Below are 57,671 nucleotides of genomic sequence, written 5' to 3'. Positions count from 1 at the left end.
GGCGCTCGCGGGAGTCGGGAGGCGGATGCGGACCGGCGGCCCTGGGTGGCGGGGGGTGTCGCCAGGGCCGCCGGAGTTCGTGCGGTCGTTCACGGTCGACGGCCGGTGAACGCCGTCCGCAGCGCGGTCGGTACTGGGGTGGGTCCGGTGGGCGTTGCTCGCGCGTCGTCCCGTACCGGCCGCTCGCCTCAGACCGTGAGGCCCTTGCCGCGCAGCCAGCCCATCGGGCCGATCGGTTCGCCGCCGCCGGGGCGCACCTCGAAGTGCAGGTGGGGGCCGGTGACATTGCCCGTGGCGCCGACGCGGCCGATGGTGTCACCGGTGTTGACCTTGCCGGAGGTGACGATCATCGAGGAGAGGTGGCAGTACCAGAGCTCGGTGCCGTCGTCGAGGGTCAGGATGATGCGGTAGCCGTACGAGCCGGCCCAGCCGGCCGCGGTGATGGTGCCGCCGTGCACGGCCTTGACGGGGGTGCCGGTGGGGGCGGCGAAGTCCTGGCCTGTGTGGGTGTGGGCCCACAGCGAGCTGGACTCGCCGAAGCCGGCGGTCAGCGAGTACGAGGCGACCGGGAGCACGAAGCTCCTGGCGAGCTCGGCGAGGCGCTGGGCCTCCAGCTTCTTCGCCGCCTCCGCCGCGGCCTTCTTCTTGGCGGCCGCTTCGGCGCGGACCCGCTCCTCCGCGGCGGACTTGGCGGCCTTCGCCGTGGCCTCCTGCAGCGCGGCGGTCCTGGCGGCCCGATCGGCGGCCTGCCGCTGCTGCTGGGCCTGGTCGAGGATGCGGCTGCGCAGCACCTCGCCCGCGTCCGGGGTCAGGGCCTCGGCGACGACGGGCTCGGCTTCGGCGGCGCTGTCGTCGCCGACGAGCGCGCCCACGCCGGGCAGTCGGGACGCGTCGGGCAGGTGGGGCAGGGAGACGGCGAGCGGGTTCTTGCCCTCCGCGGTGGCGGCCCCTCCGACGCCCAGTACGGCCACGGCCGCGACCCCGAAGACAGCGGAACCGCGGCCCAGGGAGCGCTGCTTGGCGACGCGGTGCCGGCCGCGCACGGGGCCGGCGGACTCCTCCGTGGGGTTCCAGGGCTCGGCCTGCGGGCCCTCGTCGGGCGCGTCCTCGTGGAGCGCGCCCTCGTCGAGCGCGCCCTCGGTGCTCCGGGGGACGTCGGCCGCCTGGACGGTGCCGAAGGCCTCGATGTCCTCTGGCCGCGGTCCGGCGGCGGCCGGGGTCGCGGCGGCGGTCGCGGCGTATGTCTCGTACGCCCCGTGCCCGGCTCCGTCGTGCTGTGCGGGGACGGTGTCCTGAGGGGTCGTCGTCTCGGTGGGCGCCGTGGCGAGCCAGCCGGCGGCCATGTTCCACTCGCCGGTGTCCCAGCCGTCGATCGCGTTCTTCGTCGGCGGCGCCTGCTCGGCAGCCGGAGGGTTCCAGCCGGCGGCGATGTTCCACTCGGCGGTGTCCCACTCGGGGTACGCGGAGACGGAACCCTGCTGCTGTCCGGGTATGAGGGCAGGCTCGTTCGACGCCACGCGGGCGCACTCCTTTCCTTCCTTCTCGCCTACCGGGTTAGCTGACGGGTTCGGAGCAGGAAGGTCTCCTACGAGGGCCGCGAAGGCCCCCGATTCACCCCAGGAAGTGGTTCCCCGGTTCCCGCGGACGGGATTCGGCAAGCGCGCGGCGCCGCCCTGTCGGCGGCGGGACGACCGCGCTGCGTTATCGAACGTTAATAGAGGCGCCCGCCAATTCCAAGCCACTCTTGCGACTTCCTGACGGGAATCTATGGGGATAGACGCGACATAACAGGACATCGGGCTGCGACCGCCGTGACCAACGGGAAATGTGAGCGTACGTCAGTCGTTATGCGCAAGAGAGTGCCGCGCTTACGAGGAGTGATGCTCACCCCGGGCCCCGGCCGCCGAGGGCGCGCCCCAGACGGCTGTGGAGGCGCTCCGCCGAGGCGTCGGCGGAGCTGTGCGCGGCGAGCATTCCGTGCACTTCACGCTGCAGGACCCGGGTGAACGTGACGTAGTGCGCGGTCGCCGGACGGGCCCTGGCGGCCTGCAGCGCGCACCACAGCAGGGTCGTGTAACCGGGGGTCGCGGCGGTCGGCCGGGGCGAGGACTCCGAGCCGCGGCGCGTGGGGCGGTCGTAGAACCAGGCGCGCGGGTCGTGAGGATCGTCACAGTCGACGTCCCCGGCTCCGTACGCGGATCGCCGTGCGGGAGCGAAGCCGGCTTGCAGCAGTGCCTCTTGGGCGCTGCGTCCGGTCAGGAAACGGATCAGGTCCGAGGCGTCGCCGGGGCGGTCGCTGGTCGCCGCGACACCCAGGCTCTGCCCGCCGAGGGCCGCGACGCCCGGGAGCCGGGCCACGCCGAAGCGCACACCGGGGGCGAGGGCGGCGTCGAGCCGGTTGTAGGCGTAGGGCCAGTTGCGCATCAGCACACTGCGCCCCTCGGCGAACTGGGCGAGGGTGACCGACTCGTCGGCCTCGAGGGACTGCGGGTTGAGGTTGTTGGCGGCGGCCAGCCGGTTGAGCTCGTCCAGGCCCTCGCGCAGCGCGTCCTCGGTGCCCGTGTAGCGTCCGTCGCCGTCGACGAGTTCGACGCCCGCGGTCCACAGGGCTTCAAGGGTGTTGACGGTCAGGCCCTCGTACGCGCGCAGCTGGGTGGTGTAGGCGGCGTGGCCGAGCGGGCGGACGTCGGCGAGCAGGTCGCCGATCGTGGCGTAGCCGGACAGGTCCGCGGGGCGGCGGCCGGCCTTGGCGAGGTCGTCGGTGCGGTAGTAGAGCAGGCCGACGTCGGTGTTGAAGGGCACCGCGTACGTGCGGCCCTTCCAGCGGCCGGCGTCGGCGGCCTGGCGCAGGAAGTCCCCGTCGACGAGGGCGGGGTCGAGCGGACGCAGCAGCCCGCTGTCGGCGAACTCGGGGATCCAGCTGATGTCGAGATTGACGACGTCGTAGCTGGCGCTGCCGGACTGGAAGGCGCCGATCAGCTCGCTGCGCTGCTCGTCGGAGGCGGAGGGCAGCTCGACGAGCCGGGCGGGCCGGTCCGGGTTGCGGCGGTTCCACTCGTCGATCAGGCCGCGGCGGACGCCGGCTCGCCCGCCGGCGGTGAGGTCGGCGTCGCTGGCGACGACGAGCGGCCGGGAGGGGTCGGGGCGCGGCGGCGGGGCCGGGGCCGCGGTGGGGCCGATGCACGCCCCTGCCGCCAGCATGAGCAGGAAGCCCATGACGCTCCGCCGCCGGCTCCGCGAAGGCACGGCGGGACGCGGCAGCGCCGTGGCGTGCGGGTGCGGACGGGCGCCGCTCGCACCGCGGGGGGCCGGGGCTGTCATGACCCTCCCGTGGTGAGGCGGTCTATGGTCTCCGCGACCCGGTTCGGCAGATCCCGCGTGATCGCGAGGCACGCGCCGCCGTTCTCCGTCACCGCCTTGTTGAAGTGCAGCGAGCAGCCGTAGGCCTCCAGGGAGACCACCAGGACGGGGACGTCCGTGTCCGGCGGCTCCTCGCCGGCGCTGTCCTCGTCGTCGGTGATCAGGACGATCAGGGCGCCGGGGGAATCGGCCAGGGCCCGGGACCATTGGCGCAGGGCGGCGGCCACGGGGGCGTCGCGCTCGACGGAGGCCAGTTCGCGGATCGCGGCGTCCCGCGCGGCCGCGTCGTGCGCCCCGATGTCCAGGAGGGTGCGGCCGGGCACCGCGGCGATGCCGTAGCGGTAACCGGAGGCACGGGCCAGCACGGAGCGCACGAGCGGGATGTTGGCGCGGGAGTGGGAGGAGCTGGAGACGTCGACGGCGAAGAGGACGTCACGCCGGGTGCCGGCGGCCTCCCCGCCGGCACGCAGCGCGTCCTCGATGTCCTCGCGGGTCGGCGGCCGGCCGCCCGCCCGGGGGTCCGCGACGAAGACGGCGCTGTCCAGCGGGGTGTCGTCGGCCTCTTCCGTCCCGCTGACGTCGGTACGGAAGCCCTGTGCCGCGAGCGCCCGCTGCCCCGGGCGGGAGCCGAGCCACGCGCCGAGCCGGCGCACCGCCTCGGCGCGGTCGGCGCGGTCGGCCCGGCCGGTCTCCCACGTCACCGGTACGAAGGTGAGGCGCAGGGGCGGCACGTCGGAGGGGTAGTAGGCGGTGTAGGGGTCGGACTGGTTCCCCAGGCAGGGGGGACGGGATTCCAGGGTTGGGGTGACGAGCCCGGCCAGGGTGGACTCGGCGGTCAGCAGGGCCTGCTGGGTGCCGCCCCGTTCGACCAGCCAGGTGCGGGCGGAGCAGGCCAGTGCCCGGTCGTCCGCCGGGGGGACGGCGTCCGTGGTGACCCGGGTGCCGGGCCTCAGGTGCAGCAGCTGGTGCAGGGCCGCGTCCGAGGAGTGCGGTTCGGCGCTGCGGACTACCACGTCCTGCGCGTGGGCGGCGTCGACGAGTTGCTGCACGGTGCTGCCGGTGCGTTCGACTCCGTCCAGCGAGGTGGTCGTGGCGACCACCGCCGGGGAGTGCGCGAGGGTGACCGGCCTGCCGAGGGCGACGACGCTCTCCGGGCGCCGGGTCTCGGCGAGGACCCGGGTGACGGCGGTGCCGGCCGCCGGTATCCACACATCCGGGTGCGGCCCGACGTCCCGCAGCGGCATCGCGCAGTCCTCGCGGTCCTCGCCGTCTCCGCCGTCCGTGCTGCCCCCGTCCTCCGCGCCGCCCGCGCAGGCGCGTTCCGGCTCGGCCCAGGCGGCGGAGGAGCGGAAGGCGGCGACGGCCCGGTCGGTGGGCGCCGCGTAGACGGTGGTGTTGATCTGGCCGCAGCCCTCGGGCCGGCCGCCGAGCGAGGCGGTGGCGCCGTCGGCCTCGCTGTCCTGGAAGGCGTCGAGCACGGAGCTGAGCGCGGCGCGGGTCTCCGGAGCGGTGAGGACCCGCAGTTCCAGCGGGGCCGGGCACAGCGGTGGCGGTCGGTGGGCGTACGTCCAGGCGGTGACGCCGCCCGCCAGCAGGGCCAGGCCGGTGCCGAGCCCGACGGCCCGGTGCCAGAGCGGCTGATGAGGGCCCGCTGTCCACGTCCATGAGAAACCTGCGTACTGCGCGAGCCGGCGCAGCGGCGCCAGCCACCGGGCACCGCGGGCGGGGCGGGGGGTGAGCCGGGCCTGGGACAGGACGGTGTCGCCGGAGCTGTTGCTGGAGCGCTCGGTCGGGAACCACGGGTCGTAGTCCACGCTCTCGTCGAGCGCGGCGGCGTACTCGCCGGCCAGTTCGTGCAGCCGGACGCCCAGGCTTTGCACCGTCACGGGGTCGTACGGGTCGGTGCCCTCGGTCAGCACCCGGACCAGCGCGCCGGTGAAGGGCGTCGGGTCGATGCCGTCGCCCTTGTGGATGCGCGAACCGACCGCCGACGAGGTGATCAGCGAGAACGGCCGTTCCGGAAGCGGCACCAGGCCCGCGTTGCCGGAGTAGCAGCAGTCGAGGACGAGGACGACGCGCTCGGCGCGCGAGGAGGCCAGCAGCTTGAGCAGGTCGCGGTAGGGGATGCCGTCGAGGCGGGCGCCGTTCTTGGTGGACTCCCGCGTCATCAGATACAGCTCGGGCCGGCCGGAGGTGAGGTCCACGTAGCCGTGCCCGGTGAAGTAGACCAGCAGCAGGTCCTGCGCCTGCGCGGCGGCGAGGGCGATCAGCCGCAGCGCGCGGTCGCGGGTGCGCGGCTCGGCGAGGGTCTCCACGGTGCGCGGGATGAACCGGCCGAGTCCGCCGGAGACGAGCGCGGCGCGCAGCCGCGTGACATTGGCCCTGGCGGAGGGGATGTTGGAGAAGTCACGGGCGTGCTCGTACTGGGACACCCCGATCAGGACCGCCCGCGACCGGGATGCGAACGGTTCGTACGGCATGCCCGCCGGACCTCCCCAGGGCCGTCTTCCTCCGGATTCAGTTCTCCAGCGTCTGGCGGATGCGGGCCGCCATCGCCTCCAGCTCGCCGCGGGTCAGGGAGTCCCGGCTGGTGAGGACGCACTCGACGTCCCCGGCGCGTACGGTGACGCTGAGCGAGTCGCCGGGCTGGTTGCGCAGGTGGTTGCGCACGGCGCGGAGCAGCGTGAGCGCGGTGACCTGCAGACTCTCCTGGAGGATCATCAGCAGCAGGTCGTAGGCGACGCCCATGCTCTCGTCAGCGGGCCGCTCCCTGCGGACGACCAGCGGCGCCAGTTCCTCGTCGGCCCGCAGCCAGACCTCCAGCCTGCGCAGGTCCTCAGCCGCGTCCTTGCCGCCAGCCAAGCCAATGGTCACGTACGTGTCCATGACGCCTCCCCTCGGCCCCAGCTTACGCTGACGCACCGTCATTCATACTCCTCGTGAACGGAGTTGTGTGCACGGGGAAGGAAGTGGGCGGTCAGCGGGGCGCGGACGGAAGGCCGCGCGCGGTCGACACGGGCGAGGCCGGCGGGGCCGCGGCCACGGGCGGCGTACCACCCGGACCCGCGCGGATCGCACGGCAGGCAGCGGCGGCACGGCAGGCGGGCGGCACGGTCCGCTCCTGGGCGGGATGCCGCCCGTGGTCCGTTCGCCGCTGCGGGCGGAAACCGGGCGGGCGCCCGCGCGCCCGTCGCCGCCCAGGGTCACGATCAGATCCGGATAGCCGGCGGCGGCCGCCTCCTCCAGCGGCGCGCCGCCCGCACCGGCCCGTGGACGGGCGCCGGTAGGGACCGCGTACGGACCCGGCGGCCGGCCGCCGGACCGCCCACGCCCGACGACGGCGGGGCGGGCGCCGCCCGGACCCGCGCGGGGCGCACGGCAGGCAGCGGGCGCGGTCGTGCCCCGGGCCGGGGCGCCGCCCGCGCGATCCGTGCACCACGGCAGGCAGCGGGCAGGCAGGCGCCTGCGCGCTCGTACCCGGTGGCCGGCCTCAGGACCGCCGCGCCGGCCCGAGCCCCCGCGCCCGTACGCGCCTCTACGCGCTTGTGCGCGCCGGGCCGCCTCATGATCGGCCGCCCATACTGGAACACATGGAGCACAACGCCGAGCTCAGGGATTTCCTGCGGGCCCGCAGGAACCGGCTGAGCCCGCAGGACGCCGGCATCACCGTCACCGGTGCGCCGCGCCGTGTGCCGGGGTTGCGGCGGGAGGAGCTGGCGCGGCTGGCCGGGGTGAGCACCGATTACTACACCCGTTTGGAGCAGGGCAGGCACCTGAATGTCTCCGAGGCGGTGCTTGACGCCGTCGCCCGCGCCCTGCGGCTGGACGCGGCCGAGCGCACGTACCTCTTCGAGCTGGCACGGCAGCGCACCCCGCCCCGCCGCAGGCCGCAGCGCCCGCAGCGGGTGCGACCTGAGGTCCATCGCGTGCTGGACCTGCTGGGCGACCGCACCCCCGTGTTCGTTCTGGGCCGCCGCACGGACGTGCTGGCCGCGAACCGGTTGGCCCGCACACTGCTCACCGACTTCGACGCGCTGCCGCACCGGGACCGCAACCTCGCCCGCTTCATGTTCCTCGACGACGCGGCGCGGGACCTGCACCGGGAGTGGGACAAGCACGCCGCCGAGACGGTCGCCGCCCTCCGGCTGGACGCCGCGCGCCACCCCGACGACCCGGGGCTGACCGAGCTCGTCGGCGAGCTGACGATCAAGAGCTCCGAGTTCCGCGCCTGGTGGGCCGACCACAACGTGCGCCCGAAGTCGCACGGGGTGAAGCTCTACCACCATCCCGTGGTGGGCGACCTCACCCTGTCGTACGAGCACGTGGTCTTCCCCGGGGACAGCGACCAGCTGGTGTGCATCCACACCGCCGAGCCCGGCTCCACCTCCGAGGCGGCCCTGCAGCTGCTGGCCGCGTGGACCGGCTCCGACGCGCCCGCCAGCGGCTTCCCCGACCCGGAGCCGGACCCCCGGTGACGGCCCGCCCCGGGTGATGCCGCGAGGGCGGCGCCGGCGTCGCGCCGGTGCCGCCCTCGACTGGGGTGCCGCCCGCCGTACCAAGTGCCGCCGGCGGCCCGGATGCCGTCAGCGGCCGTCCGGCTTGATGCGGACGATCTGCGGGTCGTGGTCGCTCGCCTGGTCGGCGAACTCCGCGTTGATGTGCACCACGTCGTAGTCGAAGCGGCGCAGCGCCGGACTGAGCAGGATGTGGTCCAGCGACTGCGAGTTGCCCTCGTAGACGTAGGTGTAGCGCTCGGACTGCGGCAGCGTGGTCAGCAGGTCCGTCAGGACGCCGCCCGAGGTGAGGGTCGCCACCGTGTCGGAGAACTCGTAGTCGTTGAGGTCGCCGAGGACCACGACGTCGGCGTTGCGGTCGGCCGCGAGCAGCGACTTCACGAAGGAGTTGACCTCGGTGGCCTGCAGCTTCCGCTGCGCCTCCGAGCCGCGCACCGGCTGCTGGTCGACGCTGTGCAGGGGCTGGTCGCCGCCCTTGGAGTTGAAGTGGTTGGCGATGACGAAGACCTGCTTGTCGTGGAAGCGGAACTCGCCGACCAGCGGCTTGCGGCTGGAGCGCCACGCCTCGCTGCCGGGGTTGATCCGGCCCGGGGAGACCGACAGCTCCACGCCCTTGCGGGTCGGCACCGCCTTGACCGCGGTGGTGGCGTCGCCGCCGGGGCGGTCGGTGAACTGCACGCGGTCCGGGTTGAAGAGGAAGACCTGGCGGATGTTGCCGCCGGGCTCACCGCCGTCGGTGCCGTCCGCGGGGTCGACCGACCGCCAGCTGTAGCGTGGTCCGCCCGCCGCGGCGATCGCGTCGGTGAACTCGCGCAGGGTCTGGTCGGCGGTGACCGTTCCGTCGTCGGTGGCGCCGTTGTCGTCCTGGATCTCCTCGAGTGCCACGATGTCGGGCGAGGAGAGGTTGGTGACGACGCCGTCGGCGAGCCGCGCGAACTTCTCGGCGGGGTCGCTGGGGTCGAGGTTCTCCACGTTGTACGTGGCGACCGCGAGCTCACCGCCCTTCTGCTTGCGGGTCACCTCGCGCTCGAGGCCGCCTGCGACCAGCGTGCCCAGCTGCGTGGCCTGGAGGGTGTAGCCGCCGAAGCCGTCGTAGTCGATCGGGCCGCTGGTCGTGCCGGCCAGCTCGTCGCCGACGTCGGCGGTCGGGACGCCGGCGCCCGCGCCGATCGACATGACCTTGATGCGGCCGGTGTTGGGCCGGTCGTACGCGCCGTAGACCGTGCCGCCGCGGCGGGTCGGGTTCTCGTCCGGCTTCACCGTCACCCAGACCTCGTGGTACTGGGTGGTGCCGCCGATGACGCGCGCGTCGGAGAACCGGGCCAGCTCGCCCTCGTGGGCCTCGTAGAAGTCCAGGGCGTAGCGCGCCGGTTCGAGCGGCAGACCTTCGATGCTGCCGCCGCCGGCGTCGGGCGCGTACGCAGCCGGGACGGTGGACGCGTCCAGGGTGACGGGCGCGGGCAGGGCGTTGCCGGACGAGAGCACCGTGGTGGCGGGGGCGGTGACCTCGGTGACCGACTGGCTGCCGCTGCTCGGGTAGTACTCGGAGACCTTGCCGCTCACCAGCACCGTGTCGCCGACGGCGACGGTGGGGTTGGCGGAGCCGGTGTAGACGAACACGGCCTCGCTGGTGCGCGGGTCCGCGTCGGCCTCCGCTTCCGCGGACTGGATCCAGAAGCCCTTGGAGCCGGTGCTGCGGACCGCGGTGACGATGCCGGGGACCCGGGTGACGGTCTGGCCCTTGAGCGGGGAGACCCGGGTCGAGCCCTGGATGTCGTGGATCCGGGTGGTGCCGGGCTCGGTGGGCTCGGGGGTGGGCGTCGGGTCCGGGTCCGGGGTGCCGCCGCCCGGGGTCTGCCCTGCGGAGTTGACCGGGGAAGGCGCACCCGCGGTGAGGTCGGCGGCGTTGTCGTCGGTGTCGACCAGGGACGCACCGCGGGCGACGGAGGCGGTGTTGCTCGCTCCGGCGGCGGGGCCGCTGCCCTCGCGGACGACCGCGGTGCCGAAGCCGACGAGGTCGACCACGCGCGGGTCGGCGGTGCAGTCGGCCGCGGTCAGGCAGGTCAGCGGGGTGGTGCCGGAGACCAGGGCTATGGTGCCGGTGGTGCCGCTCATCGCGATCGAGCCGCTGGCGTCGGGGGCCGGCAGGGGCGTCGTGCCGCCGGCGCCGGCGGACTCCGACACGAGGTAGCGGCCGCCGGGGGCGATCTGCCCGGTGAGCGGGGTCGCCTGCCACTTGGAGGACGCGGACGGCGCGCCGGGCAGGTACTGCACGCTGTAGCCGGACAGGTCGTACGCGGCGGAGCCGGCGTTCGCGAGCTCCACGAAGTCGTTGGTCAGCGTCGCGCCCGAGTTGCCACCACCGCCGTAGACCTCGGCGACGACCGCCTCGGCCGAGGGGGTCGCATGGGCGGCGGGCAGCCCGGTCAGCACCACGGAGGCGGCGATTCCGGTCGATATCAGCGCGAGCGCCGCGGCGCGGTCGCGGCGTCGGCTCGGTCTGGCGATCGGCACGAGGGTTCTCTCCTATCGGGTCCAACAGCCCGTCACGACGGGCGGCGCACGGCGGACCGGCTCAAGTTACGCGCGTAGAAATCGACCTGACAAGGGCGTCCATGTGAAATCTCGGCATTCCCCGCGCCGCGACTCGGGCACCGAAGCGCCCTTCGGAGGTCGCGCGGGCGCTGTGACTCGCGCCGCCTCCCCGCCGTCAGGGGCTCCCCCGCCCGGGGCGGCGCGGCAGGCGGCGCCGTTCGGGCGACCCACCGATGGGTCACCCGGCGCGCCGGAACGGGCGGGGATTGCCACATTGATGACGTCCCGTCAGCACCGGTCAGTGCCAGCCGGCCTGCCCCACCTCACACCGCGGAGCCCGACGTGCGCCCACTCACCGGACGTCCCGGCCGTCACCGGCCCGCCCTCTTCAGGACCGCCGCCGCCCTGCTGGGGGCGGCCGCCGTCCTGTTCACCGCGGCCCCCGGCAGCGCCGCCCCGATGGCTCCCGCCGCCGGATGCGCCCCGGCCCCCTACGCCGGCACCGGCACGCCCGGCCGGGGCGGTGACGGCGCCGCCGCCACCGCCGCCACCCTGAACGGCCCGGCCGGGCTCGCCACCGACGCCGCCGGCCGCCTCTACATCGCCGACTCCGCCAACCGCGCCGTCCGCCGCGTCACCGCGGGCACGGCCGGTTCCGCACCCGTCATCACGACCTTCGCCACCATCGACTTCGCCCCGTACGGCCTGGCGGTCGGCCGGGACGGCACCGTCTACGTCTCCGGCGAGGGCCGGGCCGTCTCCCTGCGCGCCGACGGCCGCGGCGCCACCACGCTGCTCACCGATGCCGGCCGGCACGACGCCATCGCCGTCGGCGGCGACCGCTCCGTGTACGTCTCGGGCCGCGCGGCCGACGGCCTGCGGCGGATCCCGCCCGGCGGGAAGGCCACGGTCCGCTACTTCCCCGGCGCCACCGTCGGCGCCCTCGCCGCCGACCGCGCCGGCAACGTCTACGCCGTCGTCGACGGGCGCGTCCGGCGCATCGACCACGACGGCCGGGTGACCCCCGTGCCCGCCGCCGCCGAGCTCAGCACCAAAGACGTCCACGGCCTCGCCGTCACCGAGGACGGCTCCCACTTCTACCCGTCCCCGCGCGCCGGGACCAAGGGGTCCGTCCCCCTGAAACAGCCCTGGGGCACCGCCCTCGCGCCGAACGGCTGGCTCTACGTCTCGGACCACGCCGCCCACCGCGTCTACGCCGTCGCGCGCCCCATCCTCGTGCCGGGCCGGCTCCGCGTCACGTCCGGCCCGCACGGCCACGCCACCGGCGACGTCCTCAAGGGCGTCGCCGGGAACGGGATCACCGTCACCGGCCACAGCGAGCCCGCGCGGGGCGTCCTCGTCCAGCAGGCCAACGGCCTCTTCTCCTACACCCCGCGCGAGCGGTTCTCCGGCACCGACGCGTTCACCGCCACCATCACCGACTCCTGCCGGAACGCGACGACCCGCACCGTCCTGGTGCGGGTCGAAGCCAAGCCCCTACCGCGCGCCGGATGACGCGCGGCCCCGTCAGCCGCGCACCTCGGCCACGGCCGCGCCCAGGGCCTCCTTGATGCGCGGGCCCAGCCGGGCGAAGCCGAGCTCCTTCATCGCGGCGCGCAGCAGCGCGTCGTCCGAGCGCTCCTCGCCGTCGCTGTCGATCCACCGGACCAGCGCCGCCAGCTCCTTCGCCGAGTACGCCGTCACGGCCTGACCCGGCGTGATCTTCGGCTTCCGCGGCCGCCGGGGCGGCTTCTTCGCCGCTGCGGGCCCGGACGCCGCGACCGGCTCGGAAGGCGCCGCGACCGGCTCAGGCGTGGGCGCGACGACCGCCTCCGGCTCGGGCGTGGGCTCGGGCGCGGGCGCGACGACCGCCTCCGGCTCCGGCGCGGGCGCGACGACCGCCTCCGGCTCGGGCGCGGGCGCGACGACCGCGTCCGGCTCGTGCTCCGCAGGAGCGACCACCTCGAGCGCCCGCACGTCCTCCGCCCCCGACGCGTGAACCACGGGCTCGGCCTCGACAGGAGCGGCCTCGGGCGCAGGAGAAGCAGCCTCCGCCTCGGCGGTGACCGCCTCGGGCTCGGCGGCCGGAGCCTCCGCGGCTGGCGCCGGCTCCGCCTGGTCCTCCGCCTCCTGCGTCGGCTGCCCCTCGCCCTCCGGCTCTTCCTCCGCGTCGGACGTCACGCGCGGCTCAGGGACGGCCGGGGTCTCCGCCTCGGCCGCCTCGACCAGCAACGCGCCGACCTCCGCCGCGTCCGCCCGGCGCTCCGTCAGCTCCGCGAGCAGCGTGCCGAGGCCCCTCTCCTCCAGGCGCTGCCGGGTGGCCTTGAGGTTGGGCAGCCTGTACAGCGTGCCCTCGTCCGCGGCCAGGCGGTCGAGAAGCCGCGCGAGTTCGTCGAAGGGCAGAGTGTCCAGCGCCGCGTCGGGGCGCAGCAGGCGGCCCAGTTCGGTGAGCCCGGTGGCGGCGGCCTCGGCGGCTTGGGAGGCCTCGTCGAGGAAGTCGGCGTCCGCGGGGACGGCCGGGCGGCCGCTGCCGCCGAGGGCGGCCCAGTCGGTGCGCTCGGTCGCCGCTGAGGCCAGGGCGGTGTGCACGGCGTCGCGCCGCTGGCGTCCGGAGACGAGCCCGCGCGCACGTCCCCGCAGCGACCGGCGGCGCAGCCAGCCGACCTTCACCCCGCGTTGCCGGCGCCAGGCGCCTCGGGCGGTCGCGGCGACCAGTTCGTCCAACTCGGCCTCGGCGACGTCGTACGCGTCGGCGCTCAGCGTGCGCAGCGTCTGCCGTACCCGCATCAGCAGGGACACCGCCGTGCGGCACTCGGCCACCGTGCGGGGCGCTTCGATGCCCAGGGCCTCGGCCTCCCCCAGGCGGCGTGCGGCGGTGGTCAGCGCGGGCAGGTCGCGGTTGCGCAGCTCCGCGAGGACGGTGGAGGCCGCGCGGGCTTCCTCGGGACCGGCGACGGTGTCCGCGGCGGCGTACCAGGCGTGGGTGTCGGCAGTCAGCGTGAAGCCCCCCAGCTCGGCGTAGGCGCGCAGGTCGTCGCGCGTCCCCGCGGCGAGGGAGGAGAGGTCGGCGGTGCTGTGCACGGAGGATGCGGTCATATGAGGTCCGGTTCCTGGCAAGTGCGGTGGGCGTCGGCGGCGTACGCGCGGCGGAGCGGCCCTGGGCCGGTGTGCTCGCGGTGGCCCCACGATACGGGCGCGGTACGGCGCGGCGCACGCGCCCCGTCCGTACCGCCGGCACCGTAGTGCCGCCCGTACCCGCGGAAGGAGATGCGCCGGATGCCCGAAGTGGCCACCGGTGACCTCCGGGAGACGGCGCCACTGACGCGACGAAGGGGACGTGGAGCACCGGGAGGCGACAAAAGGACTGCATGGGATAATTGAGGACAAGCACGAAAGGGATTCTTCGTGATCGACACGTCCGTCTGGCGCGGTTACGAGAGCGGCCGACCTGACCGGAGCGGCCAGGCCGAGGCCTTCGACGCCATCGGCGACCGCTACGACGAGGCCTTCCCGCACAAGGAGGGGCAGCGCTCCGCGGGCGTGTGGCTCGTGGACACCCTGCCCGCCGGGTCACGCGTGCTGGACCTCGGCTGCGGCACGGGCCTCCCCACCGCCCGGCAGCTGAGCGACGCGGCGTTCGACGTCGTCGGCATCGACCTGTCCGAGGGCATGCTCGAACTCGCCCGAACCTACGTCCCGGACGCCACCTTCCACCAGCTGGACGTCGCCGACCTGCGCCCCGGCGGTCCGGTCGCGCTCGGCCGCTTCGACGCCGTGGCGGCCTTCTTCTCCCTGCTGATGCTGCCGCGTGCGGAGATCCCGCACGCCCTCCGCACGATCCATCAGCTGCTCACCCCGGGCGGGTTGTTCGCCCTGTCGATGGTGGAGGCCGACGTGGACGACTTCGCCATCCCGTTCCTCGGCTGCACCATCCGCGTCTCCGGCTACCTGCGGGAGGAGTTGCTGCACGTCATCGAGTCGGGCGGCTTCGAGATCGTCAAGGAGTTCTCGTACACCTACGCCCCGGCCTTCAGCGACGTACCGCCGGAGGAACAGGTCTTCCTCTGCTGCCGGCGGATCGGCTGAGGCGGGACGGACGAGGACGTGGCGCGGCACGGCACCTCCGGCGGAGACCCCGGCCCGGCCGCGGGCGGGGCGGAACCGCCCGAGCGTGCCGCCCCGTGGCCCCGGGACGCCGACGCCCCCCGCCCTCCCGGGGAGCCGCAGACCGACCGGCTGCGCTACCTCGACGCGGCGACCCGGCGCATCGCCGCCGGCATGGATCTGGACGAGACGCTGCGCGAGCTGGACACGGCGGCCGTACCCGCCTTCGCCGACGCGATCTACGTCCATCTGCACGACCCCCTGCCGACCTGGGAGGGCGTGGAGAGCCGGGAGCGCCGGGAGCAGGGGCGCAGCGGGCGCAGCGGGAACAGCGGGCACAGCGCGAACACCGGGGAGCGCAAGGACGCCTCGAACACCGCGGACACCGCGGACGCCGTCGTCCTGCACCTGCACCCCACACGGCCGCGCGACCCGGAGCGGCCCCCTCCGGGGGTGCCGTGGCCGGACACGCCGGCCCCCGCGCCGAAGCCGCCGCCGATGGCGCTGCGGTGCGTCAGTCACCCGGGAGCGCCCGGTATCTCGGAGTACGTGACGCTGAGCACCACCGGCCGGCTCACACAGTTCCTGCGGGAGGGCCGCCCGGTCTTCGGCGACGCCCCCGGCATCGCGCCCGCCGCCCGGGAACTGCTCGGGCCGGTGGCCGACCCGCCCGACACGCTGCCGCCCGGCCGCCGCCTGATCATCGCCCCGCTGCACGGCCGCGACCGCCTGATGGGCACCCTGTCCCTGCTGCGCCGGCCCGAGCGGTCCCCCTTCACCTCCGACGACCTGCTGGTCGCCTCGCAACTGGCGACCCACACCGCGCTCGGCGCCGACAAGGCGCTGATGTACGGCCACGAGGCGTCCGTCGCGGACACGCTGCAACGCACCATGCTCCCGGCCTCCCTCCCGGAGCCCACCGGGGTCCGGCTGGCCAGCCGCTACCTGCCCGCCTCGGAGTCCGCGCGGGTGGGCGGCGACTGGTACGACGCCATCCCGCTGCCCGGCAGCCGGGTCGCGCTGGTCGTCGGCGACGTGATGGGGCACTCGATGACCTCCGCCGCGATCATGGGCCAGCTCCGCACCAGCGTGCAGGCCCTCGCCGGGCTCGACCTGTCCCCGGACGAGGTCCTGCACCATCTCGACGAACAGGCCCAGCGGTTGGGCATCGAGCACATCGCCACCTGCATGTACGCGGTGTACGACCCCATCTCGCACCGACTGCTGATAGCCAACGCCGGCCATCTGCCGCCGGTCGTCCTCCTCCCCGGCGGCAAGGGCGAGGTGCTGCCCGTGCCCGCGGGCGCGCCGATCGGCGTCGGCGACGTGGACTTCGAGACCGTCGAACTGCCCGCGCCCACCGGTGCCACGCTGCTGCTCTACACCGACGGCCTGGTCGAGTCCCGCGGCCATGACATCTGGACCGGGGTCGAGCAGCTGCTCGCCCGCATCCAGACCCCGGGACGCGACCTCGTCCCGCCGCCGATCGAGGCCCTGTGCGACCAGGCACTCGGCGACCTCGGCCCCGGCGGCTCACGTGACGACGACATCGCACTGCTCGCCGCGCGCTTCGACGGCTTCCCCACGCACAGCGTCGCCTACTGGTACCTCGCCCCGCAGCCCGAGACCTCGTGCCACGCCCGCCGCCTGACCCGCCGCGCCCTGCACCGCTGGGGCCTCGACCCGATGCTCGAGACGACCGAACTCCTCGTCAGCGAGGTGGTCACCAACGCCGTCCGCTTCGCATCCCGCCCCATCACGCTGCGCCTCCTCTGCACCGACGTGCTGCGGTGCGAGGTCGGCGACGACTCACCCCTGGTCCCCCGGGTCCGCCGGGCCGGACCGCAGGACGAGGCCGGCCGCGGCCTGTACGTCGTCGACCACCTCGCCGCCCACTGGGGCGCCCGCCGCCTGGGCACGGGCAAGGTCGTGTGGTTCGAACTCCCCATTCCCGACGAGACCCTCCGCTGCGGCACCGCCCAGGCTTAGAGGTCGCGCGACCTCTTAGCGGGTCAGCAGCGCTCGTCCGTCATCACCGCGCCGAGCAGGACGACCTGTTCCGGGTTCCTGACCGCGGTGCAGATCTTCCAGACCGACGGGTCCTCGATCGGGCGGTGCTCACCGGCGGCGTCGGAGATCCGCACCTGCGTGTCCGGCCCCATCTGCTCGACGGCACGGCTGACGTTGCCGCCGATCAGTTCGGGCATCGGCAGGTTCTCTCGCGGAACGGCCGTGTCGGCGTTCGCCCCGGTCGGCGTCGCGGTGGAGGTCGGGGTCCGGGCAGGGCTGTCGGCGGCCGACGGCTGCGTGGCTCCGCTGCACGCGGCGAGGCCGCCGACTAGGACGGCCGCGAGGATCGACGTGATGAGGTGAGCGCGCATGTTTCTCCCTGGAGGGCGTGCGGGTGTCGCAGCCATCATCCGGGTCACTCCCGCCGCGGAACGCACCGCCTGCACCCTCCGAGAGGGAATAAACCGCCATAATCCCGGCATGCGCACACGCATCATCACCGCCACCCTGCTGCTCGCCGTCGCCGGGACGGCCCTCAGCGGCTGCGGGTCCGCCAAGGAACCCACCGCCGCGGCGCCCGAAGCCCCCGCCGCCTCCCAGTCCCCGGCCGACCAGGCCGACCGCGCCGACCAGGCCGACCAAGGCGACGCCCTGGCCGCGGCCGGAATCCCGGACGCCCCCACGGGGGCCGAGCGGGCCGCGCTCATCGCGGCACTGCAGGCCATCAACCCCGACTTCGCCAAGGACCCCGACAAGGCCATCGAGGCCGCCCGCAACCAGTGCGGCGCCATCAACAGCAACAGCCCCGAGGCGGACGCGGAGGCCGCCCGACGCTTCACCTACCACGGCAACGAACTCCCCGAGTCCCAGGGCAAGGCCATCAACGAGGCCCTCAAACGCCTCGACTTCTGCACGTCCTGACATTCCGTCATCCACTACCCGCGATCCCTCGGCTCCCCCGTCCGGACGGACTCCGGCCGGGGGCCGGCGGCAGGCCGAGGGGCGGCGCGGCGAGGGCGCACAACCGGCGCGACCGCCCCTCGCACACCCTCGCGCCGCTTGCGCCGCCCCACAGGCGCGGCGCAAGCCCGCAGCGGCCCGGTACGCCTACCCGGACGCCGACGAGCGCCCCGGTGCCCGCAAGGGCGGCCGGGGCGCTCGCAGGCGTCAGGGATCAGGCCTCGGGCTGCTCTATCGGGATCTCGTAGGCGATCTCCCAGCGCACGTCCGGCACGGTGATGTCCGCGGTCTCGACCGGCCGGCAGTCCGTGTCGTAGTACGTCCGCTCGATGCGCGTCAGCAGGTCGCCGACGGAGATGCCGAGGAGATTGGCCTCTTCCTGCGTCGCCCGGCCCGGGCGCGGGACCTCGACGGCGGTGCCGATCCGCACCCCGATGGTGCGCATCCGCTCCACGACGCCCATTCCGGCGAGCGGCCCCATCTCGGGGAGCACGATCGGAGTGCCGTCGGTGACGGCCATCGGTTCCCAACTGCTCGACAGCTGCACCGGCATGCCGTCGGCAAGGAACTCGTACCGCGTGTGGACGCACGGGTCGCCGGGCTGGACGGCAAGGCGCCGCGCGATCCCCTCCGGCGCCGGCACACGGGCCTGCGAGTGGGACTCCCAGGTCCCGGACTTGCCCCTCTCCTTCATGTCGGCACGGAACGGGCTGCCGCCGCGCTGTTCACGATGGCGGGAGCGGACCATGCGCAGGCGCTCACGGGGGACCCGGACGTAGGTGCCGGATCCGGCTCGGCCCTCCAGGAGGCCCTCGATGATGAGCCGTTCCTGCGCCCGCTGCATCACCATGGCGCTGACGCCGTACTCGGCGGCGAGCTGGGCACGGGAGGGAAGTCGGTCGCCGATCCGCCAGTCTCCCGCCGCGATCCGGGCGCGCAGGGCTTCGGCGATCGGCAGATATGAGGCCGGTGTGCGTGGCATCGGGTCTCCGGCGGTGATCGGGTGGCGGCTCCATTGACAAATCTAATCGCTCAGGTGCAAGCTAAGCGATTAGGACTACGCTCCGCAATCGACCAATGACCAAGAGGCACCCATGCGTCCACGCATCGAGAGCATCGCCGCCCGGCTCTTCGCCGCCGCCGGCACGGAAGTCGAACGCACCGAGGACGTGGACGGTGTCCGCCTGACCGTCGCCATCCCCGTGGTGATGGACGAGACCCGCCGGTCGTTCCTTCTGGCCGCCCTCGCGGATGCCGACGACTACGGCCACGACTGGACGGCCGACGGCGAGCGGGCATGGGCCCTGATCACCGACGCGCCATGAGCAGGTGCCAGCCCCCGCCCCCGCCCGCCGCCCCCCGTCAGTGGTGCGCCTGGCACCGCGACTGGACCGCGGGCGGGACCGCCGTGCTCGTCGCCGTCATCCCGACCGGAGTCGGCCCCGACTGGGCCCGTTACGCGTGCCGTCCGTGCACGACCGCGCACGGGATCCTGCCGTGGAAGGCCGGACAGCCCGCCGGCGAGATCCGGATGAGGGCAGATCGCCCGGAACACAGCGGCCACCCCGTTCCGCGGACGCGGCACCGTCGTTCAGAGGTCAGCGACCATCGATCGGAGAGACCCATGGCAGGCATCGAGTACGAGGCGAAGCTGCTCGACATCGACCTCGGGGAGGCCACCCGGCTCATCCTCGCGGCAGGCGGGACCGAGGTGGCTCCGCCGCGCCTCATGCGCCGCTATGTGTACGACACCGTCCCCGCCGTGCCCGGACGCTGGGTGCGCCTGCGGGACACCGGCACCGGCGCCACCCTGTGCGTGAAGGAGATCCGCACGGACGCCGTCGACGGCACCCACGAGACCGAGGTCACCGTCGATTCGTTCGAAGAGGCCGCGGAACTCCTGCGCCTCACCGGCCTGACGCCGCGTGCCTACCAGGAGAACCGCCGCACCTCCTTCACCCTCGGCGCGGTTCGGCTCGAGCTGGACGAGTGGCCCCTGATCCCGCCGTACCTGGAGATCGAGGCCGACGACGAGGCCCAGGTGTGGGCGGCGGCGGATGCCCTCGGCTGTGACCGCGGTCAGCTCACCTCCATGAACACCACAAGGGTCTACCGCCACTACGGGATCGACCTGGGCTCCATCGCCGACCTGCGGTTCGAGGAGGAGGCCGCGCTCCCCCGCTGAGCCGAAGCGCCGAAGGGCCACGTCCGGGTGACGCCTGGACAGGTGCGATTCCGTTGTTCCGTGCGGGACTCGCTACAGCTGCCGGTAGTCACCGGTGTCGACCGTACGGTCGACACCGACGGCGTCGGCCAGCCGCCGGTCGTGTGTGACCAGCAGCAGCGTGCTGCTGAACGAGGCAACGGCCTGTTCCAGCTGTTCCACCGCTTCGATGTCCAAGTGGTTGGTGGGCTCGTCGAGGACGAGGCAGTTGACTCCTCGGGCCTGCAGCAGCGCGAGGCCGGCCCGGGTCCGTTCGCCCGGCGACAGCGACGCGGCCGGCCGCAGCGCCAGGTCCCGTCCGAGCCTGAACTTGGCCAGCAGCGCGCGGGTCTCGGTGGTGTCCAGTCCGGCTGCGTCGCCGACGATGTCGGCGCAGGACCGCTCCGAGTCCAGCACGGCTCGCGCCTGGTCGATCTCGCCGAGCCGGGCGGCGGTGCTGGTGTGCTGAGTGCCCGCCACCAGCGGAACCCGACCGAGCAGGGCGCCGAGCAGGGTCGTCTTGCCGCTGCCGTTGGGTCCGGCGATGCGCAGCCGCTCGCCGAAGCCGACGTCAAGGGTGACGGGTCCCAGCCGGCAGGACCCGCGGTGGACGACCGCCTGGTGCAACGACAGCGCGGTACCGGAAGGGGCGCCTGCCCGGGCGATCGTGAACTGCAGCCGCCAGGGTTCCCTCACCTGTTCGGGGGCGGCCGCGTCAAGGCGCTGCACGGCGCGTTCGGCCTTGGCGGCGGCGGCACCGGTGTTCTGCGCTCCGGCGAGCCGGGAGGCCTTGCGGAATTTGTCGCCGTCGGGCTGACGTCGCGGATCGACCGCTCTGGCCGCTCCCTGCCGCGCCCACTCCCGCTGCGTGCGTGCGGCGCCGGTCATCTGCTGCCGGGAGGCCTCGTACGCGGCGTAGGCCTCGACGGCACGCCGGCGCGCGGCGGCGCGTTCGGTGACGAAGCTGTCCCAGCCGCCGCCGTACTCGCTGGTGCGGCGGGTGAACTCGTCCAGTTCCACGACCTTGTCCACGGTCGCCGCCAAGAAGGCCCGGTCGTGGCTGATCAGCGCGATGCCTGCCCGGCTGTGCCTGATGTGCTGCTCCAGCCGGGCCAGGCCGTCGTCGTCCAGGTCGTTGGTCGGCTCGTCCAGCAGGAGGATGTCCGGCTGAGCCAGCAGTACGGCGGCAAGCGCCAGCCGGGCCCGCTGCCCGCCGGACAGCTCGGCGGTGGCTCTGGCGTCGAGTCGCGCACCCAGATCGGCCGCTACATCGGCGGCGCGCTCGGGAAGATCGGCTCCGCCCAGGGCGAGCCAACGGTCCCACGCCTGGGCGTAGGCGTCGTCCGCTCCGGGCTCCTGCCGCTGGAGCAGACGGATCGCGGCATCGAGGTCCTGCTGCGCCTGCGCCACACCGGTGCGGCGGACGAGATAGTCGCTCAGCGGCACACCGTCGCGCATGTCCCGCTCCTGGTCGAGGCGGATGACGGTGGCATCGGCCGGCGCGCGGGTCACGCTGCCGCTGTCGGGGAGCAGCTCAGCCGCGGCTATCCGCAGCAGGGTGGATTTCCCGGTTCCGTTCGGGGCGACGATCCCCACGCGTTCTCCGGCCGAGACCGCCAGATCCGCTCCGTCCAACACGGTGAGAGCGCCGTGGGCATAGGTGATGCCGGTACAGCGAAGCTGGGCCACGGTGTGAGTGCTCCTTACGAAGTCGCGGTCGCCGACGTGTGGTCGAGTCGGTCCGTGACTGCCGCGGGCGATGCCGGCGGGACGGTCCCGGGCACGATCAGCACGGCCTGAGCGGACGTCGACACGATGATCACTGTGAGCACGGCGGGCGGCGGTCACGGAGCGAAGTGCGCACACTGACCTGTGACATCCGCAGGCTCCAGTGCTGTGCGCGCTGCGAGGGGCGACGCTATCCGAGGGGATGGGGTCGGCGCGCCTCGATTTCGCCGAGGACCGTCCTGATTCGTTCGGTCCAGGTCGGGGCGTGCGTGCTCAGGGAGGGGGCGCGCCACACCGATGGCGCCCTCTGTGCGGCCGTTCAAAAGTCCCGCGAGGCACCCCGGAGCGCTCCGCGCGACGCCTGACGAACCGTGCACTTCGGGCGAGCACCGGTTGAGCCAGCGATCCCGAAACGCCTGAGGCCCAGGTCAGCTGTCCTCTGACCTGGGCCTCTTCCGTAGGCCGTGTGGGACTCGAACCCACAACCAATGGATTAAAAGTCCACTGCTCTGCCAATTGAGCTAACGGCCCGCACCCCGCAGCATAGCCGGACGACGGCCGTGACTCCGAGCGCATTGGGCCAGTACGGCGCGGCCACCCCGGCGAGGGGCGGGGAGGGCAGCCCGATGGTGTCGCCTGGGGGTGTCGCCCGCGCCGGGCGCGGGAGCCCTCGAGGCCTCGGTGGAGCGCCGGGCGCGGACGCCCGGGCGTGGCGGCGCCGACGCCGCCTCGCCGTCCCGCGAGGGCCGCCCACGCGGGCCCAGGGGCCGCGATGCGGCCGGAGACACGGCAGAGCCCGGCAGACGGGGCGTCTGCCGGGCTCTGCCGTTCAGCTGAGGTCAGCCGTTGCGCTTCCAGCGCGGCTTGTCCGCACGGCGGTCGAAGCCCCCGGGGCGGTGGTCGTCACGACGGCCGTACGGGCGGCGGTCGTTGGCGTCGCGGTCACGGTTGTACGACGGACGGTCGTCACGGCGGTCCCGGTTGAAGGGGCGGTCCCCACCGAAGTGCCGGTCACGGGACTCGGGGGAGCGGGCCGGGCGGTCGTCACGGCGGTCGTACGAACGCGCCGGACGGTCGTCACGGCGGTCGTCACGGCGGTCGAATCCACGGTCGCGGTCACGGTCCCGGTTGAACGCGGGCCGCTCGTCGCGGCGGTCGCGGTTGTACGACGGACGGTCGTCACGGCGGTCGCGGTTGAACGACGGACGGTCGTCACGGCGGTCGCGGTTGAACGAGGGGCGCTCGTCGCGGCGGTCGCGGTTGTACGACGGACGGTCGTCACGGCGCTCGTACCCGCGCTCACCCCGGTCCCGGTCCCGGAAGGACGGGCGGTCGTCGCGACGGTCGTCACGGCGGCGCTCGTAGTTGCCCCGGTCGTCGCGGCGCTGGAAGCCGCGCTGCTCCGGCGCGGACGCCTCCGCGGCCGGGGCGGCGGTGGTCGCCGCGGCGGCGACCGCCTCGGCGGCCTCGGCCTGGGCGGCGGCCACGGCTGCCTCCGGGTCCTCGCCGCGCTCACGGGCGGCACGCGCCGTGAGGCGGTCGGCCTCCTCGCGCAGCTCGGCAGCCCGCCGCTGCGCGCGCTCCAGGGACTTGGTGAGGTCGGCGACCTCGCGCTCGGCCTGCTGGGCCGCGTTGCCCGCGGCGTCCGCCTGCACCTCGGTCAGCGACCGGGCGCCGGTGATCTTGGCGACGTCCTCGTCGAACGCCCCCGCCCCGCCCACGATGTGGCGCGAGGCGTCGACGCCAGCGTCCTCCATCAGACGGAAGATCTGCTTGCGCTGGTGCGGCAGGGCGAGCGAGACGACCGTGCCGGACTGGCCGGCCCGGGCGGTGCGGCCCGAGCGGTGCAGGTAGTCCTTGTGGTCGCCGGCCGGGTCCACGTTGAGGACCAGGTCGATGCCGTCCACGTGGATGCCGCGGGCCGCGACGTCGGTGGCGACGAGGACGTTGACGTAACCGTCCTTGAAGTCCGCCAGCGTGCGGGTGCGGGCGCCCTGGGTCATGCCACCGTGCAGGGCGTCGGCCTTGACGCCCGCCTCGCGCAGCTGCTCGGCGACGCGGTCGGCACCCATCTGGGTGCGGACGAAGATGATGGTGCGGCCCTTGCGGGCGGCGATGGCGGCCGTGACCGGGGCCTTGTCCTTCGGCTTCACGACCAGGACGTGGTGGGTCATCGTGGTGACCGCGCCCGCCGAGGGGTCGACCTCGTGCGTGATCGGGTCCTTCAGGTACCGCTTGACCAGGGTGTCGATCTCGTTCTCCAGCGTGGCGGAGAACAGCAGCCGCTGGCCGCCCTGCGGGATCAGGTCGAGGATCTCGGTGACCTCGGGCAGGAAGCCCATGTCGGCCATCTGGTCGGCCTCGTCGAGGACGGCGATCCGGACCTGGTCCAGCGAGCAGGCGCCGCGCTCGATCAGGTCGCGCAGCCGGCCGGGGGTGGCGACGAGGATGTCGACGCCCCGCTCCAGCGCGTAGATCTGGTTCTGCATGGAGGTGCCGCCGCAGACGACCTTCATCTTGAGGCCGAGCACGTCGCCGTACGGCTGCAGCGCGTCCGCGACCTGCATCGCCAGCTCGCGGGTCGGGGTGAGGATCACGCCGCGCGGGCGCTTGCGCTCGGTGTGGCCGTCGGCCAGGGACGTGAGCAGCGGCAGACCGAAGGAGAGGGTCTTGCCGGAACCGGTGCGGCCGCGACCGAGGATGTCGCTGCCCGCCAGGGCGTCGGGGATCGTCGCCGCCTGGATCGGGAAGGGGGTGGTGACCCCGTTCTGCGCCAGCTTGCGGACGATCGACTCGGGCAGACCGAGGTCGCCGAAGGTCACGGTGGGGGTCTCGGGAGCGGTCTGCTCCTCGGTGACGGTGACGGCCTCGTCGGCGCCGTCGATGTCGATGGGCATGGCGGAACGGTCGGCAGTGTCAATAGACATGCTGAAGCTAAAACCTCTCGGAGATTTCGGCACGCGCCAGCTCCGGAGGTTGCTTACAACCGCCTCGATGCGGTCAGCCACAGGAGAAAAGGAACGCGCCAACGCGGCGCGTCTCGGGTTCGGCGCCGGGCAAGGGATCAAACGATCTACCAGCATACGCATACGAGACCGCTTTGGCCAATTCGGTCCTCTCACGCCGCCCTGGCACCGCCCTCATGCCGCTCTCTCCCCCGGTTCTCCCGGCGCTCCCGGCTCCCCCGCTCCCCCCGCGGCGCCGTTCGCCGAGGGCGCGCTGGACGGCGACGGCTCGGGCGAACCGCCCCCGGACGGCGGCGGGGAGCTGTCGCCGGGCGAGGACGTCGCCGAGGGCCGGTCCGACGGGGGCGATGACTGCGAGGGCTGCCCCGGCGACGAGGGGCGCACCGGGGACTTCACGCCGGGGGAACGCCCCGGACCCTGCGTCGGCCCGGGCACCGATTCCTCCGCCGACACCGAGGGGGAACCCGCGGCGGGCCGCAGTGCCCCCGGCCGTCCCTCCACCCCGCCCGGACCGCCGCCGGGCACGACCACCCCGCCTTCCTGCCAGGTCCCCCCGGAACCGCCGGCTGCCGCCTCGGCGACACCGGAGGAGACCTCCTTCGGCCGGGCGTCGCCTCCCGCGCCGCCCACACTGACGCAGCCGGTCAGGGAGCCCAGGGCGAGCACGGGCAGGAGCAGCACGGCCGCCGTACGCGCACGGGCGGGGGCAGGGGTCACGTGGGCACCTCTGGTGGATCGGGCTGGACGGTGACAGCGGAGGTCCGGTCGGTCTTGAGGTCCGGATGGTCCGGTGCGCCGGCGAGGGGTCGTCGCGGGACCGGTTCCGTGCTGCCCAACGGGCGCACGGCCCCCGGGGACACGCCCGCACGCGGGGCGGGCGCGGCAGCGCGATGGCCGCCCGGCGCCGGACGGCCGCGAGAGGGCCACGCGGACGTCCGCCGAACGGATGCCGCCGCGCCGCCCTTCGGCACGCCCGGCACGGAATCGCGTCGGACCCTGCCCGAACGGCCGTCCGTCCCGGACAATGGCGGTGTGCTGGAGATGTCACGCGAAGCGTTCGAGGAACTGGTCAGCGACGCGCTCGACCGGATCCCGCCGGAACTGGCCCGCGTCATGGACAACGTGGCGGTGTTCGTCGAGGACGAGCCCGACCCCTCCGATCCGGAACTGCTGGGCCTGTACGAGGGAACGCCGCTGACCGAGCGCGGGGAGTGGTACGCCGGCGTCCTGCCGGACCGGATCACGATCTACCGCGGTCCGACCCTGCGCATGTGCGGCACCAAGGAGGAGATCGTGGAGGAGGTCGCCACGACCGTCGTCCACGAGGTGGCGCACCACTTCGGCATCGAGGACGAGCGCCTGCACGAACTGGGCTGGGGCTGAGCCCCGGTCACCCCCGCGGGCACGCGGGCGACTCCGTCCGGCGGCGCATGCCTCGCGAGGGCCCGGGGCATACGTCGGCAATGGTCCGCGTTCGCTCTCGTGTGCCCCGTATCCGTGACCTGTGGCGCCGCCACCCGACCGCAGCGCCCGCCCCCGCGCTCACCGCCTCCCCCGCCCGCAGCCCGTACCCGGGCGCGCTGGGGCTGCTCGCGGTGGCGCTGGTGGGCGGCTGGCTCGGCCTGGCGGTACTGGGCGGCATCGAGGAACCGGTCGGCCCGATGAACACCCGGATGTCGCTGCACCCGTCCTGGACCGGTGACACCGAGGTCAACGTCTCCCCGCTGGGCTCCCTCCGGCTGGACAGCCACGACGGCCCGCTGCGCCTGGTCGTGGACGTCGACACCCTCGACCCCGAGCGGTCGCGGAACCTCATACGGCACCCGGAGCGGATCAGCGGACTGCAGAGCGAGGTGGCGGCGGACGTGCGGCACAGCACGGCCGAACTCGTGCTGCAGTCCTCGGTGGCGGCGCTGACCGGCGCCACCGCCCTCGGCCTCGCCGTCTACCGCACGCCCAAGCGCGCCCTGGCCGTCGGCGGGCTGTCCCTCGCGGTCCTGGCGGCCTGCGCCGGCACCGCCTTCGGCACCTGGAACCCGCGCAGCGTCCTGGAGCCCCGCTTCTCCGGGCTGCTCAGCAGCGCACCCTCGGTCGTCGGCAACGCGCGCAGCATCGTCAGCGACTTCGACGTCTACCAGCAGGAACTCGCCCGCCTGGTGACGAACATGACCCGGCTGTACGACGCGGCGTCCACGCTGCCCGCCTACGCCCCGGACCCGACCACGCTGCGGGTGCTGCACGTCTCCGACATCCACCTCAACCCGGCGGCCTGGGAGATCATCCAGTCGGTGGTGACCGAGTACAAGATCGACGTGATCATCGACACCGGCGACCTGATGGACCACGGCACCGCCGCCGAGAACGGGTTCACCGCCCCCATCACGGACCTCGGCGCGCCCTATGTCTTCGTCCGCGGCAACCACGACTCCATGGACAGCCAGCGCGCGGTCGCGAGCCGTGCGGGCGCCCACGTGGTCGACGACGGCCGGTCGGTGGTCGTCGAGGGACTGCGCATCGCCGGCATCGGCGACCCGCAGTTCACCCCGGACCGCTCCGTCGAGGCGGTCGGCGACCCCTCGGAGCGGGCGGCCGGGCAGCGGCTCGCCGACGCCGTCCGGCTGCAGAACGCCTCGGGCGCCAAGGTCGACATCGCCGTGGCCCACAACCCGATCGCCGCCGCCCAGGTCGACGGCCTCGTCCCCCTGCTCCTCGCCGGCCACACCCACACCCGCGACGTCGGCGTGCTCGAGAACGGCAGCCGGCTGATGGTGCAGGGCACGACCGGCGGCGGAGGGCTGCGCGCCGTCGAGGGGGACACGCCGCAGAAGGTGGAGGCCTCCGTCCTCTATCTGGACCGCGACACCCACGCGCTCCAGGCCTGGGACGAGATCACCCTCGGCGGGCTCGGGCTGTCCACCGCCGAGGTCTCCCGCCACCTCCCGGAGGAGGTGGAGCCGGGCCGCGTCCCCTCCCCTTCCGGCGCACCCTCCTCCTCCCCTTCCGGCACCCCGTCCGCAAGGCCCTCCGCCACGGCGGGAAGCGGTCGATGAACCCTTTTGGCGTTCCCCCCTCGCATCCCATATGCTTCTGACGCGTCCCGACGGTGTCGAAGATCCGCCCGGCGGGCCATTCAGCCCTCATCGTCTAGTGGCCCAGGACGCCGCCCTTTCAAGGCGGTAGCACGGGTTCGAATCCCGTTGGGGGCACATACGTCTGCTTCGTCCGGCAGACCATGCGCGTTGGCAGTGCGGTCGGTTCACCGGCAGCGCTGCCTTCTGTGTTTTCCGGGCGTTCTCCGGCCCCGACCAGTGCCGCGGCCTCGCAGCCCCGCAGGTCACACGTACGTGGCGGCACTCCCGGTCTGATACGCTGGTCCAGCGAGATCGGCCCGCCAGTGCGTGTCCGACCGGTCACCGAGAAGCATCGACCGGCAGTCACGTCACCGACGATCCATCTCTCGCACAGCGCGGCGGAATCCCGTTGGGAGCACGCACAAACGTGTGGGAGACTGTCTCTCGCACAAAGCGCGAAGCAAGGTCCTGTGGAGCAGTTTGGAGTGCTCGCCACCCTGTCAAGGTGGAGGCCGCGGGTTCAAATCCCGTCAGGACCGCGCTGGCTGGGTAGCTCAGTTGGTACGAGCGATCGCCTGAAAAGCGATAGGTCGCCGGTTCGACCCCGGCCCCAGCCACCAGCAACCCCCGTCGAGATCCTCGGCGGGGGTTTCGCGTTGCCTGCGCAGCACCCGTGCCGGCAGCCGTGGCCCTGCTCACCACCCTGACTGACCGGCCCCTGACCGGCACAACGACCGGCACAGCGAACGGCACAGCGAACGGCGGGCCGCGAACCCGTCCCACCCGCCGGCCCCGCGGGCGGCGGCAACTGGCCTCGCGCGGCCCGCGGTCACGCCGCGGCGCCGGCGGCGTGACCGGCATCACCGCGCCCCGCGCAGCGGGCCGGTCCGGTCTGCGGGACGGCGGGCGCTCGGCGTAATGCGTTCGCCCGCCGGGCGCGGCGGATGCGATGCTGGAACGCGTATGTCTACGCAGACCCCCTCCCCCGCATTCGGCGAGCTCGCCGCGCGACTGGCCGAGCTCACCCTGCGCGACGCGCACCGCCTCGGCCGTCGCCTGGACGGCGCACGCCGCATCCGCAAGCCCGAGGCCCGCTCGGCCGTGCTGGCCGAGATCGGGGCGGAGATCGACACGGCCGTGCTGAAGGTCGAGGCGCGACGCACGGCCATACCCGCGATCAGCTACCCCGAACAGCTGCCGGTCAGCCAGAAGAAGGACGAGATCCTCGAGGCGATCCGCGACCACCAGGTCGTGATCGTCGCGGGTGAGACCGGCTCCGGCAAGACCACCCAGATCCCCAAGATCTGCCTGGAGCTGGGCCGCGGCGTCCGGGGCCTCATCGGCCACACCCAGCCCCGCCGGATCGCCGCCCGCACGGTCGCCGAGCGCGTGGCGGAGGAGCTGCGGACCCCGCTGGGCGGAGCGGTCGGCTGGAAGGTCCGGTTCACCGACCAGGTCGGCGACGGCACGCTGGTCAAGCTGATGACGGACGGCATCCTGCTGGCCGAGATCCAGACCGACCGGGAGCTGCGCCAGTACGACACGATCATCATCGACGAGGCCCACGAGCGCAGCCTCAACATCGACTTCATTCTGGGCTACCTCGCCCAGCTGCTGCCCCGCCGCCCCGATCTCAAGGTCGTCATCACCTCCGCGACGATCGACCCGGAGCGCTTCTCCCGGCACTTCGGCGACGCCCCGATCGTCGAGGTCAGCGGGCGTACGTATCCGGTCGAGGTGCGGTACCGCCCGCTGCTGGCGCAGGACGCCTCCGACGACGACCGCGACCAGATCACCGCGATCTGCGACGCGGTCGACGAGCTCCAGGCCGAGGGCCCGGGCGACATCCTGGTCTTCCTCTCCGGCGAACGGGAGATCCGCGACACCGCTGACGCCCTCAACAGGCGGCAGCTGCGCTTCACCGAGGTGCTGCCGCTGTACGCGCGGCTGTCCTCCGCCGAGCAGCACAAGGTGTTCCAGCGGGCTACGGGCCGCCGCATCGTGCTGGCCACCAACGTCGCGGAGACCTCGCTCACCGTCCCCGGCATCCGGTACGTGATCGACACGGGCTTCGCCCGCATCTCCCGCTACAGCCACCGCACCAAGGTGCAGCGGCTGCCCATCGAGCCGATCAGCCAGGCCAGCGCCAACCAGCGCAAGGGCCGCTGCGGGCGCGTCGCGGACGGCATCTGCATCCGGCTGTACTCCGAGGACGACTTCCTGTCCCGCCCGGAGTTCACCGACGCCGAGATCCTCCGCACCAACCTGGCCTCCGTCATCCTGCAGATGACCGCGGCCGGCCTCGGGGACGTCTCCCGCTTCCCCTTCATCGACCCGCCGGACGCCCGGAACGTCAAGGACGGCGTCCAGTTGCTGCAGGAGCTCGGCGCGCTCGACGGGCAGAAGCTCACACAGACCGGCCGCAAGCTGTCCCAGCTGCCGGTGGACCCGCGGCTGGCCCGGATGGTGCTGGAGGCGGAGCGCAACGGCGTGGTCCGCGAGGTGATGGTCATCGCGGCCGCGCTGTCCATCCAGGACCCGCGCGAACGCCCCCAGGACAAGCAGCAGCAGGCCGACGAGAAGCACCGCCGTTTCGCCGACGAGAGCAGCGACTTCATGGCGCTGCTCAATCTGTGGCGGTACGTGCGCGAGCAGCAGAAGGCGCTCTCCTCCTCCGCCTTTCGCCGGATGTGCCGCACCGAGTACCTCAACTACCTGCGGATCCGCGAGTGGCAGGACATCTACAGCCAGCTGCGCACGGTCGCCAAGACGATGGGCATCCACCTCGCCGAGGGCGACCACGAGGTCGACACCCGGCTTGTGCACCAGTCGCTGCTGGCCGGTCTGCTCTCGCACATCGGCCTGAAGGACACCGACAAGAACGAGTACCTGGGCGCCCGCAGCGCCAAGTTCGCGGTCTTCCCCGGCTCCTCGCTCTTCAAGAAGCCACCGCGGTGGATCATGTCGGCCGAGCTGGTGGAGACCTCGCGGCTGTGGGCACGGGTCAACGCGCGCATCGAGCCGGAGTGGATCGAACCGCTCGCCCAGCATCTGGTGAAACGCTCCTACAGCGAGCCGCACTGGGAGAAGGACCAGGCCGCGGTCATGGCCTTCGAGAAGGTGACGCTGTACGGCGTGCCGGTCGTCGCCGACCGCAAGGTCAACTACGGGAAGATCGACCCGGAGACCAGCCGCGAGCTGTTCATCCGCAACGCGCTCGTCGAGGGCGACTGGCGCACCCACCACCAGTTCTTCCACGACAACCGCAAGCTGCTGGCCGAGGTGGAGGAGCTGGAGCACCGGGCGCGGCGCCGCGACATCCTCGTCGACGACGAGACGCTCTTCGACTTCTACGACCGCCTGGTCCCCGAACACGTGGTCTCGGGCGCGCACTTCGACTCGTGGTGGAAGCACAAGCGCCGCGAGGAGCCGGAGCTGCTCAACTTCGAGCACTCCATGCTGATCAACGAGAACGCCGAGGCCGTCACCAAGGACGACTACCCCGACTCGTGGCGCCAGGGGAAGCTCAAGTTCCGTGTGACGTACCAGTTCGAGCCGGGCGCGGACGCGGACGGCGTGACCGTCCACATCCCGCTGCAGGTGCTCAACCAGGTCACCCCCGACGGCTTCGACTGGCAGATCCCGGGACTGCGCGAGGAGGTCGTCACCGAGCTCATCCGCTCGCTGCCGAAGGCGATCCGCCGCCACTACGTCCCGGCGCCGAACTACGCGAAGGCCTTCCTCGACCGCGTCGTCCCCGTGCAGGACCCCTTGCCCGAGACCCTCGCGCGGGAGCTGCAGCGGATGGTGGGCGTACCCGTCACCGCGGAGGACTTCGACCTCGCCAGGGTCCCGGAGCATCTGAAGATCACCTTCCGGGTGACCGACGAACGCCGCCGCAAACTGGCCGAGGACAAGGACCTGGAGGCGCTCAAGCAGCGGCTCCGGCCCAAGACCAAGGCCGCGATCAGCAAGGCCTTCGACGCCGCGGGCTCCATCGGCATCGAGCGGCGCGCAGGGCTGAAGCAGTGGACGGTGGGCGCTCTGCCCCGCACCTTCGAGACGCGGCGGTCCGGTCAGCCGGTCAAGGCCTTCCCGGCGCTGGTCGACGAGGGCGAGAGCGTGGGCGTGCAGCTCTTCGACACCGAGGCCGAGCAGGCCGCGGCGATGTGGCGCGGCACCCGCCGGCTGATCCTGCTGAACGTCCCCGCCAACCCGGCGAAGTTCGCCGCGGACCGGCTGTCCAACCAGGACAAGCTCGCCCTGTCGCGCAGCCCGCACGGCTCGGTGGCCGCCCTGTTCGACGACTGCGTCACCGCGGCCGCCGACCGGCTCATGACCGAGCACGGCGGCCCGGCGTGGGACGAGGAGTCCTTCCGCAAGCTGTACGACTCGGTGCGCGCCGACCTCGTCGAGCTGACCGTCAGGACGGTCGCCCAGGTGCGCCAGGTGCTGGCCGCCTGGCAGGCCTGCGAGCGCCGTCTGAAGGCCACCCAGAGCCTCGCCCTGGTCGCGAACCTGGCGGACGTCAAGGAGCAGCTGGGATCCCTCGTTAGGCCCGGCTTCGTCACCGCCTCGGGGGTGCACCGGCTGCCGGACCTGCTCCGCTACCTGGTGGCCGTAGACCGGCGCCTCCAGCAGATGCCCACGGGCGTCCAGCGCGACACCACGCGCATGGAGAAGGTCCGTGAGATCCAGGCCGAGTACGCCGAGCTGCTGACCGCCCAGCCGGCGGGCAGGCCCGTCCCCGAACGGGTGCGCGAGATCCGCTGGATGATCGAGGAACTGCGGGTCAGCTACTTCGCGCACGCCCTCGGGACGGCGTTCCCGGTCTCGGACAAACGCATCTTCAAGGCCCTCGACGAGGCCTGGGGCTGATCGGGTTCGCAATCACCCTCTGACCTGCTGTACAGTCGTCATCGCGGCAAGGGAACAACGGCCGCGAAACCTGGTCCTGTGGAGCAGTTTGGAGTGCTCGCCACCCTGTCAAGGTGGAGGCCGCGGGTTCAAATCCCGTCAGGACCGCACATGAAGCAAGGCCCGCGTCCAGCGAAGGACGCGGGCCTTCTTGCTGCGTGCGCGCGGTGGGCCGGCGTACGCGAGGGCCGGCGGGGGCGACGACCGGCGTGCGCGACGGCAGTCGGGAGCGGTCGCGGAGGACGCGGAGGACGCGGGTCCCCTGGTGCCGCCCGTCGGCGCGTGGTACGCCTGGCACATGAGCGCGACGCCCGGGGAACCGGGCCCGGCACCCACGGGCCGTGAGGCGGCCGCGGCTGCCGCCGGCACCCATCCGGCCTGCGGTCACCGATGCGCGCGCGGCACCGCCCGGTGGGGCCGGGGCGCAGGGCGCGACGGGTGTCGCGAACGCCGCCGTCCCATTACCGCACGACCACGGAGAGCGACAAGTCACCGCTGCGTGACAGGAGTCACATGAACTCATCCGCTGCTGGGGGAACTTGGGGGCTCCTGTGGGGCCGTCAATTTAATATGTGCAATTGCACTCACGACCGGATCCCCGACACTCACAGGACCGACACATCACACACACAAAAAAGATCGCACCGGAGCCGGCGGACTCCGGTGCGATCATGTTCCTATGGGCTTCCCTGATGGGGGCAGGGACCCTTCGGAGCGGACGTCGCGGCGGGTTGGGGGCCCCGCATGGACGTCCGTTTGTTCAGGTCAGGCCTCGCTGCGCTGCTGCGGAATGCCCGCGAGCAGTGCACGGACCTCCGCCTCGCGGTAGCGGCGGTGCCCGCCGAGCGTGCGGATGGACGTGAGCTTGCCAGCCTTGGCCCAGCGCGTGACCGTCTTCGGGTCCACGCGGAACATCGTGGCGACCTCAGCGGGGGTCAGCAGCGGCTCGGCATCAGGGGTGCGAGCGGTCATGAGCGGCCTCCTCGAGAGAACCGAACCAACACGGTTCTTTCCTCTAAATTCTGCACCTTGACCCGCGTTGCCCGAAATGGCGGACGCGGGCCGAGTCGGTAATAGGACGAACGGCTTGTCCTTGGCACTACAACTACACCATCTGTCCAGCCGTGTCGGCCAAACCGATGGATTTGCCCTCTGAGGTGTCTAAGCTCGACGGAAGCCGATGGACCAGGCCATAACGGACAGTCACACCTGAGTGACGATCAGTCACAGCCAACCCACGAGCCACAGCCCCACCTCAAGGGCGCACAACCCCGGACATTCCACCCAGAGCGCGTGGAAAGGGGCCCTTCCGGACCCGATGTCCCATATTGTCATGGGGGGCGGGGATAAGAGCAAGACCCCTAAACGTGCTTTAGGTCACGCTTAGGCCAAAGGTACCGGTCGGCCGGACTCAGGACCAAAGTCCCTCCCCATGCCCGGCTTCCGACGGGCCCTCAGCTGGCGTACAAGAGCTCCCTGACGGCCCGCCAGCGGCCGGTGAGCCGCTCGTACGCCTCACCGGCCCGGGCGTCGTCACCTTCCCGCAGCGCCGCCAGCGCCTCCGCCACGTCCGCGGCCGACCGGTCCCCCGAGAGGGAGTCCGGCGCGATGGCGTGGACGAGCCCTCCGTAGTCGAGTTCGACCAGGGAGCGCGGGTGGAACTCCTCGAGCCAACGCCCTACATCTACCAGGCCCTCGATCAAAGGTCCCTCTTCGAGTGAATCCTTGAGCACCCGCAGCGCCCGGGCCGTGCGCCGTCGCGCCTGCACCATAGGGGTCCGGTACCGCATCACAGGCTCCTTCGACTCGCCCGCGCCCGCGGGTTCGTACTCCCGCTCGGAGTCGTCGAACAGCGCGAACCAGCGCACCGGGACGTGCCAGGTCGCCCCGCGGATCCAGGGACGGGCGTCGGCGTTCTCGGGCTTCTGCGCCCGCCACGCCGCGAAGTCGGCCTCCGCCTGTTCGCGCGTGACCCTGGGCAGGACCGCGTCCACCACCGGGGCCGGGTACTCCTCGACCAGATCGGACAGGGCCAGCCAGCCGCGCAGACGGGTGCGCCAGGGGCAGATGTGGGTCACGCCGTCCACGACGGCGACGAACGCCTCGCTGCTCTCCCGGACCGGGACCGGGAGGGGCGGGACCGAGAGCAGGCCGGCCAGCGACTGCCGCAGCTCGTCCTGTGCGGTCCTCTGCGCGCCCTGGGCGGCGTACCGGTACCAGTGACCGCGGTCGGGCTCCGGAAAGGCCGCCAGCGGCTCGTACACCCGCAGATACGCCGCGTAGGGGACCAGCACCGATGACAAGCCCACACCCGCTCCCTCGTGACGGCATCCGCCCTGGCATCGTCCCACGTCGCTTCCGGCACGGGGAGTGATCCACGACACTGGGAACATGTTCCGGGCCGGGTGGTTCTAGTCTTCTGCCAACCGGCCCTCCCCCACCCACCCGGAGGGCGACCTCTGGACATTCGGGAGTCACCACAGTGACCGACGTACGTCAGACACCCGGCATCGTCTCCACGCTGTTCCGGTCGGAGCAGGGCGGTCATGAGCAGGTCGTCTTGTGCCAGGACCGCGCCAGTGGCCTCAAGGCCGTCATCGCGATCCACTCCACCGCCCTGGGCCCGGCCCTCGGCGGCACCCGCTTCCACACGTACTCCTCCGACGAGGAGGCGGTCGAGGACGCGCTCAACCTCGCCCGCGGCATGTCCTACAAGAACGCCCTCGCCGGTCTCGATCTCGGCGGCGGCAAGGCCGTCGTCATCGGCGACCCGGACCGGGACAAGTCGGAGGAACTGCTGCTGGCCTACGGCCGCTTCGTGGCCTCGCTCGGCGGCCGCTACGTCACGGCCTGCGACGTCGGCACCTATGTGGCCGACATGGACGTCGTCTCCCGTGTCGCGCCGCGGTGGACCACCGGCCGTTCGCCCGAGAACGGCGGCGCCGGCGACTCCTCCGTGCTGACCGCCTGGGGCGTCTTCCAGGGCATGCGCGCCTCCGCCCAGGCCAAGTGGGGCGACCCGACGCTGCGCGGCCGCCGGGTCGGCGTGGCCGGTGTCGGCAAGGTCGGCCACCACCTGGTGGAGCACCTGCTCCAGGACGGCGCCGAGGTCGTGGTCACCGACGTTCGCGGCGAGGCCGTCGACCGGATCACCTCCCGCCACCCGCAGGTCACCGCCGTCTCCGATGCTGACGTCCTGGTGCGTACGCCGCTGGACGTGTACGCGCCCTGCGCACTCGGAGGCGCCCTCGACGACGACTCGGTGCCGGCCCTCACCGCCTCGATCGTCTGCGGCGCTGCCAACAACCAGCTCGCGCACCCCGGCATCGAGAAGGACCTGGCCGACCGCGGCATCCTGTACGCGCCCGACTACGTCGTGAACGCGGGCGGTGTCATCCAGGTCGCCGACGAGCTGAACGGCTTCGACTTCGAGCGGGCCCGCGCCAAGGCGACGAAGATCTTCGACACCACCCTGGCGATCTTCGAGCGCGCCGCCGCCGACGGCGTCCCGCCCGCCGCCGCCGCCGACCGCCTCGCCGAGCAGCGCATGGCGGAGCGCACCCCCGCGGAGAGCTGGCTGCGTCCCTGAACCGTCCCGCGATCGTCCGCGATCGTTCGTGATACGCGGGGCCTCGGCACTGCCGCGGCCCCGCTGCGCGCCCCCGTCGCATGGCGGCGAGGGGCGTGTCTTCCATCACAAACCGGACACCCGCGGGGCGCCCCCGACGTACGGTGTCCGCGTCCTCGCGTGTCGGGCCGGCTCCGCCCGGTCTTTCCGGCGAGGGCGGCGGGCCGGACATCCGACCGTTACCACGCCCCGGCAGCCAGCCCGTGGCGGAAGAAGGTAAAATCGCGACTGACCAGCCAGGACGGGGCCATCGCGGGCCCCTGCTCCGACGCGCGTCGTGCGGGCGACGTACCGTGCGGCCTCGGAAGCAGGTACCGTTGAAGTCCTACGGACCGGGACTCTCACCCGAGGGCCCGTTCCCTATCGTGAACGCGTGTCAAGACTCGGGGCCGTCGAGCCCCACGTTGAGGGGGTCGAGCCAATGGGGCGCGGCCGGGCCAAGGCCAAGCAGACGAAGGTCGCCCGCCAGCTGAAGTACAACAGCGGCGGAACGGACCTGTCACGTCTGGCCGAAGAGCTGGGCGCATCGTCGACACTGCCGGTCAATCCGGACGTACAGGAAGACGACGATGACGACGAGCTGGAAGACGACCCGTACGCACGGTACGCGGATCTCTACGGCGACGACGAGGACGACGACGAGGACGACGAGTCCCAGTCCTCCTCGCAGCGTCGTCGCGCTTGACGCAACACATTCCGTTCCAGCTTGACCACTGACCCGGTCCGGGCACCGTCCGGACCGGGCTTTGTGCTGTCCCGGACCGGTCAGCCCGCGTAGTCCCCGGTCAGCTCGACGGCCTCGGCGTGATCGCCGCGCTCCACGATCCCGCCCGCCACCCAGGCCTCCAGCCCGCGGTCGGCCAGCGTCGTCAGCGCCACGTCCACCGATTCCTGGGGGACCACGGCGACCATGCCGACGCCCATGTTCAGGGTCTTCTCCAGCTCCAGCCGCGCCACGCCGCCGAGCTCGCCGACGGTGCTGAACACCGCACCCGGCGTCCACGTCGAGCGGTCCACCGTGGCGTGCAGGTGGTCCGGGACGACCCGGGCCAGGTTGTTGGCGAGGCCGCCACCGGTGACGTGCGAGAAGCCGTGCACCTCGGTCGTACGGGTCAGCGCCAGGCAGTCCAGCGAGTAGATCCGGGTCGGCTCCAGCAGCTCCTCACCGAGGGTGCGGCCGAACTCCGGCACCTCCCGGTCCAGCGCCCAGCCGGCCCGGTCGAACAGCACGTGCCGGACGAGCGAGTACCCGTTGGAGTGAAGACCGGAGGATGCCATGGCGATCACCACGTCACCCTTACGGATGCGATCCGCGCCCAGCAGCCGGTCGGCCTCGACGACGCCCGTACCGGCGCCTGCGACGTCGAACTCGTCCTCGCCGAGCAGGCCCGGGTGCTCCGCCGTCTCGCCGCCGACCAGGGCGCAGCCGGCCAGCACGCACCCCTCGGCGATGCCCTTGACGATGGCCGCGACCCGGTCCGGGAAGACCTTGCCGACGCAGATGTAGTCGGTCATGAAGAGCGGCTCGGCGCCGCACACGACCAGGTCGTCGACGACCATGCCGACCAGGTCGTGGCCGATGGTGTCGTAGACGCCCATGCGGCGGGCGATGTCGACCTTGGTCCCCACGCCGTCGGTGGCGGAGGCCAGCAGGGGCCGCTCGTAGCGCTTGAGCGCGGAGGCGTCGAAGAGGCCGGCGAACCCGCCGAGACCGCCCACGACCTCGGGGCGGGTGGCCTTCTTCACCCACTCCTTCATCAGCTCGACCGCGCGGTCGCCCGCCTCGATGTCGACTCCCGCCGCGGCGTAGCTGGCACCGGTGTTCTCGGACATGCCTGTGTTGTGTCCTTGCGTCGAATGCTTACGGGCGACGGAGCGCGTCGGCCGCATCGGGGCCGCCGGCCAGCTCGGTCTCCAGAAGGTGCTTGCCGAGCAGCTCGGGGTCCGGCAGCTCCATCGGGTACTCGCCGTCGAAGCAGGCCCGGCAGAGGTTGGGCTTGGCGATCGTGGTCGCCTCGACCATGGCGTCGATCGAGATGTACGACAGCGAGTCCGCGTCCAGGGACTTGCAGATCTCGTCGACCGACAGGCCGTTGGCGATCAGCTCGGCGCGGGTGGCGAAGTCGATGCCGAAGAAGCAGGGCCACTTGATCGGCGGCGAGGAGATCCGGATGTGGACCTCCGCGGCGCCCGCCTCGCGGAGCATCCGGACCAGCGCGCGCTGGGTGTTGCCGCGGACGATCGAGTCGTCAACGACCACCAGGCGCTTGCCCCGGATGACCTCCTTGAGCGGGTTGAGCTTCAGCCGGATGCCCAGCTGCCGGATGGTCTGCGAGGGCTGGATGAAGGTCCGGCCCACATACGAGTTCTTCACCAGGCCGGAGCCGTAGGGGATGCCGCTCTCCTCGGCGTAGCCGACCGCGGCCGGCGTGCCGGACTCCGGGGTCGCTATCACCAGGTCGGCGTCGACCGGGGCCTCCTTGGCCAGCCGGCGGCCCATCTCGACCCGGGAGAGGTAGACGTTGCGGCCCGCGATGTCGGTGTCGGGGCGCGCCAGGTACACGTACTCGAAGACGCAGCCCTTGGGTCGGGCGTCGGCGAAGCGGGAGGCGCGCAGCCCGTTCTCGTCGATGGCGATCATCTCGCCGGGCTCGACCTCCCGGATGAAGCTCGCGCCGACGATGTCAAGGGCGGCGGTCTCCGACGCGACGACCCAGCCGCGCTCGAGGCGGCCCAGCACCAGCGGGCGGATGCCCTGCGGGTCGCGGGCGGCGTAGAGCGTGTGCTCGTCCATGAAGACCAGGCTGAAGGCGCCCTGGACCACGGGCAGCACCTGCCGGGCGGCGTCCTCGACGGACAGCGGCTTGCCGTCCGCGTCGACCTGGCCGGCCAGCAGCGCCGTCACCAGGTCGGTGTCGTTGGTCGCCGCGACCTTGGTCGCCCGGCCGTTGCCCTGGGGCAGCGCGGCGACCATCTCGGCCAGCTCGACGGTGTTGACCAGGTTCCCGTTGTGGCCGAGGGCGATGGAGCCGCCGGCGGTGGCGCGGAATGTCGGCTGGGCGTTCTCCCAGACCGAGGCACCGGTGGTCGAGTAACGGGCATGCCCGACCGCGATGTGGCCCTGGAGGGAACCGAGTGAGGTCTCGTCGAAGACCTGGGACACCAGGCCCATGTCCTTGAAGACCAGGATCTGGGAGCCGTTGCTCACTGCGATGCCCGCGGACTCCTGTCCGCGATGCTGCAGGGCGTACAGCCCGAAATAGGTGAGTTTGGCGACCTCTTCGCCGGGGGCCCAGACACCGAAGACGCCGCAAGCGTCCTGGGGGCCCTTCTCGCCGGGGAGCAGGTCGTGGTTGAGTCGTCCGTCACCACGTGGCACGTCACCGAGTCTAGGGCAGGTTCCACCGTCGTCCGAACGAGGGAACCCGACATAAGTGCGTTCTATGCGCGTAAACCCATGGGGCGCTTGGGCATGTGACGTTGGTCAGGGCCTCGGTCGAGGCGCGGTCAGGGCTGGTCGGAAGTGCGGTCCGGGGCAGTCAGAGGTGCGGCCCTGGGCGAAGTGCGGGGTCGCGGACCATGGCCGTCAGCTCGGCCGCGGCCCGCGCGGGGCGGGTCGGACGGCCTCGGAACCTCCCCGAGGCCGGGAAGGAGACCGCGCCCAGGCGTACGTCGTCCGCCCCCGTGGTGCGGCGCACGAACAGCACGCCCTCGCGAGTCAGGACGACGCGCGTGACGGTCTCCCATGGAACGTGCCGCGTTCGCGCATGACGTCGGACCCGGAGCCCGGTGGCGTCGGCGGTGACACGCCACAGGACCACGGAGAGGAGTTCGCTCGCCAGTGCCGCGGCACCAGGGACCATCAGCGCCCACTGCCACCAGCTGGGTCCCCCGCGCACCACCGCGGCGACGCACAGGACCTCGCAGAGCAGCCCCAACGCCCCCGCGATGCGGACCGCGGGGCCGCCGTCCCAGCGCGCCGGAGCGGCACCCGGCCCCATTGCGGCAGCCGCCTCGGCGATCTCCGCCTCGGCCTTCCGGCGGTGCTCGGCGTGCGCCCGCCGGTCGCGGTCCTGCGGATGGGACGGCGACCACGGGCGGGCCGGGGCCACGGTCGTCTCGACCACCGCCCGACCCTTCGTGGTCGTGCCCAGCAGCACCAACTCGGCCCCTTCGCACGGGAGGCCGTAGAGCACGGCCTCGCCGCGCGGCGCGCCGCGGTACGCGCTCGACGCGTACGTCAGGACGGGTTCTCCATCCGCCCCGTCGAAAGGATGGACCGCGCTACCGCCACCTCCTCCCCGCACGAAGACCCGCAGAGCGGGGGCAGCACCCCGCCGCAGGGCCGCCGCGCGAGCCGCCGTCAGCACCCCGGACAGCAGCAGGCTGACGGCGGCTCCGCCGCCCGCCACCGCCAGGAGCTGCAGTCCGAAGTGATCGCGGTACGGCTCCGCGGCAAGCCGCGTCCACTCCCCGTCGACGAGGACGGGGACGTGGGCACCGCGGTCGTAGTCCTCGGGGAACGCCACATCGACGTCATGGCGGCTGCCGTCCCCGAACCGGACGACGAGACGATCCTCTGCGTCGTCGGAGACGACGATGGCGCCGACCGTGCGCGCCACCGCCGCGTGCCGCTCGTCGGCCCGGTCGTCGGCGATCGCGAGGACGGCGGCTCCCCCGGCGGCCACGAGGACCACCAGCCCGGCAACCACGCGAAGCACACCGCGCCGTACGGCCGGCGCCGCGGACTCCGGGACCGGCATCACGAGACCACCGGCCGCCTCCAGGGCCAGCGCCCGCTGCGTACGGCGCACCCGCAGCCGCGCGAGAACCGCGGCCCAGCCCCAGCACAGCGCGGCCAGTACCGCCGTGTCCGCCAGGCGCTCGGCGGCACCACCGGCCCACATGTCCGGATCAGCCATCGACAGCAGCAGCAGCGGCGCCGACACCAGCGCCGCCTCGGGCAGCACCAGCAGCCACACCATGTGCACGAAAAAGGCGATGGTGCCGACCGCGTCCAGCCACATGGGTCCGCACGGCGCGGACGCCGTGCACCGCTCATAGGGGGCGCAGGCGATCGCCGCGATCACGGATGCCAGCAGCGCCGCCGCGGGCCACCGGGGCGCGGCCCAGCGGGGCGGCCGCACGGCCGCCCAGCGGCGGGCGTCGGCGGAGAGCCAGGGGCGGGCCGGTATGCGTGCCGGGGACTTTGCGGAGGTCACAGGCGCATTATGCGAGCGCCCGGGCCGCCACAGCCCAACAGGGGCAGGCCCGGCCGCCTCAGCCCAGCAGGGGCAGGCCCGGCCGCCTCAGCCCAGCAGGGGCAGGTAGGGAGCGAGGTCGGCGCGCTCGCCGCTCGCGAAGACCGCGGCGGAGGCGAGTGCGTCGGCCCAGTACGTACGGCCGGTGGCGAGGCGGATCCAGGTCACCGGGTCCGTCTCGACGACGTTGGGAGGGGTGCCCCGGGTGTGACGGGGGCCGGGGACACACTGCACCGCCGCGTACGGCGGGACGCGGACCTCGACGGAGTTGCCGGGCGCGGCGACGGCCAGGGTGTCAGCGAGGAGCCGTACGACGGCGGCGACGGCCTGCCGCTCCAGCGGGACGGGCGCGTTCGTCGCCCGGGCGAGGTCGTCGCTGTGGACGACCAGTTCGACGAGCCGGGTCACCAGGAAGTCCGTGGACCGCATCGCGCCGAGGGTGATCGCCACCAGGCGCCCGGGCGCCACCGCCTCGTCCAGCACCCCGGCGAGCCCGTGGGCGGCCTCCTCCAGGCGCGTGGCGGCGTCGGCGGTCCCTGCGGCCGTCTCGCGGGCGTCGGCGTCCAGCGGGCCGGCGATGCGTTCCGTGGAGCGCGCCCACAGGGTGAGATCGAGGTCCGCCCGGGCCGGGGCGGGCGAGGCCAGCACCCGGGCGACGGCCTCCACCTCCCGGGCGATGTGCACCACCAGCGTGTGCACGTCCCACCCCGGCAGCCCGGAGGGTGCGTGCAGCTGCTGTTCCGTCAGTCCGCGGGCGGCCCCCAGGACGTGGCCGACCTGCGCGGTGAGCGCAGCGCGGGTCCTGGCGGGGTCGTAGGTGCGGGGTTTGCGGGCGGTGGGCGGCATGTCCGCAGCCTACGCGCCGGCCCCGGCCCGCACCCCGACCCCGGCGGTCAGGCCTGGCGCGGGCGCTCGAAGGTGAGCAGCAGACCGCCCACCGCGCCCGGGCCGATCCGGCCCTTGACGTCGGCCGCGGTGATCGTCTTGAGGTGCCAGCCGTCCTCGGCGTACTTGTTGAGCGTCTTCTCCAGCTTGTCGTCGTCGATGGCGTCGCCTACCAGCGACTCACGGAAGCTGACGACCTTGTACTCGTGCATCGTTGACCCCTCGTCGTAACGGTGGTTGCGCAACGCACAGTACCGCCGGTCGCGATCATGCGGGCCGGCCGGCCGAGCGGACGGCCGCAGCGCAGCGCCCCCGCGCCGAGTGGCGCGGGGGCGCTTGCGGAAGGCAGGCGGACGGATCAGGCCAGGAGGGCCGGGATCGTGCCCTCGTGCGCCGTGCGGAGCTCGTCCAGCGAGATGCTGAACTGGCCCTGCAGCTCCACCGCGTCGCCGTCGACGACACCGATCCGCGTCGCGGGCAGACCCCGCGCACCGCACATGTCGGTGAAGCGGAGCTCCTCGCTGCGCGGCACCGAGACGACCACCCGGCCCGTCGACTCCGAGAACAGAAAGACGAACGGGTCGAGGCCGTCCGGCACGACCAGGCGCGCGCCGTTGCCGCCGCGCAGGCAGGACTCGACGACGGCCTGGACGAGCCCGCCGTCGGACAGGTCGTGGGCCGCGTCGATCATGCCGTCCCGGGAGGCCGAGATGAGGATCTCGCCGAGCAGCTTCTCGCGCTCCAGGTCCACCGCCGGCGGCAGTCCGCCGAGGTGGTCGTGGACGGCCTGGGACCAGGCGGAGCCACCCAGCTCCTCCTTGGTGTCGCCCAGCAGGTAGAGCAGCTGGCCCTGGTCCTTGAAGGCGACCGGGGTGCGGCGCGTGACGTCGTCGATCACGCCGAGCACCGCCACGACGGGCGTCGGGTGGATGGCGACGTCGCCGGTCTGGTTGTAGAGCGAGACGTTGCCGCCGGTGACCGGCGTGCCCAGCTCCAGGCAGCCGTCGGCCAGGCCCCGGCAGGCCTCGGCGAACTGCCACATCGCGGCCGGGTCCTCGGGCGAGCCGAAGTTGAGGCAGTCCGAGACCGCCAGCGGCTTCGCACCGCTCGTGGCGACGTTGCGGTACGCCTCGGCGAGCGCCAGCTGCGCGCCGGTGTACGGGTCGAGCTTGGCGTAGCGGCCGTTGCCGTCGGTGGCGACCGCGACGCCGAGGTTGGTCTCCTCGTCGATGCGGATCATGCCGGAGTCCTCCGGCTGTGCCAGCACGGTGTTGCCCTGCACGAAGCGGTCGTACTGGTCGGTGATCCACGCCTTGGAGGCCTGGTTCGGGTGCGCGACCACCGTCAGGACCTGCTCGCGCAGCTCCTTCGCGGTCTGCGGGCGCGGCAGCTTGTTGGCGTCGTCGGCCTGGAGCGCGTCCTGCCACGCGGGGCGGGCGTAGGGGCGCTCGTACACCGGGCCCTCGTGGGCGACGGTGCGCGGCGGGACGTCGACGATCTGCTCGCCGTGCCAGAAGATCTCCAGCCGGTCGCCGTCGGTGACCTCACCGATGACGGTGGCGATGACGTCCCACTTCTCGCAGATCTCCAGGAAGCGGTCGACGTGCTGGGGCTCGACGATGGCGCACATGCGCTCCTGCGACTCGCTCATGAGGATCTCCTCCGGCGAGAGCGTCGCGTCGCGCAGCGGCACGGTCTCCAGGTCCACGCGCATGCCGCCGGAGCCGGCCGAGGCCAGCTCGGAGGTGGCGCAGGACAGGCCGGCGCCGCCGAGGTCCTGGATGCCGGCGACCAGCTTCTCCTTGAAGATCTCCAGGGTGCACTCGATGAGCAGCTTCTCCTGGAAGGGGTCGCCGACCTGGACGGCGGGGCGCTTGGCCGGGCCGCTGTCGGAGAAGGTCTCCGAGGCGAGCACGGAGACGCCGCCGATGCCGTCGCCTCCGGTGCGGGCGCCGTAGAGGATGACCTTGTTGCCGGCGCCCGAGGCCTTGGCGAGGTGGATGTCCTCGTGCTTCATCACACCGATGCAGAGCGCGTTCACCAGCGGGTTGCCCTGGTAGCAGGGGTCGAAGACGACCTCGCCGCCGATGTTGGGCAGGCCCAGGCAGTTGCCGTAGCCGCCGACGCCCGCGACGACGCCGGGCAGGACGCGCTTGGTGTCGGGGTGGTCCGGCGCGCCGAAGCGCAGCGGGTCCATGACGGCGACCGGGCGGGCGCCCATGGCGAGGATGTCGCGGACGATGCCGCCGACGCCGGTGGCCGCGCCCTGGTAGGGCTCGATGTACGACGGGTGGTTGTGCGACTCGACCTTGAAGGTGACCGCGTAGCCCTGGCCGACGTCCACGACACCGGCGTTCTCACCGATGCCGACGAGCAGCGCGTCGTTGGCGGGGGCCTTCTCGCCGAACTGGCGCAGGTGGATCTTGCTGCTCTTGTAGGAGCAGTGCTCGGACCACATGACGGAGTACATGGCGAGCTCGGCACCGGTGGGACGGCGACCGAGGATCTCGCGGATGCGCTCGTACTCGTCCTGCTTCAGGCCGAGTTCGGCCCACGGCTGCTCGGCGTCCGGAGTCTCGGTGGCGTGCTTCACGGAATCGAGTGTCATGACGCGTGAACCAGCTTCTTGAGGATCGAGGTGAAGAATCCGAGGCCGTCGGTGCGGCCGGTCCCGATCAGCGACTCGACGGCGTGCTCGGGGTGCGGCATGAGACCGACGACATTGCCCGCGGCGTTGGTGATGCCGGCGATGTCCCGGAGCGAGCCATTGGGGTTCCAGTCCGCGTAGCGGAACACCACGCGGCCCTCGGCCTCCAGCTCGTCGAGGACGCGCTCGTCGGCGACGTAGCGGCCGTCGATGTTCTTCAGCGGGATGCTGATCTCCTGGCCCTGCTCGTAATCGGCCGTCCAGGACGTCGAGTTGTTCTCGACGCGCAGCCTCTGGTCCCGGCAGATGAAGTGCAGGTGATTGTTGCGCAACATCGCGCCCGGAAGCAGATGCGTCTCGGTGAGCACCTGGAAGCCGTTGCAGATACCCAGGACCGGAAGACCGTCCTTGGCACCGGCGATGACCGACTCCATCACCGGCGAGAAGCGGGAAATCGCCCCTGCCCGCAGATAGTCGCCGTAACTGAATCCCCCGGGCAGGACGACGGCGTCGACCTGGTGGAGATCCTTGTCACGGTGCCACAGCGCCACCGGTTCGGCGCCGGCGAGCCGGACGGCCCGCTGGGTGTCCCGGTCGTCGAGCGTCCCGGGGAAGGTGACGACACCGATACGTGCGGTCACGACTCCACCCTCACGGTGAAGTCCTCGATCACGGTGTTGGCGAGGAAGGTCTCGGCCATCTCTCGGATACGGCTGAGGGCGGCGTCGTCGACCGGACCCTCAAGTTCGAGCTCAAAACGCTTGCCCTGGCGGACGTCGGCGATTCCCTCGAACCCGAGGCGCGGCAGCGCGCGCTGCACCGCCTGGCCCTGGGGGTCGAGGATCTCCGGCTTGAGCATGACGTCGACTACGACGCGTGCCACGGTCACTCCCGGTGGTGTGCTGCGGTGAGATGTTCCCACCGTACCCCGCCACAGAATCTACGCGGGTAGATATTCCAGAATGGTCACGGAATATCCGTCCGCCGGATTGCCGGCGGGACATCCGGAGGAATAAACCGAGCACGACCGGCGAAAATATGCGGACCGGTAAATGGGAAAGCATTGACCCCGGCCATGGGGCTTCGGTACAACAACGAGGCCAACGCAGGCCCCTGGGCCTTCTCCATTGAAAGGACCGGCATCCATGGCGCAACGCGTACTGGTCACGCTCTCCGACGACCTCGACGGCGGTGAAGCGACGGAAACGGTCTCTTTCGGCCTCGACGGCAAGTCCTACGAGATCGACCTGTCCGCCGGCAACGCCCAGCAGCTCCGCGAGGCGCTCACTCCGTACGTCGAGGCGGGCCGCCGCCGGAGCCGGCTCGGCAAGGCCTTCAAGCACACCTCCCTTGCCCCCGACCCGGCCGCCGTGCGCGCCTGGGCGCTCTCCCGGGGCTTCGACGTGCCGCCGCGCGGCCGCATTCCGAAGAAGCTCTACGAGGCGTACGCCGAGGCCGGCTGATCCGCCCGCGCCCCGGCCGCCGGAAACGCCGGGGCGCCGCCCGGGAATCACCCGGAAGAAGCGATTGGACAGCCACCCCCCTTGATCCGCTAGAGTCTGAGCACGCCGAGGGCGGGCCGAAAGGCCGGCTCCCGGGCCACGCGGGTGTAGTTCAGTAGCAGAACATCCCTCTTCCAGGGGGAAGGCGCAGTGTGCGATTCCTGTCACCCGCTCTGGTTGCTCGACCGGTCCTGAGGATCGGGTAGAGTAGTCGCCGTGCGGACGTGGCTCAGTTGGTAGAGCATCACCTTGCCAAGGTGAGGGTCGCGAGTTCGAATCTCGTCGTCCGCTCTTGAGGGAAGGCCCCGGTCGGATCACCGACCGGGGCCTTCTTCGTGCTTCCGCGCGGGCGTGCTTGCGTGTGTTCCGCGTACGCGTGGCACCGGGTTCGCGTGGCGCCGCGGCCGGGGCGCGCCCGCCGCGTGGTCCTGGGGGCCCGGGCCGCGGTCAGGGCCGGCGTCCGAAGGTGTGACCATCACCACAGCTTGGCCCCCTGACTGCCCGGCCCGAAGACCGGGTCGCCACCGCGCCGCACCCTCCCCGCACTCGGCCACCGGTGCCGCGGCCCATGCGGCGACCGGTTCGGCGCGGGCGTCCCCATGCCGGCGACGGGCCCTGCGGCGCCCCGCCGGGTCCGTCGTCGGCCGTTCCGCCCGGCGCGCGGCGGGGGCGGGCCGCAGGCCCTGGGCAGATCCTCGCCCGCGGCACGTCCCCTTCGTCCGCGGTACGCCGCCCGGCAGCGCGGACCCGCCGGGCCGGGGTGTGTGCCCAAGGCCCCGAGGGTTGGCTATAGTAGGTGTCGCACCGCACGGGAACGCGCGGAGCAGGCGGACGTAGCTCAGTTGGTAGAGCGCAACCTTGCCAAGGTTGAGGTCGCGAGTTCGAGCCTCGTCGTCCGCTCAGAGAAAGGCCCCGGTCGTCACGACCGGGGCCTTCGGTCTTCCCGGGACGACGGGTTTCCTTCGCCCCTGGCGCCTGTCCCACCGACCCTGATGCCCGTCCTACCGGCGCCTGGCGCCTGTCCCACCGGCGCCTGACGCCCTTCCCGCCGGCACCCGCGTGCCGTGCCCGCCGGTCCTCTCGACCGGCGGGCACGGCACGCGACGGGCACGGCACGGCCGCGGCGGACTACCAGCTGAGGCCGGTGAGACGCTCGTACGCCTCGATGTACTTGGCGCGGGTCTGCTCCACCACGCGCTCCGGCAGGGGCGGCGGGGGCTGCTCGCTGCGGCGGTCCCAGCCGGACTCGGCGGAGGTCAGCCAGTCGCGCACGAACTGCTTGTCGAAGGAGGGCTGGGCGTGGCCCGGCTCCCACAGCTCGGCGGGCCAGAAGCGAGACGAGTCCGGGGTCAGCACCTCGTCGGCGATGGTCAGCGCCTCACCGTCGAAGCCGAACTCGAACTTGGTGTCCGCCAGGAGGATGCCGCGCTCGCGGGCGATGTCCCGGGCCCGGGCGTAGACCGCGAGGGTGCTCTGGCGCAGCTGCGCCGCGGTCTCGGCGCCGACCTTGCGGGCGACCTCCTCGTAGCTGACGTTCTCGTCGTGTTCGCCGACCTCGGCCTTGGTGGCCGGGGTGAAGATCGGCGCGGGCAGCTCGGAGCCGTCCACCAGGCCCTCGGGGAGGGTGACCCCGCACACCGTGCGGTCGGTGTTGTACTCGAGCAGCCCGGAGCCCGCCAGGTAGCCGCGTGCCACGCACTCGACGGGAACCATGTCCAGCGGCTTGCAGATCGTCGTCCGCCCCTCCCAGTCGGCGGGGGCGCCCTCCGGCAGCTCGGTGGAGAGCACATGGTGCGGCACCAGGTCCGCGATCTGGTCGAACCACCACAGCGACAACCGGGTCAGGACGCGGCCCTTGTCCGGGATCTCGGTGGGCAGCACCCAGTCGTACGCGGAGATCCGGTCACTGGCGACCATCACCAGCTCTCCTGCCTCGTTCCGGTACAGCTCGCGCACCTTGCCGGTGTGCAGGTGCACCAGGCCCGGCACGTGCGCGGGCTCGGGCTTGTGGACGAATCCGGACATGGGTCCTCCCCGATCGGCGGTTCGGATCCCGATTCTCCCGCACCCGTGGCCGCCGGGCGCGACGCGGGGTCAGTCGTGCTTGCAGATGCGGTCCAGGAGGTTGGCCGTGGCGCGCTGGATGCGGGGGTCGATGTGGCCCGGGCGGTCCAGCGCCGGGGACCAGGCGAAGGTGCCCGAGGCGAAGACCAGGGCCCCGCCCGGGGCCCGGTACAGGGAGGTCTCCTGGTGGACACGGCGGCCGGCGGAGTCCTCGTACGGGGAGTGCGCGAGCAGGATCCGCTCCATGTAGTCGGGCAGCGGTGTTCGGGGGAAGTAGCGGTCCGCCTCGCCCGCGACCAGTCCGGGGATCTCCTCGCCCTCCTCCGCTCCGGTGGCCTCCCACAGCCAGTGGCCGGCGTTGCGCACCACCAGCGGGGAGGGTTCGGGAACCCGGCCGGCGTACTGCACGCCGATCAGCAGCTGCTCGGGCTCGCCCATGTCGCGCCACAGCGCGCTGCGGCCCGGCGGGTGGCCGCGGCGCTTGCGGCAGCTGAGCAGCCGGTCGGGATCGCCTGACGGGGAGGGGCCCAGCTCGGTCTGCCAGTACATGGTGTTGGCGGACAGGAAGACCAGGGAGGTGCCGGCATCCCGGGCCGCCTCGACGGCGCGCCGCATGGGGACCGTCCAGTACTCGTCGTGGCCGGGGAAGATCAGGCCCCGGTAGCGCGAGGGGTCGATCCGGCCCGCGTGCAGGTCGCGGGCGTCCGCGTAGGCGAGGTCGTAGCCGTAGCGCTCGGCCCAGCGGATGAAGTCGTAGGCGTGGCCGACGTGCAGCGGCAGCCCGGCGCCGGCATAGGGGCGGTCGAAGGAGACGGTGACCGCGGCCTCCTCCTCGCCCAGCAGCCGGCCTTCCTCGTCCCAGGCGTGGTAGAGGCTGGCGCCCGTACGGCCGTCCTCGGGGTACAGGTTGTACGCCTGCCAGGTGACGTCGGGCAGCAGCAGGAGCAGGTCGGCGGGCCGCTCGTCGCGGACGGTGAAGGGGATGTGGCTGCGGTAGCCGTCCTGGGTGGTGAGGACGGCGACATACGCGCCGGACTTCCAGTACGAGGGGACCTGGAGGCGCCAGGACTGCCACCAGTGGTGGCAGGAGACCGTGCGCCCGGCGGCGAGCGGCGCGGGCTGGACGATCCCCGAAAGCCGGGGGCTGGAGGTGAGCTGGGCGGCTCCGTCCCCGCCGTAGTGCCCGATCCGGTAGACGTCGACGCCGTAGCTCTGCGGCGGGTCGACGGTGATCCGGAAGTCGATGGCGTCGCCGGGGGCCACGGAGGAGCCGGGCGCGAAGCCCTTGATCTGGCACCGCACGTCGTCCGCCACACGCGGGCCGGGCACGCGGGGCGCGCGTCCGGCGGACTCGCCCGGGAGATCCCCCGGCTCCCCGCGGATGGCCGCCAGATCGACGTACCAGGGCACGACCTGGCCGGTGTCGTCCAGATACTGCACGGCACCGCGCAGCCACGGCACCGGGCCCTGCCCGAACGGGTCTGTGACCCCGTGCGCCAGTGCCCCGGACTGCCAGCGGCGGACCTGCTCCTTCACCACGATGTCCCCTCCTCGTTGTCCCCCGAGGTGGTGTGCGCGTACGCACGTCCAGCACATCACACTGTGCGCTGTTTTAGTTACTTTTCGTGGCGCATTATCGCGAGGATTTCACGCCGGGGCGCACAAACGCCGTAAAACTTTCCGTCAGATGAGCCGTATCGGCTTCTCGGGGCGCACGCCCACGGCACTGAGCCAGGAACGCAGGGGGGCGGCGTCCCCGTTCTCCACGAGCCGGAGCACCGGCCAGGCGAGATCTCCCCGCCGCACCCCGCCGACCAGCAGTGCCGGTCCGTCCAGCCAGTCCAGCCCCGGGGCGGCGCCCGCGGTGTCCACCGCGGCGCAGCAGACCATCGCGGTCACATGATCGGTGAGCAGCTCACGACCGGTCCGCGGAGGAAGAAGCTGATAGACCGGCGTGTAAGGGCCCTCGGGCGGCGCCAAGCCGGCCCCCTCCCGCGCGGCCGCAGCGCGACCGGCCTCCTCACGGGCGACGTGCCGGGTGATCCGGGCCGCCAGCTCCTCGCCGCCACCCGAGGAGAGCCGTTCCACCACCCGGGCCAGGGTCGCTCGTCCCGGCTCTTCGCGCTCGCTCACCGCGCTCCGGGAACCGCCGGAGGCCACGGATATGCGCCGGCTCCCGGCGACCCCCGCGGGCTCATGCGCCTCGTCGAGGACGGTGACCAGGCGGGAGGCGTCGCTGCGCCAGATGCGGTCCACGACCTCCTGCGGATAGGTGTCCCAGCCGACCGGGGCCCACTCCGGGCCCGACCGCTGCGGCCCGCCGTGGAACAGCCGGGCGGCGAGCAGCGAGGCCGCCTCGTCGACCGTGCCCGGCTCCTCCAGCAGATCGCAGGCCGGGCGCTCGCCCAGCCGCGTCTCGAAGCCCTCGGCCAGCCGGTCCCGCCGGGACAGCTCGGTGAGGGCCGCCACCACGCCGGCGTCGAGGCGCGAGGGCCAGCGCCCCATGCGCCAGGCCGGCAGCGCCACCCGGGTCAGCAGCCGGTCCCAGCCCGCGTAGGCCAGGCCCACCTGCTCCTGCGCGACGATGCGCAGCCCGTAGTCGACGGCCTGGGCCCGTTCGGAGGCGGCTGCGGCGACCGCGCGCTCCATCTCCGCGGCGTGCGCCCGGCAGCCGCGCAGCAGCAGCTTGGCGACCCATCCCAGGAAGCCGTACGCGGGGCGGCGCAGGAACCCGGCCCTCGACGGCTCCCGCGCCGCGGTGGCCACGCCGACGGCGGCGTCCAGACCGCGCACGAAGCGGCGGGCGGCCGCGATGTCCGGATCGGCCGCCGGCCCCGTGCCCGCCACGACCGGGGCAAGCAGGGCGCGCAGCTCGGCGACCCGCATCCACCACATGAACGGAGAGCCGATCACCAAGGTGGGCGCCTCGGGCGCCCCGCCGCGCCGCCTGCGGCGGGGGCGGCGCGTGGTGTCCTGGGTGCGGTGGGTGCGGTCCTCCAGCCAGCTGTCGCAGTCCGGGGTCAGTTCTATCGCCGAGGGGGCCGGCACCTGCAGGCGCACGGCCAGGTCCCGCACCATGCGGTAGAGATCGGGCGCGGACGCCTCGGAGACCGCCACCGTGGGGCTCACGGCCGGCCTGGCCCGTACGATCACCGCCGCGACGCCGGCCGCGAGCAGCAGCACGAGCAGCGCGCCCGCGACCACCGCCCAGCGCAGCACCTCGGACGCGTCGCCGACGATGTGGCCGGTGGCACCGCCGACCAGCAGCACGACGGCCACCGCGGCGGGCAGCAGAGCTACCGCCAGCGCGGCGCCGCGGATGCGCAGGACGGCGCGCGCGTGCGATCGCGCATGCCCCTCACCTTCCCCGGCCAACGGTGTGCTCACCCCCAAGCTGCTGACGCGACTGCATGCCCCCACTGTCGCACCGCCCACCGACACCGCAATGCCGGTAGGGCCGATGGTGCAGCGCTCGCGGGCTTCCGCAGTGCGCTTGCCGGGCACAGTAGTTGGGCTGTGGGCTCGCGTCAGCAGGATGGCGAAGCCATCACCCCTTGGAGTGGCTTTGCCCGCTGATTCAGGCCTGGGCGGCCTTCTCTGCGATATCCGAACGGTGGTGCGAGCCCTTCAGCTCGATCCGCCCCACCGCCCGGTAGGCACGCTGCCTGGCCTCGGCCAGGTCGGCGCCGGTGGCCGTCACCGACAGGACACGGCCGCCGGCGCTCACCACACGGCCCTCCCCGTCCGCCTTGGTGCCCGCGTGCAGCACGTAGGCGTGCTCGTCCTGCTCCGCGACCTCGTCCAGGCCCGCGATCGGGTCGCCGGTGCGCGGGGTGCCGGGGTAGTTCTCGGCGGCGACGACGACCGTCACCGCGGCCCCGTCGCTCCACCGCAGCGGCGGGAGGTCCGCCAGCCGGCCGGTCGCCGCAGCGCGCAGCAGGCCCGCCAGGGGGGTCCGCAGCCGGGCCAGCACGACCTGGGTCTCCGGGTCGCCGAAGCGCGCGTTGAACTCGATCACCCGCACACCGCGCGAGGTGATCGCCAGCCCCGCGTACAGCAGTCCGGCGAAGGGGGTGCCGCGGCGGCGCAGCTCGTCGACGGTCGGCTGGAGCACCGTGCGCTCCACCTCCTCGACCAGCCGCGGGTCGGCCCACGGCAGCGGGCTGTACGCGCCCATCCCGCCGGTGTTGGGGCCCTGGTCCGCGTCGTGGGCGCGCTTGAAGTCCTGCGCGGGCTGCAGGGGGACCACCGTCTCGCCGTCGGTGACGGCGAACAGCGAGACCTCGGGGCCGTCGAGGAACTCCTCGACGACCACGCGCTCGCAGGAGTTGGCGTGCGCCCGGGCGGCCTCCAGGTCGCCGGTCACCACGACGCCCTTGCCCGCGGCCAGACCGTCGTCCTTCACGACGTACGGGGCGCCGAAGGCGTCCAGGGCCGCGTCCACCTCGGCGGGCGTGGTGCACAGATAGGAGCGGGCGGTCGGCACGCCGGCCGCGGCCATCACGTCCTTGGCGAACGCCTTGGAGCCCTCCAGGGCCGCAGCCTGCGCGGACGGGCCGAAGCAGTCGATGCCCCGGGCACGCACGGCGTCGGCCACGCCCGCCACAAGGGGGGCCTCCGGGCCCACCACGACGAAGTCGGCGCCGAGCTGCTCGGCGAGGTCGGCCACGGCCTCACCGTCCAGGGCGTCGACCGCGTGCAGCCGCGCCACCTCGGCGATGCCGGCGTTCCCGGGCGCGCAGTGCAGCGCGTCCACGTCGGGGTCGAGGGAAAGGGCACGGCACAGGGCGTGTTCGCGGGCGCCGCCGCCGATGACAAGGACGTTCACGCTGCCCAGGGTATCGGCTGGCGGCGACCGCCTCGCAGGTCGGTCGCCGCCGGGCCCGGCCACTCTTTCGGGTGGCCCGGTGCCGGGCCCCATACCTGATCAAGCGGCTCGTAAGGGCGGATTCGTACCGATGACGCTCGCACGGTCAGCCGTTCGGCGGTAAGAAGGTGCCTCGTCATCGGAAGTCGCGAGGGAGCGTGCAGGTGAGCGAGCCGGACATGTATCCCGAGGAGGTGTCCCCGGAGAAGCCGAAGCGGTGCGCGCTGCACCGGCGGGAGGACCTGCGGCCGCTGCCCTTCCCGCTCGGCGACTGGGGGGAGCCGGCCGAGCGGCTGGAGGAGCTCTACCGCTGGGTGGAGGCGGACGCCCTGCGCACCGTCGAGTGGTACCTCGCCGACCGCCTGCGCAAGCGCCGCTGGGCCCGGTCGCTGCGGGTCGGCGCGGCCCTCTTCGCGACAACCGGCGCCGTCCTCGCCGTCATGGGCGCGGACGGCCGCGTCCGCTGGGCGTACGCCGCCCTGCTGCTGGCCGTCGTGTGCGTGGGGCTGGACCGCTACCTGGGGCTCACGGCCGGGTGGATGCGGGACATGGCGACCGCGCAGGCCGTACAGCGCCGCCTGGAGGTGCTGCGCTTCGACTGGGCGTCGGAGTCGGTCCGCGAGGTCCTCGGCCCGACGGAGGGCACCGCGGCCGAGGCCGCGGAGCGCTGCCTTTCGGTGCTGCGCCGCTTCAGCGAGGAGGTCTCGGACCTCGTGCGCTGCGAGACCGCCGACTGGATGGTGGACTTCCGGGCCGGCGCCGCGCCGCTGCGGACCCAGTCCCTCACCTGGTCGGGGGGTCCGCGGCTCACGGAGGGCGCCGGCGCCGGCGGCGGCCGGTTCCCGCAACTGCCCGGCGGACGGCCGAGCATGCCGCGGCAGCGCCCCCCTGAGGGCCCGCGCGCGAGCTGACCGCCGCCCGGGAACGCCCGCGACCCCTCGCAGGCGTTCCCGGTGGGCGGCAGCCCCGGGCCGCGGCCTAGCCGAAGACGATCATCGAGCCCTGGCCCAGCGCCCGCGTCGCCGCCGCGTGCAGCCCCAGCCACACGTGGCGCTCCCGCGCGAAGGGGCTGCCGTCGTGGTGAGCGGGCGGGGCCGCCGGCTCCTCCAGCTCGGTGGGGCCGATGGGCGGCTGCGGTGCGGGCGGCGGGTTCAGCGGGTCGATGCCGATCACCGGAGCGACGAACTCGAGTTCGCGCAGCAGGCCGTGCGCGGATCCCAAGGGACCGCCGGCGTCGAGGAGTTCGTCGGTGACCAGCGGATGGGCGAAGTCGAGTGGGACGTACGCACCCGCGTGGTCGTAGTGCCAGACAAGATGGGACTGCTGGGCGGTGGTCTCGAACATCTCCAGCAACTGCTCGTAGTCGCCGCCGAGTTCGTCGACCGGGGTGACCGCGAGGCCCTGGATGTGCAGGAGGTAGGCGCGGCGCAGGAAGTGCAGCGCGTCGTAGTCGAAGCCCGCGACCGGGGCCACGTCGCCGGACAGGCCCGGCATGTAGGCGTAGACGGGCACCGGGGGCAGGCCGGCGTCGTTCAGCGCCTGGTCATAGCGGGCGATCTCCTCGGCGAACGGGTTGTCGGGGCTGTGGCAGAGCACGTCCACCAGGGGAACCAGCCACAAGTCGCAGGCCACAGGCGCTCCAAGTCCTTCCGTGCGTGGTCGGACCAGCGTAGTGGGCGGCGGCCGTTCCTACCGGCCCGTCGTCAGTCGCCGCATGAGCGTGAGGGAGTGGTCGTCGAATTCCTCGACGACGCGCCGGGCGGTCTCCGGATCCCGCTCCTCGATCGCGGTGACCAGGGAGACGTGGCCGGACCAGCACAGACCCGCCAGGTCCGGCCGACCGCGCAGGTAGGGGACCGCGTAGGCCCAGGTCTGGATGCGGAGCCGGTCGAGGAACTCGGCGACGTGGGCGTTGTCCGCCAGCGCGGTCAGTTCCCGCCAGAAGCGGATGTCGTAGCCGATGAGGACCTCCAGCTCGCCGGCCCGCGAGGCGCGCGCGGCGGCCTCGGCCCGGCGCCGTACGGAGGCCAGTTCCTGGGGATCGACCTCGCGCATGCCGCGCGCGGCGACGCGGCGGAAGATGCCCTCCACGACGAGGGTGCGCGCCTCGACCATGGAACGGAACTCCGCGTCCGTGAAGCGCCGCACCTGGAAGCCCCGGTGGTGCTCGACGTCGAGCAGCCCCTGCGCCGTCAGGTCGACCAGGGCCTCGCGGACCGGGGTGGCCGACACCCCGTACAACTCCGCGATCTCCTTGACCGTGAAGTGCCGCCCCGCGGTCATGCGCCCGGTCAGCACCTCGTCGCGCAGCGCGTCGGCTATCTGCTGCCGCAGACTGCTCCGTCGGACGGTTCCGACCGCTGGGCCTTCCGGCATGCCCGGTGCCTCCCTACAGGTGTGGCCGCGCGTACGGCTCCGCCACACCTTATGCGAGCGGACGGCCCGCACCTGTGACACGGCTCACTCACCTGGCCCGCCGCACCGGGCTGCGGTCAGCCGTCGTTGTACGGGCCGGTCTTCCCGAGAAGGGGAAGACCGGGAACCCGTCCATGCAGGGGCGGTCCGCGGGAAAGGAGGGCCACTCCATCCCCACCCGGTACAGCAGCGTCAGCGCGCCGACGGCCACGAAGAGCGCGAGCCAGGCGGAGGCGCCGCCGGGAAGCGGCCACCTGCGCAGCACGAGCCCGAGGAGCACCAGCAGCAGGAACATGCAGCACCAGGCGACGGGCATCAGCAGGTTCAGCCCGAGGTAGTTGCTCGCGTCGTTGCCGAGCGGGCAGTCCCGCCACGACCGGGCGACCCACCCCGTGGCGACGTACACGCCCACGGCGCACAAGGCGCCGGCCGCCACGTGCCAACCCGGCGCCGCATCCGCCGACCGCTCCGGCTCCCCCGTGTCGTACACGCTTCCCCTGTTCTCCCGGTCGGGGGACGCGGGAAAACGGGCGCCCGGTTTCCCGCGGCGGCGCGCCGCTACCCTCCCTGGACGGTGTGCTCGTCGGCGACGGACAGCGCCGCGTCGAGAAGCGCCAGGCCCTCCTTGGCCTCGGCCTCGGTGATGGTGCAGGCGGGCACCACATGGGTGCGGTTCATGTTGACGAACGGCCACAGTCCGCTCGTCCTGCAGGCCGAAGCGAAGGCCGCCATCGGCGCGTTCGCCTCGCCCGCCGCGTTATAGGGGACCAGCGGCTCACGGGTCTCCCGGTCGCGCACCAGTTCCAGCGCCCAGAACGCGCCCAGGCCGCGCACCTCGCCGACCGAGGGGTGGCGTTCGGCGAGCTCCCGCAGCCCCGGACCGAGCACGTTCTCGCCGAGCGCGGCGGCGTGTTCCACGATGCCCTCGTCCTCCATCACCCGGATCGTGGCGACGGCGGCGGCGCAGGCCAGCGGGTGGCCGGAGTAGGTCAGGCCGCCCGGGTAGGGGCGGGTGGCGAAGGTCGCGGCGATCTCCTCGCTGATCGCGACGCCGCCGAGCGGCACATAGCCGGAGTTGACGCCCTTGGCGAAGGTGAGCAGGTCGGGGACGACGTCGAACTGATCGGCGGCGAACCAACTGCCGGTGCGGCCGAAGCCGGCCATGACCTCGTCGAGGACGAAGACGATCCCGTACCGGTCGCAGATCTCGCGCACTCCCGCCAGGTAGCCGGGCGGCGGCACCATGATCCCCGCCGTGCCGGGCACCGTCTCCAGGACGATCGCCGCGACGGTCTGCGGGCCCTCGAAGACGATGGTGTCCTCCAGGTGCCGCAGCGCGCGGTCGCGCTCCTGCTCGTCGGTCTCGGAGTGGAACGGCGACCGGTAGAGGAAGGGCGCCCAGAAGCGGACGACGCCGGCCGCGCCGGTGTCGGAGGCCCAGCGGCGCGGGTCGCCGGTCAGGTTGATCGCGGCCGCGGTGGCGCCGTGGTAGGAGCGGTACGCGGACAGCACCTTGGGGCGGCCGGTGTGCAGCCGGGCGAGCCGGACGGCGTTCTCGACGGCCTCGGCGCCGCCGTTGGTGAAGAAGATCTTGTTCAGGTCCCCGGGGGTGCGCTCGGCGATCAGCCGGGCGGCCTCGGAGCGCGGCTCCAGGGCGAAGGCCGGCGCGAAGGTGACCAGCTTGGCGGCCTGCTCCTGGACGGCGGCGACGACCTTGGGGTGCTGGTAGCCGATGTTGGTGAACACCAGGCCGCTGGTGAAGTCCAGGTAGCGGTTGCCGTCGTAGTCCCAGAAATACGCGCCCTCCGCTCCGGCGACCGCCAGCGGGTCGATCAGGCCCTGCGCGGACCAGGAGTGGAAGACGTGAGCGCGGTCGGCGGCCTTGACGGCGGCGCCGGTCTCGGGGTCGGGGTCGGCGAAGGGAGGGGTCATACGCCCCAGGCTAAGCAACCGCGCGGGGCAACAGGCACTGGCACCTTGTATGACGGTGCGGGCGCGCGCCGACAGGTTGTTGGGGGCACGCCGCCCCCACTC

General features: G+C 72.9%; 43 protein-coding genes, 8 tRNA genes and 1 riboswitch. Of the genes, 21 read left to right on the top strand and 30 right to left on the bottom strand.

Annotation, left to right across the window (positions count from 1 at the left end):
* Positions 1–188: 188 nt before the first annotated feature.
* The 4 genes from ACRWND_RS15770 to ACRWND_RS15755 form a co-directional block, all read right to left on the bottom strand.
* Positions 189–1,343: a M23 family metallopeptidase gene (locus tag ACRWND_RS15770; protein WP_431949678.1), complete on the bottom strand. Its 1,155-nt coding sequence runs from the start codon at positions 1,341–1,343 to the stop codon at positions 189–191.
* 185 nt (positions 1,344–1,528) lie between these two features.
* Positions 1,529–1,667: riboswitch (cyclic di-AMP (ydaO/yuaA leader) on the bottom strand.
* 217 nt (positions 1,668–1,884) lie between these two features.
* Entirely contained in the window at positions 1,885–3,216 is a 1,332-nt protein-coding gene (locus tag ACRWND_RS15765; protein WP_431949660.1) for an extracellular solute-binding protein, read from the bottom strand.
* A gap of 101 nt (positions 3,217–3,317) precedes the next feature.
* A complete protein-coding gene (locus ACRWND_RS15760) occupies positions 3,318–5,840 on the bottom strand; it encodes a caspase, EACC1-associated type (RefSeq protein ID WP_431949658.1) in 2,523 nt (840 codons plus the stop codon).
* Between the two features lie 37 nt (positions 5,841–5,877).
* Positions 5,878–6,246 (bottom strand): effector-associated constant component EACC1, encoded by a 369-nt coding sequence (locus ACRWND_RS15755; RefSeq protein WP_431949656.1) that lies wholly within the window; start codon positions 6,244–6,246, stop codon positions 5,878–5,880.
* 704 nt (positions 6,247–6,950) lie between these two features.
* On the opposite strand from ACRWND_RS15755, the gene ACRWND_RS15750 reads away from it, so the two are divergent.
* A complete protein-coding gene (locus ACRWND_RS15750; RefSeq protein WP_431949654.1) occupies positions 6,951–7,835 on the top strand; it encodes a helix-turn-helix transcriptional regulator in 885 nt (294 codons plus the stop codon).
* A 108-nt stretch (positions 7,836–7,943) separates the two neighbouring features.
* Here the strand turns inward: ACRWND_RS15750 and ACRWND_RS15745 are convergent, their stop codons facing one another.
* Complete coding sequence (locus ACRWND_RS15745; RefSeq protein WP_431949676.1) at positions 7,944–10,337, bottom strand: endonuclease/exonuclease/phosphatase family protein; 2,394 nt, start codon at positions 10,335–10,337, stop codon at positions 7,944–7,946.
* A gap of 414 nt (positions 10,338–10,751) precedes the next feature.
* On the opposite strand from ACRWND_RS15745, the gene ACRWND_RS15740 reads away from it, so the two are divergent.
* On the top strand, positions 10,752–11,924 hold the full coding sequence (locus tag ACRWND_RS15740; protein ID WP_431949652.1) for an Ig-like domain-containing protein: 1,173 nt from the start codon (positions 10,752–10,754) through the stop codon (positions 11,922–11,924).
* A 12-nt stretch (positions 11,925–11,936) separates the two neighbouring features.
* On the opposite strand, the gene ACRWND_RS15735 is transcribed toward ACRWND_RS15740, so the two are convergent.
* A complete protein-coding gene (locus ACRWND_RS15735) occupies positions 11,937–13,505 on the bottom strand; it encodes a hypothetical protein (protein ID WP_431949650.1) in 1,569 nt (522 codons plus the stop codon).
* 309 nt (positions 13,506–13,814) lie between these two features.
* Here ACRWND_RS15735 and ACRWND_RS15730 point away from each other — a divergent pair, with 309 nt between their 5' ends.
* Positions 13,815–14,495 carry a class I SAM-dependent DNA methyltransferase gene (locus tag ACRWND_RS15730; protein WP_431949648.1) on the top strand — a complete coding sequence of 227 codons (681 nt, stop codon included), beginning with the start codon at positions 13,815–13,817 and terminating at the stop codon, positions 14,493–14,495.
* A gap of 18 nt (positions 14,496–14,513) precedes the next feature.
* Complete coding sequence (locus tag ACRWND_RS15725) at positions 14,514–16,502, top strand: SpoIIE family protein phosphatase (RefSeq protein ID WP_431949646.1); 1,989 nt, start codon at positions 14,514–14,516, stop codon at positions 16,500–16,502.
* A 23-nt stretch (positions 16,503–16,525) separates the two neighbouring features.
* Here the strand turns inward: ACRWND_RS15725 and ACRWND_RS15720 are convergent, their stop codons facing one another.
* Positions 16,526–16,894 carry a hypothetical protein gene (locus ACRWND_RS15720; RefSeq protein ID WP_431949644.1) on the bottom strand — a complete coding sequence of 123 codons (369 nt, stop codon included), beginning with the start codon at positions 16,892–16,894 and terminating at the stop codon, positions 16,526–16,528.
* A 109-nt stretch (positions 16,895–17,003) separates the two neighbouring features.
* On the opposite strand from ACRWND_RS15720, the gene ACRWND_RS15715 reads away from it, so the two are divergent.
* On the top strand, positions 17,004–17,444 hold the full coding sequence (locus ACRWND_RS15715; RefSeq protein WP_431949642.1) for a hypothetical protein: 441 nt from the start codon (positions 17,004–17,006) through the stop codon (positions 17,442–17,444).
* A 253-nt stretch (positions 17,445–17,697) separates the two neighbouring features.
* On the opposite strand, the gene ACRWND_RS15710 is transcribed toward ACRWND_RS15715, so the two are convergent.
* Positions 17,698–18,465 carry a GntR family transcriptional regulator gene (locus ACRWND_RS15710; protein WP_431949640.1) on the bottom strand — a complete coding sequence of 256 codons (768 nt, stop codon included), beginning with the start codon at positions 18,463–18,465 and terminating at the stop codon, positions 17,698–17,700.
* 112 nt (positions 18,466–18,577) lie between these two features.
* On the opposite strand from ACRWND_RS15710, the gene ACRWND_RS15705 reads away from it, so the two are divergent.
* Complete coding sequence (locus ACRWND_RS15705; protein ID WP_431949638.1) at positions 18,578–18,808, top strand: hypothetical protein; 231 nt, start codon at positions 18,578–18,580, stop codon at positions 18,806–18,808.
* Between the two features lie 299 nt (positions 18,809–19,107).
* Positions 19,108–19,668 (top strand): class IV adenylate cyclase, encoded by a 561-nt coding sequence (locus tag ACRWND_RS15700; protein WP_431949636.1) that lies wholly within the window; start codon positions 19,108–19,110, stop codon positions 19,666–19,668.
* 72 nt (positions 19,669–19,740) lie between these two features.
* On the opposite strand, the gene ACRWND_RS15695 is transcribed toward ACRWND_RS15700, so the two are convergent.
* The 4 genes from ACRWND_RS15695 to ACRWND_RS15680 all read right to left on the bottom strand — a co-directional run bounded on the left by ACRWND_RS15695 (position 19,741) and on the right by ACRWND_RS15680 (position 25,097).
* Complete coding sequence (locus ACRWND_RS15695) at positions 19,741–21,375, bottom strand: ABC-F family ATP-binding cassette domain-containing protein (RefSeq protein WP_431949634.1); 1,635 nt, start codon at positions 21,373–21,375, stop codon at positions 19,741–19,743.
* Positions 21,376–21,872: 497 nt separating this feature from the next.
* Positions 21,873–21,945, bottom strand: a tRNA-Lys gene (locus ACRWND_RS15690).
* Positions 21,946–22,253: 308 nt separating this feature from the next.
* Positions 22,254–24,341 carry a DEAD/DEAH box helicase gene (locus tag ACRWND_RS15685; RefSeq protein WP_431949632.1) on the bottom strand — a complete coding sequence of 696 codons (2,088 nt, stop codon included), beginning with the start codon at positions 24,339–24,341 and terminating at the stop codon, positions 22,254–22,256.
* A gap of 213 nt (positions 24,342–24,554) precedes the next feature.
* Positions 24,555–25,097, bottom strand: a complete 543-nt coding sequence (locus ACRWND_RS15680; protein ID WP_431949630.1) for a hypothetical protein — start codon at positions 25,095–25,097, stop codon at positions 24,555–24,557.
* 315 nt (positions 25,098–25,412) lie between these two features.
* Here ACRWND_RS15680 and ACRWND_RS15675 point away from each other — a divergent pair, with 315 nt between their 5' ends.
* The 7 genes from ACRWND_RS15675 to ACRWND_RS15645 all read left to right on the top strand — a co-directional run bounded on the left by ACRWND_RS15675 (position 25,413) and on the right by ACRWND_RS15645 (position 32,476).
* Positions 25,413–25,763, top strand: coding sequence for a metallopeptidase family protein (locus ACRWND_RS15675; RefSeq protein WP_431949628.1), 351 nt, complete (start codon positions 25,413–25,415; stop codon positions 25,761–25,763).
* 80 nt (positions 25,764–25,843) lie between these two features.
* Entirely contained in the window at positions 25,844–27,430 is a 1,587-nt protein-coding gene (locus ACRWND_RS15670; protein WP_431949626.1) for a metallophosphoesterase family protein, read from the top strand.
* Positions 27,431–27,513: 83 nt separating this feature from the next.
* Positions 27,514–27,586, top strand: a tRNA-Glu gene (locus ACRWND_RS15665).
* Between the two features lie 329 nt (positions 27,587–27,915).
* A tRNA-Asp gene (locus ACRWND_RS15660) sits at positions 27,916–27,990 on the top strand.
* A gap of 4 nt (positions 27,991–27,994) precedes the next feature.
* Positions 27,995–28,071, top strand: a tRNA-Phe gene (locus ACRWND_RS15655).
* Positions 28,072–28,414: 343 nt separating this feature from the next.
* Positions 28,415–32,329, top strand: coding sequence for an ATP-dependent RNA helicase HrpA (gene hrpA, locus ACRWND_RS15650; protein ID WP_431949624.1), 3,915 nt, complete (start codon positions 28,415–28,417; stop codon positions 32,327–32,329).
* Between the two features lie 72 nt (positions 32,330–32,401).
* Positions 32,402–32,476, top strand: a tRNA-Asp gene (locus tag ACRWND_RS15645).
* A 657-nt stretch (positions 32,477–33,133) separates the two neighbouring features.
* Here ACRWND_RS15645 and bldC read toward each other — a convergent pair.
* Both bldC and ACRWND_RS15635 read right to left on the bottom strand, forming a co-directional pair.
* Positions 33,134–33,340: a developmental transcriptional regulator BldC gene (gene bldC, locus ACRWND_RS15640; RefSeq protein ID WP_003949541.1), complete on the bottom strand. Its 207-nt coding sequence runs from the start codon at positions 33,338–33,340 to the stop codon at positions 33,134–33,136.
* A gap of 482 nt (positions 33,341–33,822) precedes the next feature.
* Positions 33,823–34,677 (bottom strand): hypothetical protein, encoded by an 855-nt coding sequence (locus ACRWND_RS15635; RefSeq protein ID WP_431949573.1) that lies wholly within the window; start codon positions 34,675–34,677, stop codon positions 33,823–33,825.
* A gap of 173 nt (positions 34,678–34,850) precedes the next feature.
* On the opposite strand from ACRWND_RS15635, the gene ACRWND_RS15630 reads away from it, so the two are divergent.
* Both ACRWND_RS15630 and ACRWND_RS15625 read left to right on the top strand, forming a co-directional pair.
* Positions 34,851–35,957: a Leu/Phe/Val dehydrogenase gene (locus ACRWND_RS15630; protein WP_431949571.1), complete on the top strand. Its 1,107-nt coding sequence runs from the start codon at positions 34,851–34,853 to the stop codon at positions 35,955–35,957.
* A gap of 412 nt (positions 35,958–36,369) precedes the next feature.
* Positions 36,370–36,681 carry a DUF3073 domain-containing protein gene (locus tag ACRWND_RS15625; RefSeq protein WP_431949569.1) on the top strand — a complete coding sequence of 104 codons (312 nt, stop codon included), beginning with the start codon at positions 36,370–36,372 and terminating at the stop codon, positions 36,679–36,681.
* An 80-nt stretch (positions 36,682–36,761) separates the two neighbouring features.
* Here ACRWND_RS15625 and purM read toward each other — a convergent pair whose 3' ends face one another.
* The 8 genes from purM to purS form a co-directional block, all read right to left on the bottom strand.
* Positions 36,762–37,829 (bottom strand): phosphoribosylformylglycinamidine cyclo-ligase, encoded by a 1,068-nt coding sequence (gene purM / locus ACRWND_RS15620; RefSeq protein WP_431949567.1) that lies wholly within the window; start codon positions 37,827–37,829, stop codon positions 36,762–36,764.
* Positions 37,830–37,857: 28 nt separating this feature from the next.
* Complete coding sequence (gene purF, locus ACRWND_RS15615; protein WP_431949565.1) at positions 37,858–39,375, bottom strand: amidophosphoribosyltransferase; 1,518 nt, start codon at positions 39,373–39,375, stop codon at positions 37,858–37,860.
* Positions 39,376–39,535: 160 nt separating this feature from the next.
* Positions 39,536–41,218, bottom strand: a complete 1,683-nt coding sequence (locus tag ACRWND_RS15610) for a PH domain-containing protein (RefSeq protein WP_431949563.1) — start codon at positions 41,216–41,218, stop codon at positions 39,536–39,538.
* A gap of 87 nt (positions 41,219–41,305) precedes the next feature.
* Positions 41,306–42,103 (bottom strand): sterol carrier family protein, encoded by a 798-nt coding sequence (locus ACRWND_RS15605; protein ID WP_431949562.1) that lies wholly within the window; start codon positions 42,101–42,103, stop codon positions 41,306–41,308.
* Positions 42,104–42,150: 47 nt separating this feature from the next.
* On the bottom strand, positions 42,151–42,354 hold the full coding sequence (locus ACRWND_RS15600) for a DUF4177 domain-containing protein (RefSeq protein ID WP_431949560.1): 204 nt from the start codon (positions 42,352–42,354) through the stop codon (positions 42,151–42,153).
* A 146-nt stretch (positions 42,355–42,500) separates the two neighbouring features.
* Entirely contained in the window at positions 42,501–44,750 is a 2,250-nt protein-coding gene (gene purL / locus ACRWND_RS15595) for a phosphoribosylformylglycinamidine synthase subunit PurL (RefSeq protein ID WP_431949558.1), read from the bottom strand.
* The gene (gene purQ, locus ACRWND_RS15590; RefSeq protein WP_431949556.1) at positions 44,747–45,430 is read right to left on the bottom strand and encodes a phosphoribosylformylglycinamidine synthase subunit PurQ; all 684 of its coding nucleotides are present in this window, start codon (positions 45,428–45,430) and stop codon (positions 44,747–44,749) included. The genes purL and purQ overlap by 4 nt, the downstream gene beginning before the upstream one ends.
* Positions 45,427–45,672 (bottom strand): phosphoribosylformylglycinamidine synthase subunit PurS, encoded by a 246-nt coding sequence (gene purS, locus ACRWND_RS15585; RefSeq protein WP_431949554.1) that lies wholly within the window; start codon positions 45,670–45,672, stop codon positions 45,427–45,429. The genes purQ and purS overlap by 4 nt, the downstream gene beginning before the upstream one ends.
* A 262-nt stretch (positions 45,673–45,934) precedes the next feature.
* Between purS and ACRWND_RS15580 the strand changes: the two genes are divergently transcribed.
* From ACRWND_RS15580 to ACRWND_RS15565, 4 genes are all read left to right on the top strand, one after another.
* Positions 45,935–46,252, top strand: a complete 318-nt coding sequence (locus tag ACRWND_RS15580; RefSeq protein ID WP_431949552.1) for a histone-like nucleoid-structuring protein Lsr2 — start codon at positions 45,935–45,937, stop codon at positions 46,250–46,252.
* 140 nt (positions 46,253–46,392) lie between these two features.
* Positions 46,393–46,464 (top strand) — tRNA-Gly (locus tag ACRWND_RS15575).
* A 45-nt stretch (positions 46,465–46,509) separates the two neighbouring features.
* A tRNA-Gly gene (locus ACRWND_RS15570) sits at positions 46,510–46,582 on the top strand.
* Between the two features lie 536 nt (positions 46,583–47,118).
* Positions 47,119–47,191, top strand: a tRNA-Gly gene (locus tag ACRWND_RS15565).
* Positions 47,192–47,419: 228 nt separating this feature from the next.
* On the opposite strand, the gene ACRWND_RS15560 is transcribed toward ACRWND_RS15565, so the two are convergent.
* The 4 genes from ACRWND_RS15560 to purD form a co-directional block, all read right to left on the bottom strand.
* Positions 47,420–48,316 (bottom strand): phosphoribosylaminoimidazolesuccinocarboxamide synthase, encoded by an 897-nt coding sequence (locus tag ACRWND_RS15560; protein ID WP_431949550.1) that lies wholly within the window; start codon positions 48,314–48,316, stop codon positions 47,420–47,422.
* Positions 48,317–48,385: 69 nt separating this feature from the next.
* A complete protein-coding gene (locus tag ACRWND_RS15555; protein WP_431949549.1) occupies positions 48,386–49,894 on the bottom strand; it encodes a N,N-dimethylformamidase beta subunit family domain-containing protein in 1,509 nt (502 codons plus the stop codon).
* Between the two features lie 144 nt (positions 49,895–50,038).
* A complete protein-coding gene (locus tag ACRWND_RS15550; RefSeq protein WP_431949547.1) occupies positions 50,039–51,742 on the bottom strand; it encodes a hypothetical protein in 1,704 nt (567 codons plus the stop codon).
* A gap of 190 nt (positions 51,743–51,932) precedes the next feature.
* Complete coding sequence (purD, locus tag ACRWND_RS15545; RefSeq protein ID WP_431949545.1) at positions 51,933–53,183, bottom strand: phosphoribosylamine--glycine ligase; 1,251 nt, start codon at positions 53,181–53,183, stop codon at positions 51,933–51,935.
* A 203-nt stretch (positions 53,184–53,386) separates the two neighbouring features.
* Here purD and ACRWND_RS15540 point away from each other — a divergent pair, with 203 nt between their 5' ends.
* Positions 53,387–54,133, top strand: coding sequence for an SLATT domain-containing protein (locus ACRWND_RS15540; protein WP_431949543.1), 747 nt, complete (start codon positions 53,387–53,389; stop codon positions 54,131–54,133).
* A gap of 67 nt (positions 54,134–54,200) precedes the next feature.
* Here the strand turns inward: ACRWND_RS15540 and ACRWND_RS15535 are convergent, their stop codons facing one another.
* The 4 genes from ACRWND_RS15535 to ACRWND_RS15520 form a co-directional block, all read right to left on the bottom strand.
* On the bottom strand, positions 54,201–54,854 hold the full coding sequence (locus tag ACRWND_RS15535) for a hypothetical protein (RefSeq protein ID WP_431949541.1): 654 nt from the start codon (positions 54,852–54,854) through the stop codon (positions 54,201–54,203).
* Positions 54,855–54,911: 57 nt separating this feature from the next.
* On the bottom strand, positions 54,912–55,598 hold the full coding sequence (locus ACRWND_RS15530; RefSeq protein ID WP_431949539.1) for a GntR family transcriptional regulator: 687 nt from the start codon (positions 55,596–55,598) through the stop codon (positions 54,912–54,914).
* 88 nt (positions 55,599–55,686) lie between these two features.
* Positions 55,687–56,127, bottom strand: coding sequence for a hypothetical protein (locus tag ACRWND_RS15525; protein WP_431949537.1), 441 nt, complete (start codon positions 56,125–56,127; stop codon positions 55,687–55,689).
* A gap of 68 nt (positions 56,128–56,195) precedes the next feature.
* Positions 56,196–57,569: an aspartate aminotransferase family protein gene (locus tag ACRWND_RS15520; RefSeq protein WP_431949535.1), complete on the bottom strand. Its 1,374-nt coding sequence runs from the start codon at positions 57,567–57,569 to the stop codon at positions 56,196–56,198.
* Positions 57,570–57,671 lie beyond the last annotated feature (102 nt).

The organism is Actinacidiphila sp. bgisy167 (genome assembly GCF_965342175.1).
In the GTDB taxonomy this organism is placed as follows: Bacteria; Actinomycetota; Actinomycetes; order Streptomycetales; family Streptomycetaceae; genus Actinacidiphila.
Note: the sequence above shows the minus strand (reverse complement) of the source record. Positions and strands in the feature narration are given on the sequence as shown.

Coding starts and splice junctions, on each gene's coding strand:
- ACRWND_RS15685 (WP_431949632.1), bottom strand. CDS start 24,341: ATGTCTATTGACACTGCCGACCGTTCCGCCATGCCCATCGACATCGAC.
- bldC (WP_003949541.1), bottom strand. CDS start 33,340: ATGACCGCTCGCACCCCTGATGCCGAGCCGCTGCTGACCCCCGCTGAG.
- ACRWND_RS15765 (WP_431949660.1), bottom strand. CDS start 3,216: ATGGGCTTCCTGCTCATGCTGGCGGCAGGGGCGTGCATCGGCCCCACC.
- purL (WP_431949558.1), bottom strand. CDS start 44,750: ATGACACTCGATTCCGTGAAGCACGCCACCGAGACTCCGGACGCCGAG.
- ACRWND_RS15705 (WP_431949638.1), top strand. CDS start 18,578: ATGCGTCCACGCATCGAGAGCATCGCCGCCCGGCTCTTCGCCGCCGCC.
- ACRWND_RS15720 (WP_431949644.1), bottom strand. CDS start 16,894: ATGCGCGCTCACCTCATCACGTCGATCCTCGCGGCCGTCCTAGTCGGC.
- ACRWND_RS15560 (WP_431949550.1), bottom strand. CDS start 48,316: ATGTCCGGATTCGTCCACAAGCCCGAGCCCGCGCACGTGCCGGGCCTG.
- ACRWND_RS15530 (WP_431949539.1), bottom strand. CDS start 55,598: ATGCCGGAAGGCCCAGCGGTCGGAACCGTCCGACGGAGCAGTCTGCGG.
- ACRWND_RS15700 (WP_431949636.1), top strand. CDS start 19,108: ATGGCAGGCATCGAGTACGAGGCGAAGCTGCTCGACATCGACCTCGGG.
- purM (WP_431949567.1), bottom strand. CDS start 37,829: ATGTCCGAGAACACCGGTGCCAGCTACGCCGCGGCGGGAGTCGACATC.
- ACRWND_RS15760 (WP_431949658.1), bottom strand. CDS start 5,840: ATGCCGTACGAACCGTTCGCATCCCGGTCGCGGGCGGTCCTGATCGGG.
- ACRWND_RS15770 (WP_431949678.1), bottom strand. CDS start 1,343: ATGGCCGCCGGCTGGCTCGCCACGGCGCCCACCGAGACGACGACCCCT.
- ACRWND_RS15755 (WP_431949656.1), bottom strand. CDS start 6,246: ATGGACACGTACGTGACCATTGGCTTGGCTGGCGGCAAGGACGCGGCT.
- ACRWND_RS15605 (WP_431949562.1), bottom strand. CDS start 42,103: ATGCCGCCCACCGCCCGCAAACCCCGCACCTACGACCCCGCCAGGACC.
- ACRWND_RS15600 (WP_431949560.1), bottom strand. CDS start 42,354: ATGCACGAGTACAAGGTCGTCAGCTTCCGTGAGTCGCTGGTAGGCGAC.
- hrpA (WP_431949624.1), top strand. CDS start 28,415: ATGTCTACGCAGACCCCCTCCCCCGCATTCGGCGAGCTCGCCGCGCGA.
- ACRWND_RS15710 (WP_431949640.1), bottom strand. CDS start 18,465: ATGCCACGCACACCGGCCTCATATCTGCCGATCGCCGAAGCCCTGCGC.
- ACRWND_RS15520 (WP_431949535.1), bottom strand. CDS start 57,569: ATGACCCCTCCCTTCGCCGACCCCGACCCCGAGACCGGCGCCGCCGTC.
- ACRWND_RS15715 (WP_431949642.1), top strand. CDS start 17,004: ATGCGCACACGCATCATCACCGCCACCCTGCTGCTCGCCGTCGCCGGG.
- ACRWND_RS15670 (WP_431949626.1), top strand. CDS start 25,844: ATGGTCCGCGTTCGCTCTCGTGTGCCCCGTATCCGTGACCTGTGGCGC.
- ACRWND_RS15580 (WP_431949552.1), top strand. CDS start 45,935: ATGGCGCAACGCGTACTGGTCACGCTCTCCGACGACCTCGACGGCGGT.
- ACRWND_RS15750 (WP_431949654.1), top strand. CDS start 6,951: ATGGAGCACAACGCCGAGCTCAGGGATTTCCTGCGGGCCCGCAGGAAC.
- ACRWND_RS15735 (WP_431949650.1), bottom strand. CDS start 13,505: ATGACCGCATCCTCCGTGCACAGCACCGCCGACCTCTCCTCCCTCGCC.